51 protein-coding genes, 1 tRNA gene and 3 pseudogenes (1 of these 55 only partly in view) are annotated in these 56,196 nt (G+C 65.8%); 25 read left to right on the top strand and 30 right to left on the bottom strand.

The features are described from left to right. Nucleotides 1-40 carry the 5' end (the start) of a hypothetical protein gene (locus HF989_RS08540; RefSeq protein ID WP_168685665.1) on the bottom strand. The gene continues 668 nt to the left of window position 1, outside the view, so only the first 40 of its 708 coding nucleotides appear in the window; the start codon lies at nt 38-40; its stop codon lies off the left edge, out of view. A 276-nt stretch (nt 41-316) separates the two neighbouring features. On the opposite strand from HF989_RS08540, the gene HF989_RS08535 reads away from it, so the two are divergent. From HF989_RS08535 to HF989_RS08520, 4 genes are all read left to right on the top strand, one after another. Next, nucleotides 317-1,267, top strand: a complete 951-nt coding sequence (locus HF989_RS08535) for a methylenetetrahydrofolate reductase (protein WP_168685663.1) — start codon at nt 317-319, stop codon at nt 1,265-1,267. Then, nucleotides 1,264-3,516: a 5-methyltetrahydropteroyltriglutamate--homocysteine S-methyltransferase gene (gene metE, locus HF989_RS08530; RefSeq protein WP_168685661.1), complete on the top strand. Its 2,253-nt coding sequence runs from the start codon at nt 1,264-1,266 to the stop codon at nt 3,514-3,516. Before HF989_RS08535 ends, metE begins: the two co-directional genes overlap by 4 nt. Before the next feature lie 152 nt (nt 3,517-3,668). Then, nucleotides 3,669-4,190: a peptidylprolyl isomerase gene (locus HF989_RS08525; RefSeq protein ID WP_168685659.1), complete on the top strand. Its 522-nt coding sequence runs from the start codon at nt 3,669-3,671 to the stop codon at nt 4,188-4,190. A 56-nt stretch (nt 4,191-4,246) separates the two neighbouring features. After that, nucleotides 4,247-4,918 carry a rhomboid family intramembrane serine protease gene (locus HF989_RS08520; protein WP_168685657.1) on the top strand — a complete coding sequence of 224 codons (672 nt, stop codon included), beginning with the start codon at nt 4,247-4,249 and terminating at the stop codon, nt 4,916-4,918. A 239-nt stretch (nt 4,919-5,157) separates the two neighbouring features. On the opposite strand, the gene crgA is transcribed toward HF989_RS08520, so the two are convergent. The 8 genes from crgA to HF989_RS08480 are packed head-to-tail and all read right to left on the bottom strand — an operon-like array spanning nt 5,158 to nt 14,458. Beyond that, nucleotides 5,158-5,436 carry a cell division protein CrgA gene (gene crgA / locus HF989_RS08515; RefSeq protein WP_168685655.1) on the bottom strand — a complete coding sequence of 93 codons (279 nt, stop codon included), beginning with the start codon at nt 5,434-5,436 and terminating at the stop codon, nt 5,158-5,160. A gap of 36 nt (nt 5,437-5,472) precedes the next feature. Beyond that, a complete protein-coding gene (pknB, locus tag HF989_RS08510) occupies nt 5,473-7,527 on the bottom strand; it encodes a Stk1 family PASTA domain-containing Ser/Thr kinase (RefSeq protein ID WP_210729124.1) in 2,055 nt (684 codons plus the stop codon). Beyond that, entirely contained in the window at nt 7,528-8,997 is a 1,470-nt protein-coding gene (locus tag HF989_RS08505; protein WP_168685647.1) for a serine/threonine-protein kinase, read from the bottom strand. Continuing rightward, nucleotides 8,998-10,443, bottom strand: a complete 1,446-nt coding sequence (locus tag HF989_RS08500) for a penicillin-binding transpeptidase domain-containing protein (protein ID WP_168685632.1) — start codon at nt 10,441-10,443, stop codon at nt 8,998-9,000. It lies immediately after the preceding gene. Then, nucleotides 10,440-11,786: an FtsW/RodA/SpoVE family cell cycle protein gene (locus HF989_RS08495; RefSeq protein ID WP_168685630.1), complete on the bottom strand. Its 1,347-nt coding sequence runs from the start codon at nt 11,784-11,786 to the stop codon at nt 10,440-10,442. Before HF989_RS08495 ends, HF989_RS08500 begins: the two co-directional genes overlap by 4 nt. Beyond that, nucleotides 11,783-13,135, bottom strand: coding sequence for a protein phosphatase 2C domain-containing protein (locus HF989_RS08490; RefSeq protein ID WP_168685628.1), 1,353 nt, complete (start codon nt 13,133-13,135; stop codon nt 11,783-11,785). The genes HF989_RS08495 and HF989_RS08490 overlap by 4 nt, the downstream gene beginning before the upstream one ends. Beyond that, nucleotides 13,132-13,581: an FHA domain-containing protein FhaB/FipA gene (locus HF989_RS08485; protein ID WP_168685626.1), complete on the bottom strand. Its 450-nt coding sequence runs from the start codon at nt 13,579-13,581 to the stop codon at nt 13,132-13,134. The genes HF989_RS08490 and HF989_RS08485 overlap by 4 nt, the downstream gene beginning before the upstream one ends. A 10-nt stretch (nt 13,582-13,591) precedes the next feature. Further along, nucleotides 13,592-14,458 (bottom strand): FHA domain-containing protein, encoded by an 867-nt coding sequence (locus HF989_RS08480; protein ID WP_168685624.1) that lies wholly within the window; start codon nt 14,456-14,458, stop codon nt 13,592-13,594. Nucleotides 14,459-14,626: 168 nt separating this feature from the next. On the opposite strand from HF989_RS08480, the gene HF989_RS08475 reads away from it, so the two are divergent. The 3 genes from HF989_RS08475 (at nt 14,627) to HF989_RS08465 (ending at nt 16,859) form a co-directional block, all read left to right on the top strand. Beyond that, nucleotides 14,627-14,710: transfer RNA gene (locus HF989_RS08475), tRNA-Leu, on the top strand. Between the two features lie 239 nt (nt 14,711-14,949). Further along, nucleotides 14,950-15,501, top strand: coding sequence for an LURP-one-related/scramblase family protein (locus HF989_RS08470; protein ID WP_168685622.1), 552 nt, complete (start codon nt 14,950-14,952; stop codon nt 15,499-15,501). Between the two features lie 5 nt (nt 15,502-15,506). Next, on the top strand, nt 15,507-16,859 hold the full coding sequence (locus HF989_RS08465; protein WP_168685620.1) for an MFS transporter: 1,353 nt from the start codon (nt 15,507-15,509) through the stop codon (nt 16,857-16,859). On the opposite strand, the gene HF989_RS08460 is transcribed toward HF989_RS08465, so the two are convergent. After that, nucleotides 16,856-18,148: a hypothetical protein gene (locus tag HF989_RS08460; RefSeq protein ID WP_168685618.1), complete on the bottom strand. Its 1,293-nt coding sequence runs from the start codon at nt 18,146-18,148 to the stop codon at nt 16,856-16,858. The genes HF989_RS08465 and HF989_RS08460 overlap by 4 nt on opposite strands. A 26-nt stretch (nt 18,149-18,174) precedes the next feature. Between HF989_RS08460 and HF989_RS08455 the strand changes: the two are divergent. Together HF989_RS08455 and HF989_RS10790 are read left to right on the top strand one after the other, a co-directional pair. Beyond that, nucleotides 18,175-19,413, top strand: a pseudogene (locus HF989_RS08455) (glutaminase); the annotation flags it as partial. Between the two features lie 18 nt (nt 19,414-19,431). Next, nucleotides 19,432-19,809, top strand: coding sequence for an SRPBCC family protein (locus tag HF989_RS10790; RefSeq protein WP_288865386.1), 378 nt, complete (start codon nt 19,432-19,434; stop codon nt 19,807-19,809). An 8-nt stretch (nt 19,810-19,817) separates the two neighbouring features. On the opposite strand, the gene HF989_RS08450 is transcribed toward HF989_RS10790, so the two are convergent. Continuing rightward, a complete protein-coding gene (locus HF989_RS08450) occupies nt 19,818-21,128 on the bottom strand; it encodes a M20/M25/M40 family metallo-hydrolase (protein WP_168685616.1) in 1,311 nt (436 codons plus the stop codon). A gap of 40 nt (nt 21,129-21,168) precedes the next feature. Between HF989_RS08450 and HF989_RS08445 the strand changes: the two genes are divergently transcribed. Together HF989_RS08445 and amn are read left to right on the top strand one after the other, a co-directional pair. After that, nucleotides 21,169-21,744 carry a TetR/AcrR family transcriptional regulator gene (locus tag HF989_RS08445; protein WP_168685615.1) on the top strand — a complete coding sequence of 192 codons (576 nt, stop codon included), beginning with the start codon at nt 21,169-21,171 and terminating at the stop codon, nt 21,742-21,744. A gap of 11 nt (nt 21,745-21,755) precedes the next feature. Then, nucleotides 21,756-23,114, top strand: a complete 1,359-nt coding sequence (gene amn / locus HF989_RS08440; RefSeq protein ID WP_168685614.1) for an AMP nucleosidase — start codon at nt 21,756-21,758, stop codon at nt 23,112-23,114. Nucleotides 23,115-23,118: 4 nt separating this feature from the next. Here the strand turns inward: amn and HF989_RS08435 are convergent, their stop codons facing one another. Further along, on the bottom strand, nt 23,119-24,363 hold the full coding sequence (locus HF989_RS08435) for a cation:dicarboxylate symporter family transporter (RefSeq protein ID WP_168685613.1): 1,245 nt from the start codon (nt 24,361-24,363) through the stop codon (nt 23,119-23,121). Nucleotides 24,364-24,500: 137 nt separating this feature from the next. On the opposite strand from HF989_RS08435, the gene HF989_RS08430 reads away from it, so the two are divergent. Together HF989_RS08430 and HF989_RS08425 are read left to right on the top strand one after the other, a co-directional pair. Further along, nucleotides 24,501-25,433: a Sir2 family NAD-dependent protein deacetylase gene (locus HF989_RS08430; RefSeq protein WP_168685612.1), complete on the top strand. Its 933-nt coding sequence runs from the start codon at nt 24,501-24,503 to the stop codon at nt 25,431-25,433. Beyond that, a complete protein-coding gene (locus HF989_RS08425; RefSeq protein WP_168685610.1) occupies nt 25,430-26,455 on the top strand; it encodes a glycosyltransferase 87 family protein in 1,026 nt (341 codons plus the stop codon). The genes HF989_RS08430 and HF989_RS08425 overlap by 4 nt, the downstream gene beginning before the upstream one ends. Here the strand turns inward: HF989_RS08425 and HF989_RS08420 are convergent. Both HF989_RS08420 and HF989_RS08415 read right to left on the bottom strand, forming a co-directional pair. Beyond that, a complete protein-coding gene (locus tag HF989_RS08420; protein ID WP_168685608.1) occupies nt 26,412-27,233 on the bottom strand; it encodes a serine hydrolase in 822 nt (273 codons plus the stop codon). The genes HF989_RS08425 and HF989_RS08420 overlap by 44 nt on opposite strands. Further along, a complete protein-coding gene (locus tag HF989_RS08415) occupies nt 27,234-28,289 on the bottom strand; it encodes an ROK family protein (protein ID WP_168685606.1) in 1,056 nt (351 codons plus the stop codon). Between the two features lie 67 nt (nt 28,290-28,356). Between HF989_RS08415 and HF989_RS08410 the strand changes: the two genes are divergently transcribed. Further along, on the top strand, nt 28,357-30,000 hold the full coding sequence (locus HF989_RS08410; protein WP_168685604.1) for a DUF885 domain-containing protein: 1,644 nt from the start codon (nt 28,357-28,359) through the stop codon (nt 29,998-30,000). Here HF989_RS08410 and HF989_RS08405 read toward each other — a convergent pair. Then, the gene (locus tag HF989_RS08405; protein ID WP_168685602.1) at nt 29,997-30,980 is read right to left on the bottom strand and encodes an AbrB family transcriptional regulator; all 984 of its coding nucleotides are present in this window, start codon (nt 30,978-30,980) and stop codon (nt 29,997-29,999) included. The two genes, HF989_RS08410 and HF989_RS08405, sit on opposite strands and share 4 nt — an antisense overlap. Here HF989_RS08405 and HF989_RS08400 point away from each other — a divergent pair. Then, the gene (locus tag HF989_RS08400) at nt 30,979-31,746 is read left to right on the top strand and encodes a TSUP family transporter (protein WP_168685600.1); all 768 of its coding nucleotides are present in this window, start codon (nt 30,979-30,981) and stop codon (nt 31,744-31,746) included. The two genes, HF989_RS08405 and HF989_RS08400, sit on opposite strands and share 2 nt — an antisense overlap. On the opposite strand, the gene HF989_RS08395 is transcribed toward HF989_RS08400, so the two are convergent. Together HF989_RS08395 and HF989_RS08390 are read right to left on the bottom strand one after the other, a co-directional pair. Then, a complete protein-coding gene (locus HF989_RS08395; protein ID WP_168685598.1) occupies nt 31,732-33,183 on the bottom strand; it encodes an amino acid permease in 1,452 nt (483 codons plus the stop codon). The two genes, HF989_RS08400 and HF989_RS08395, sit on opposite strands and share 15 nt — an antisense overlap. A gap of 11 nt (nt 33,184-33,194) precedes the next feature. After that, nucleotides 33,195-35,297 carry an ATP-dependent RNA helicase gene (locus HF989_RS08390; protein WP_210729123.1) on the bottom strand — a complete coding sequence of 701 codons (2,103 nt, stop codon included), beginning with the start codon at nt 35,295-35,297 and terminating at the stop codon, nt 33,195-33,197. A gap of 19 nt (nt 35,298-35,316) precedes the next feature. Here HF989_RS08390 and thpR point away from each other — a divergent pair, with 19 nt between their 5' ends. Continuing rightward, on the top strand, nt 35,317-35,859 hold the full coding sequence (gene thpR, locus HF989_RS08385; protein ID WP_168685594.1) for an RNA 2',3'-cyclic phosphodiesterase: 543 nt from the start codon (nt 35,317-35,319) through the stop codon (nt 35,857-35,859). Here the strand turns inward: thpR and HF989_RS10905 are convergent. Next, nucleotides 35,856-37,292, bottom strand: a complete 1,437-nt coding sequence (locus HF989_RS10905; protein WP_168685592.1) for an HNH endonuclease — start codon at nt 37,290-37,292, stop codon at nt 35,856-35,858. The genes thpR and HF989_RS10905 overlap by 4 nt on opposite strands. Before the next feature lie 172 nt (nt 37,293-37,464). Here HF989_RS10905 and HF989_RS08375 point away from each other — a divergent pair, with 172 nt between their 5' ends. Genes HF989_RS08375 through HF989_RS08350 form a run of 6 tightly spaced genes read left to right on the top strand, consistent with a single transcriptional unit; the run spans nt 37,465 to nt 41,100 of the window. Next, the gene (locus HF989_RS08375) at nt 37,465-38,097 is read left to right on the top strand and encodes an alpha-ketoglutarate-dependent dioxygenase AlkB (RefSeq protein WP_168685590.1); all 633 of its coding nucleotides are present in this window, start codon (nt 37,465-37,467) and stop codon (nt 38,095-38,097) included. Further along, entirely contained in the window at nt 38,094-38,666 is a 573-nt protein-coding gene (locus tag HF989_RS08370; RefSeq protein ID WP_168685588.1) for a LysE family translocator, read from the top strand. The genes HF989_RS08375 and HF989_RS08370 overlap by 4 nt, the downstream gene beginning before the upstream one ends. Continuing rightward, the gene (locus HF989_RS08365) at nt 38,663-39,373 is read left to right on the top strand and encodes an SDR family oxidoreductase (RefSeq protein ID WP_168685586.1); all 711 of its coding nucleotides are present in this window, start codon (nt 38,663-38,665) and stop codon (nt 39,371-39,373) included. The genes HF989_RS08370 and HF989_RS08365 overlap by 4 nt, the downstream gene beginning before the upstream one ends. Nucleotides 39,374-39,383: 10 nt before the next feature. After that, nucleotides 39,384-39,674 (top strand): RNA-binding S4 domain-containing protein, encoded by a 291-nt coding sequence (locus HF989_RS08360; RefSeq protein ID WP_168685584.1) that lies wholly within the window; start codon nt 39,384-39,386, stop codon nt 39,672-39,674. Continuing rightward, nucleotides 39,674-40,354 (top strand): VOC family protein, encoded by a 681-nt coding sequence (locus HF989_RS08355; protein WP_168685582.1) that lies wholly within the window; start codon nt 39,674-39,676, stop codon nt 40,352-40,354. The genes HF989_RS08360 and HF989_RS08355 overlap by 1 nt, the downstream gene beginning before the upstream one ends. Further along, nucleotides 40,354-41,100, top strand: coding sequence for a hypothetical protein (locus HF989_RS08350; RefSeq protein WP_168685580.1), 747 nt, complete (start codon nt 40,354-40,356; stop codon nt 41,098-41,100). Before HF989_RS08355 ends, HF989_RS08350 begins: the two co-directional genes overlap by 1 nt. Here HF989_RS08350 and HF989_RS08345 read toward each other — a convergent pair. From HF989_RS08345 to HF989_RS08320, 6 genes are read right to left on the bottom strand one after another with little or no spacing between them, the layout of a single operon-like run. Next, nucleotides 41,021-41,719, bottom strand: a complete 699-nt coding sequence (locus HF989_RS08345) for a hypothetical protein (protein ID WP_168685578.1) — start codon at nt 41,717-41,719, stop codon at nt 41,021-41,023. The genes HF989_RS08350 and HF989_RS08345 overlap by 80 nt on opposite strands. Next, on the bottom strand, nt 41,683-43,578 hold the full coding sequence (locus tag HF989_RS08340; RefSeq protein WP_168685576.1) for a M13 family metallopeptidase: 1,896 nt from the start codon (nt 43,576-43,578) through the stop codon (nt 41,683-41,685). Before HF989_RS08340 ends, HF989_RS08345 begins: the two co-directional genes overlap by 37 nt. Nucleotides 43,579-43,602: 24 nt before the next feature. Further along, nucleotides 43,603-46,797, bottom strand: coding sequence for an arabinosyltransferase domain-containing protein (locus tag HF989_RS08335; protein WP_343033579.1), 3,195 nt, complete (start codon nt 46,795-46,797; stop codon nt 43,603-43,605). 10 nt (nt 46,798-46,807) lie between these two features. Next, nucleotides 46,808-48,625 carry a galactan 5-O-arabinofuranosyltransferase gene (locus HF989_RS08330; protein WP_168685572.1) on the bottom strand — a complete coding sequence of 606 codons (1,818 nt, stop codon included), beginning with the start codon at nt 48,623-48,625 and terminating at the stop codon, nt 46,808-46,810. A 20-nt stretch (nt 48,626-48,645) separates the two neighbouring features. Continuing rightward, nucleotides 48,646-49,290, bottom strand: coding sequence for a response regulator transcription factor (locus HF989_RS08325; RefSeq protein ID WP_168685570.1), 645 nt, complete (start codon nt 49,288-49,290; stop codon nt 48,646-48,648). Continuing rightward, the gene (locus HF989_RS08320; protein ID WP_168685568.1) at nt 49,287-49,964 is read right to left on the bottom strand and encodes a sensor histidine kinase; all 678 of its coding nucleotides are present in this window, start codon (nt 49,962-49,964) and stop codon (nt 49,287-49,289) included. Before HF989_RS08320 ends, HF989_RS08325 begins: the two co-directional genes overlap by 4 nt. Nucleotides 49,965-50,047: 83 nt before the next feature. On the opposite strand from HF989_RS08320, the gene HF989_RS08315 reads away from it, so the two are divergent. From HF989_RS08315 to HF989_RS08305, 3 genes and pseudogenes are all read left to right on the top strand, one after another. Continuing rightward, entirely contained in the window at nt 50,048-50,722 is a 675-nt protein-coding gene (locus HF989_RS08315) for an ABC transporter ATP-binding protein (protein ID WP_168685566.1), read from the top strand. Continuing rightward, nucleotides 50,719-52,095: an FtsX-like permease family protein gene (locus HF989_RS08310; RefSeq protein ID WP_168685564.1), complete on the top strand. Its 1,377-nt coding sequence runs from the start codon at nt 50,719-50,721 to the stop codon at nt 52,093-52,095. Before HF989_RS08315 ends, HF989_RS08310 begins: the two co-directional genes overlap by 4 nt. Before the next feature lie 11 nt (nt 52,096-52,106). Then, a pseudogene (locus HF989_RS08305) lies at nt 52,107-52,508 on the top strand (heavy metal translocating P-type ATPase); the annotation flags it as partial. A gap of 105 nt (nt 52,509-52,613) precedes the next feature. On the opposite strand, the gene HF989_RS08300 reads toward HF989_RS08305, so the two are convergent. From HF989_RS08300 to HF989_RS10775, 6 genes and pseudogenes are all read right to left on the bottom strand, one after another. Continuing rightward, on the bottom strand, nt 52,614-52,790 hold the full coding sequence (locus HF989_RS08300) for a cupin domain-containing protein (RefSeq protein WP_257036510.1): 177 nt from the start codon (nt 52,788-52,790) through the stop codon (nt 52,614-52,616). Between the two features lie 139 nt (nt 52,791-52,929). Beyond that, nucleotides 52,930-53,629 (bottom strand): annotated as a pseudogene (locus HF989_RS10900) (replication initiation protein); the annotation flags it as partial. Between the two features lie 39 nt (nt 53,630-53,668). Further along, a complete protein-coding gene (locus HF989_RS08290; RefSeq protein ID WP_168685560.1) occupies nt 53,669-54,166 on the bottom strand; it encodes a hypothetical protein in 498 nt (165 codons plus the stop codon). A 99-nt stretch (nt 54,167-54,265) separates the two neighbouring features. Continuing rightward, entirely contained in the window at nt 54,266-55,354 is a 1,089-nt protein-coding gene (locus tag HF989_RS08285; RefSeq protein WP_246233899.1) for a hypothetical protein, read from the bottom strand. Nucleotides 55,355-55,464: 110 nt separating this feature from the next. After that, entirely contained in the window at nt 55,465-55,716 is a 252-nt protein-coding gene (locus HF989_RS08280; protein WP_246233897.1) for a type IIL restriction-modification enzyme MmeI, read from the bottom strand. Then, nucleotides 55,703-55,975, bottom strand: a complete 273-nt coding sequence (locus tag HF989_RS10775; RefSeq protein WP_343033578.1) for a type IIL restriction-modification enzyme MmeI — start codon at nt 55,973-55,975, stop codon at nt 55,703-55,705. The genes HF989_RS08280 and HF989_RS10775 overlap by 14 nt, the downstream gene beginning before the upstream one ends. Between the last annotated feature and the right edge of the window lie 221 nt (nt 55,976-56,196).

The following is a 56,196-nucleotide window of genomic DNA, read 5'->3' as shown; positions in this document are numbered from 1 at the left end:
TTGCGCCGGTGGCGACGAGGCCGATGGTCTTGAGGTTCATGGGATTCTCCTTGAGTTTCCTTGTGTTTCTCGTGGTTACGCGGCCCAGGGTAGCGAAATCCGCAGACGCCGACCGTGCGGTTGTGAACCAAGCGTTATGCAAAAGTGAACCAAGCTGTTCATTTTGCATGATTAACATTCACGGCGAAAAAGCGCGTGAACAGCGCAGACGGGGAAGAAAAACGGGCCCGCATTGTGGCCGCCATGTGGCCTTTATAAGTTTCAAGGCACCGTTTAACCACGGTGCAAAACATCCCCAGCCGAGAAAGGTCGTGCCATGTTCGAAGACACCCCTTCGACCAGGCTGTCCGCCTCGGCACCGCTGGACCGCGAGGGCGCCCCGCTGATCCGCCGCCCCCGCCCAAAACGCCAGCGCACCGCCCTGAGCTTTGAGATCATCCCGCCGCGCCCCACGGACGACAGCGCGAAGATCGACGAGCTCATCGCGGGCCTGGCCGAGTACAACCCGGACTACGTCTCCGTGACCAGCTCGCGCCGCAGCGAGTGGCTGGAAGGCACCGCCGCCGTGATCTCCCGCATCGAGGAGACCACCGATCTGCGCACCATCGCGCACCTCGCCTGCACCGCAGGCACGCGCGACGAGATCGCCGAGTGGGTGCGGGTGCTTATCGACGCCGGCGTGCGCGGGTTCCTCGCCCTGCGGGGCGACCTGCCCGAGACGGGACTTCCGGCAGATCACCTCCAGTACGCCACCGACCTGCTCAACCTGATCCAGGACGTGCAGGAGGAAGAGGCCTTCCGCCTCGCAGGCGGCAAGCTGGCCCTGTCCGTGGCCTGCTACCCCAAGGGGCACGCGGAATCGCGCAACCTAGACCACGACCTCGATGTGCTGCTGACCAAGCAGCGCCTGGGCGCGGACTTCGCCATCACGCAGCTCTTCTTCGAGGCCCAGGACTTCCTGGAGTTCGTGGAGGTGGCGCGGCTGGCGGGCGTGCGCATCCCGCTCATCCCCGGGATCATGCCTATGACCTCGTTGAAGCGGGTCAAGCGCATGGGTGAGTTGTCGGGGTTGGAGGTGCCGGAGGGCGTCGAGAAGCAACTGCGCGCCGCCGACGACGAGTACGAGGCCGGCATGCAGCTCACCGCCGACCTGGCGCGCGAGATCCTGGACGCCGGCACCGGGGGCTTACACGTGTACACGCACAACAACTTGGCCGTTACGCGGGACTTTTTGGACCGCATCGGAATAGATAGAGGACAACAATGACCACCTTCCCGAAAGCCACCATCGAGGGCTACCCCCGCATCGGCGCGAACCGCGAGCTCAAGCGCGCGCTGGAGAGCTACTGGGCGGGCCGCATCGACGCCGACACGTTCCGCTCCACCTCCCGCGCCCTGCGCGTGAACAACTACAACCACCTGCGCGACCTCGGCCTGACCGAGGATTACGCCATCCCCGCGGACGTCGCGCTCTACGACCAGGTGCTGGAGACCGCACTGACCGTCGGCCTGGTGCCGGGCGGCACTGACCTGGACGAGGAGTTCGCCCTCGCCCGCGGCAACGACACTCGCGTGCCGCTGGAGATGACCAAGTGGTTCGACACCAACTACCACTACCTGGTGCCGGAGATCGCCGCAGGCCAGGAGATCAAGGCTGTGCCGGAGCGCATCTTGCGCATCGTGGAGGAGGCGCGCGAGGCCGGCCACAAGGTGCGCCCGTACCTGGTCGGCCCGGTCACGCTCATCGCGCTGTCCAAGCCCGCCGAGTGGTCGCTGCTGCCCGCGCTTGTCGACGCCTACGGCGAGGTCTTCGCCGCCCTGAAGAACGCCGGCGTGGAATGGGTCCAGGTTGCAGAGCCGGCCGTGGTTGCAGACCTGTCCACCCCGGACGCCGAGATCGCCGGTTACCTGCGCGAGGCCTGGTCGAAGCTGCTTGCCTTCGACGAGCGCCCGAACGTCTACCTCACCACCCCGTACGGCGCCGCACGCGAGGCCCTGCCGGTCCTCGGCGAGCTGGGCGTGGAAGCCCTGCACGTGGACCTGTCCCCGTGGACCCTGGAGGCGGACTCCGGCTACCCCGAGCGCGTGCGCACCCAGATTCCGGAGTCCACCCACCTGGTCGCAGGTCTTGTCGACGGCCGCAACGTCTGGACCGCGAACCTGCGCGAGCGCACCGAGGTGCTCGAGTCCCTCGGCGACCGCCCGGTGTCCGTGTCCACCTCCACCTCCCTGCAGCACGTGCCGCACACCCTGAAGGCTGAGCGCAACATCCCGGTCGAGGTCGCCCCGTGGCTGGCCTTCGCCGACGAGAAGCTCGCCGAGATCCAGGCCCTGGTCGCCGGCGAGGAAGGCGCCAAGGAGGCGTTCGCCCAGTCCGACCGCGCCGTGCGCACCCGTGCCGAATCCGAGACCATCCACAACGCTGCCGTTGTCGACCGCGTCGCAGCGCTGCCGGAGGGCGAGGTCAAGCGCGAGCCCGCGTTCAGCGAGCGCAACAAGGTCCAGCGCGAGGAGCTCGGCCTGCCCACGCTGCCCATCACCACCATCGGCTCCTTCCCGCAGACCCCGGAGATTCGCAAGGCCCGCGCCGACCACCGCGACGGCGTGCTCACCGACGAGCAGTACACCGAGGCGCTCAAGCAGGAGATCAAGCAGGTCATCGAGCTGCAGGAGGAAATCGGCGTGGACGTGTTGGTCCACGGCGAGGCCGAGCGCAACGACATGGTGCAGTACTTCGCCGAGCTTCTCAACGGCTTCGTGGTCACCGAAAACGGCTGGGTCCAGTCCTACGGCTCCCGCTGCACCCGTCCGCCGATCGTGGTCGGCGACGTCTCCCGCCCGGAGGCCATGACCGTGGAGTGGGCGCGCTACGCCCAGTCCCTGTCCGAGAAGCCGGTCAAGGGCATGCTCACCGGCCCGGTGACCATCCTGGCGTGGTCTTTCAAGCGCGACGACGTGCCACTGTCCGTCTCCGCTGACCAGATCGCGCTCGCGCTTGCCGACGAGGTCCGCGACCTGGAGGAAGCCGGCATCAAGGTCATCCAGATCGACGAGCCGGCGCTGCGCGAGCTGCTCCCGCTGCGTGCGGACGACCGCGCCGCCTACCTGGACTGGGCCGTGCGCGCCTTCAGGTTGGTCTCGTTGCAGGCGAAGCCTGCGACCCAGATCCACACCCACCTCTGCTACTCCGAGTTCGGCCAGATCATCGACGCGGTCGCCGGCCTGGACGCCGATGTGACCTCCATCGAGGCCGCCCGTTCCAAGATGGAGCTGCTCGAGGACATCGACGAGACCTTCCATTCCGAGATCGGCCCGGGCGTGTGGGACATCCACTCCCCGCGCGTGCCGGCCACCGAGGAGATCGCAGGCCTGCTGCGTGCTGCCCTAGAGAACGTGCCCACCGAGCGCCTCTGGGTCAACCCGGACTGCGGCCTGAAGACCCGCGGCTACAAGGAGGTCGAGCCCTCCCTGCGCAACCTGGTCGCGGCCCGCGACGAGGTCGTCGGCGAGCTGTAAGCCGTAGTCGATTCGCCCGCCGTGTGTAAGCGTTGACATGCGGCGCGGCTAATACGGCTGTGGCCAGCGGGTTCATACCTGAGCGTCCGTCCAGGATGTCAACTTTTGCAGGTTTTGGATGTGGGTCTTGCAACCCGCGTACCCTAGAGGGCATGACGCAAAAGACTCAGACGATGACTCTGCACACCAACCACGGTGACATCGCCATCGACCTCTTCGGCAACCACGCGCCGAAGACGGTCGAGACCATCACCGGCTTGGCTAAGGGCACGACCGAATACTCCACCAAGAACGCCTCCGGCACCACCGAGGGCCCGTTCTACGATGGCGCGATCTTCCACCGCATCATTCCGGGGTTCATGATCCAGGGTGGCGATCCGACCGGCACCGGCACCGGCGGCCCGGGCTTCCAGTTCGCCGACGAGTTCCACCCGGAGCTCCAGTTCGATCGCCCGTACCTGCTGGCAATGGCGAACGCCGGCCCGGGCACCAACGGCTCCCAGTTCTTCATCACCGTGGACGCGACCCCGTGGCTGAACAACCGCCACACCATCTTCGGTGAGGTCACCGACGAGGCCTCCAAGAAGGTCGTCGACGAGATCGCCAACGTGAAGACTGGCCGCATGGACCGCCCGGTTGAGGACGTTGTGATCGAATCCATCGACATCGCCTAAGCCGCCACGCATCAAGCCCCCGCCCCGCGCGGGGGCTTTTTCGTACCCTGAAGACCATGCCTGCACTCCGCGACCTACCCCGCACCGCCCCCGCCACCACTGTTATCGCATCGATCTGCACCGTCGTGTTCCTCGTCGCAGCGCTCCAGGCCCGCTCGCTGACGGACGTGGTGTGGGATTCGGCGGTCGGTGCCAGCACCGTCCTGTACGGCCCGGAGGTCTACGGCGCGGGTTACCTGCGCGCACTCACCGCTGGTTTCATGCACCTGGACATCACGCACCTCTTCCTCAACATGCTGATGCTCGTCCTAGTGGGTGCGGAGGTGGAGCGGTTCATCGGCACCGGGCCGTTCGCGCTGGCGTGGGTGGCGGGGGCCCTGTGGGCGTCGGCAAGCGTGCTCGCAATGAGCTTCACGACGCCCACCGCCGGCGCTTCCGGCGCGCTCTACATGCTCATGGCGGTACTGGTTGCCATCGCCTCCCGGCGCTCGACGGATCTGCGGGCGCCACTTGCGCTGGTCGCGGTCAACGTGGCGTATACGCTGCTGAGCCCGGCGGTGTCGTTGTGGGGCCACCTGGGCGGGCTGGCGGCGGGGGCGGCAATGGCGTGGCCGCTGACCTCCCGGAACGCGCGCACGCGCTGGATCACCGCAGGGGCAGCCACCGTAGCTGCGTGCGTTGTCATATGGGTGCTGACGATCCCGTCCACGCTCCCCGTGTACGTATGAGTTGTCCACAGCAGTTATCCACAATGTGGAGAACTACAGCCGTGTAGTTCCTCGAACGACACGTCGAACGGCCCACCCGACACGCCGACAAAACCAGGCGTTTTCGAACCGGGAGCAGCACATTTCCCACCCCTGTGAAGTTTGTGCACAGAGTTATCCACAAGTGTGGAAAGTTGTCGGGCGCAAGAAAACCGGGATGCGGCACATATGTGCCACATCCCGGTTACCGGGCCTGAGCGCTAACGCCAGCCCATGGTCATGAGCAGGCCGAGAATCATGCCAGCGAAGCCAATGGCGTAGTTCCACGGGCCGAGCTGCGTGAGCCACGAGATCTGGTCGCCCGCCAGGTAGTACAGGATGAGCCAGGCCAGGCCGAAGATCATCAGCCCGAACATGATCACCTTGTACCACACCGGGGTGCCGCCCGTATTCACCTTGACCGGGGTGCGGATGGTGCCGGCGGCGGTGCTGCTGCCGGCTGGGCGGATGGGATCCTTGGTTACTTTTGCTTTAGGCATGGAGTGCACTCCCTAGGTTTGTACGGATATCTACGTCTACAGTCCAAGCCCGCGCTGCACGTTACGCAGCGCGTTTTGCGGGTTCCGGGGCTGAACTGTATCAGGCTGGCCTCCGGTCGCATTGCTCTGCGGGACGAGCTCGGCGGCGTCGAACTTCCACAGGTTGTAACCAATCGCTTGGTCTTTGCGGATCGTGTCGCCTGCGGGAACTTCCTGGTGGCCGATCAGTCCGCTGTCTACGAGCGCCCCGGTAGGCACGGTCGGCCCCGGAGTCAGGCGGCCGTTCCAGCCCGCGTCGCGCAATGTGCGCTCAGCTTCGGCCGGATCAAGGCGGGTGATCTGCGGCATGGTCATGAGCATGCCGTTGGAGACGCGTAGCTCAACGGTGGTGCCGGTTTCCACATCGGTGTTCTCGCCGGCGACTGCGAGGACCTCTCCCTCCGGCTTGGCGGAGTCCACGCTGGTCACGGTGGAGCGCAGCTGCAGCGAGGACAGGGTGGCGGTGGCTTGTTCCACGTTCAGGCCCACCAGGGACGGCACTTGCACCATTCTGGGACCGGAGGAGACGGTGATGGTGATCCGGGAGCCCTTCGCAATCTGCGTGCCGCCAGCCGGCTGCTGGGTCAGGATGACGCCTTCGGGGATGTTGTCGCTAGTTTCGCGGCGCACGCTCGGGTTGAGTTCCAGCCCGGCGTTCTTCAACTCCTCGACCGCTTCCTCGGTGGTCAGGTTTGTCACGTCGGGCACGTCCGTCATCTCCTTGCCGGAGGAGACGGTCAGGGTGATCTGGGTGCCCCGCTTCAGCTCGGAGCCGGCGGCGGGGTTGGTGGAGATCACGTTGCCGCGTTTGATGTCTGGGTTGGGTTCCTCCATTACGCTGACGGAGAAACCAAGGCCTTCGAGCTCGCGGATGGCGTCGTTACGCGGCACGTCGATAAGCTCCGGCACCTGCACCATTGCTTCTTGCACGGGCGAAGGCGCGCTTTCCTCGTCGGCGGAGAAGTAGTCGTAGACAAACCAGCACACGACAGCGGCCAGCAACAGGCCTAGCAGTGCGGCCAGCCACTTCAGCCAGTTGGAGGCGGTTTTCTCGTTTGCGGCGCGGTGGTCGGCGTAGCGCGTGTGGCCGGCTGGCTCGACCGGCTCTCTGGGCGCCACGGGTTCGCGCACCACGTCGCCGACTACGACCGTGTTGTCCTCGGACAGCAGATCGGCGCTCGACAGATGGTTCTGCGCGGCGGTGGTGACGCTGCCGCGCTCGAGCAGCTCCAGGTCAGCACCCATCTCGTTTGCCGTTTGGTACCTGTCGGCGGGGTGCTTTGCCATCGCGGTCAGGATGACAGCGTCCACGTTGACCGCCTCGTTGTCGGACAGCGCAGCCGCGATCCGCTCCGACGGCGGCACGGGGTCTTCCTGCACATGCTGGTAGGCCACGGCGAACGGCGACTCGCCCTCGAAGGGCGGGACGCCGGTGACCGCTTCGTACATGACGCAGCCGAGCGCGTAGATGTCGCTGCGCGCGTCCGCAGGTTTGCCCCGCGCCTGCTCGGGGGATAGGTACTGCGCGGTGCCGATGACGGCCGAGGTTTGCGTCATGGCGGAGGTGGAATCGTCCAACGCCCTCGCGATGCCGAAGTCCATGACCTTCACGGCACCCGTGTTAGTCACCATGATGTTGGCGGGCTTGATGTCGCGGTGGATAATGCCAGCGTCGTGGCTGGCCTGCAGCGCACGTGTGACCGGTAGCAGCAGCTTGGCGGCGCGCTCGGGCGACAGCGAACCCTCGTTGCGCACGATGTCGCGCAGGTTCATACCGTGGACGCGCTCCATCACGATGTAGGGCACGTCTACGCCGGACGTTTCCACGGCGCCGGTGTCGTAAACCGAGACGATGTTGGGGTGGTTCAGCCGCGCGGAGTTCTGCGCCTCTCGGCGGAAGCGCTCGCGGAAGTTTTCGTCGCGCGCCAGGTCGATCTTCAGCATCTTCACGGCGACCTGACGCCCCAAGGACACGTCGGTGGCGGCATACACGTCCGACATGCCGCCGGTGCCGATGATTTCGCCGAGTTCGTACCGGTCCGCGATCAGCATTTACCTGCCACCTCCGAGCAAGTTCCCAAGATTCGGCAAGTCTATCGCAGTAGTGGTCTGGTTTCCGGCCTCAGGAGCGCTGCTCGTCGGCGGCACCATCTCCGGCGTGGACTGCACCGCTGAGGTCTCGGGGCGCGCGGGTTCAGCCGGGGCGGCGGGCGCCGATTCCGGGGCCGTGTCCTCGACGCGCAGGGTGCCCGGGTTGCGCGACTGCGTGACGGTGGTACGTTCGCGCCGCGTGGTTGTCTCGGTGACCTCTTCCTGGGTCTCCTCGACCTCGCTCGGGGTGGTCACGGTCGTGGTCCGCGGAGTGGTGGCCGGGGAGTCGCCGCTGGAACGGTCGAACAGCCCGGCAGTGTACGCCCAGGCAACACCGCCGCCGACCAGCGCCAAAGCGAGCAGGGTGGCAATGATGGGGCCCGCCGATGAGCCCTTTTTCGCGGGCGCGGGCGCGGGTTCGGCCGGAGGACGTCGGGAAGCAACGGCCCGGGTCGGCGCCGGCGTGTAGGAACCCTCCGGGCGCGCGGTCCGCTCGTCGGCGACGCTGGCCAGCATCTGGGTGGACGCGGTCGCGGACGGCTCCGTGGCCACTACCTGGGTGTGGCCGCCGGGCTGGGCGGGGCGGAGCCCTTGGCGGACCTGGGAGATGGCCAGCTGGAACTCGTTGCCGTCGTAGAAGCGCTGGCCGGGATCCTTGCGCAGCGCGATCTCGATGAGCTCACGCGCGGGCGCGGAGACGCTGATCGGCAGCGCAGGCGGCTCAGCGGACACGTGTGCCAGTGCCACCGACACCGACGAGTCGCCGGTGAACGGGCGTTTGCCGGACAGCAGCTCGTAACCCACAACGCCCAGAGAGTAGACGTCGCTCGCGGCGGTGACCTTGATGCCCTGGGCCTGCTCCGGAGAGACGTACTGCGCGGTGCCCACGACCATGCCGGTGCGGGTCAGCGGCACCGCGGCCGCGGCCTTGGCAATGCCAAAGTCGGTGATCTTCACCTGCCCGTTCTGGGTGATCATGAGGTTGCCCGGCTTGATGTCGCGGTGCACCAGGCCCATGCGGTGGATCACGGCCAAGCCGTGGGCAGCCTGCTCGAGTACGTCGAGAGCCATGGCCTCCTCCAGCTGCCCCTCGCGCGCGATCAGGTCCGCGAGCGACTCGCCGCGGATGTACTCCAAGATTATGAAGCAGACGGTGAATCCCGCGCCGGTGTCGGCCTCCCGGTAGTCGTAGGTGGCCACCACGTTGTCGGAGTTGATGCCCTGCGCGCTCAGGGCCTCGTTGCGGAAGCGCGCCAGGAACTCGGCGTTGGAACTGTACTCGGGGCGCAGCACCTTGATGGCAACTTCGCGCTCGTTGGCCAGGTCGTCGGCCAGCCACACGGTGGACATGCCGCCGTGGCCGATGATCCACTGCAGCTGGTAGCCGTCGCCGACGAGCCGCTGGAGGTCCTCGCGGTTTTCGGTGTTCATCTACTCTGCTCCTTCCACAGGTGCGGGGGCGGCGCGCAGGACGGCGCGGCCGATGGGGCCGGAGACCTGCCCGCCTGTGGCGGCCTCGCCGAGATTGCCGCCGTTTTTCACCACGACGGCCACGGCAACGTCCTTCGCCGGGTCGAACGCGACGTACCACACGTGCGGCGCGGCGCCCTCGGCGTGCTCGGCGGTGCCGGTCTTGGAGGCGAACCCGTTGCCGTCGTAGCCGTACGACCAGCGCTCGGATCCGTACATCAAGTCCGTGATCGTCGCGGCTTCCTCCTCCGTTACGGCCTCGTTCAGCTCCACCGGTTTGGTCTCTTTAACGACCTTGCCGTCCGCGTTACGCACCGCGCGCACGACGTGCGGCTCCATGCGCTTGCCCTTGTTGGCGATAGTCGCGCCCATCACCGCAGCCTGCAGTGCCGTCATGGTCACGTCGCGCTGGCCGATCGCGGACTGCGCCAGCTCCGCACCGCCAGGCAGCTCGCCCAGCGAGCCGGCCGCGTTGGGCAGGCCGAGGTCGTAGCTCTGGCCGACACCGAAACGGTCCGCCGCGTCGCGCAGCGCATCCGCGCCCACCGCGAGACCCATTTGCACGAAGGCCGTGTTGCACGAAAGGGCGAAGGCGGTGCTCAGCGGCACTTGACCGCCGCCGGCGCATGCCTGGCCGCCGTAGTTGGTCAGCGGGATGTTGTCGGTGCCGGGCAGGATGATCTGCGCCTCACCGGTCAACGGCGAATCGGGCGTGTAGCCGTTTCGCAGGCCCGCGGCGGTGGTGATGATCTTGAAGATCGAGCCCGGCGGCAGCTGCTCTTGCGTCGCGTGGTTCAGCAGCGGGTTAGCCGGGTTGCTGTTCACCTGCGCCCAGGCGTCCTCCGAGGTCGCTGGGTTGGCGACGCCGTTGGGGTCGTAGCTAGGGGTCGATGCCATGGCGAGCACCTCGCCTGACGACGGCCTGACGGCCACAACCGCGCCCTCGTAGCCCGGTTCAGCCAGCTGGTCGAACGCAAAGGCCTGCAGGCCGGGATCCAGGGTCAGCTCGACCGTGTCGCCCTTATTGCCGTCCTCTGTGCCGGTGCGCAGGAAGCGGGAGGAGGTGCCGGAATCCCCGGTGAGTTCGCCGTTGTACGTGGCTTCGAGCTGGGAGGTGCCGAACTGGTCGGAGGCGTAGCCCACCACCGGGGCGAAGGACCACGGCATGTTGGGGTATGCGCGCTGGTAGAACCCGGTCTCCTCGTCGCGGTAGCTCTGGGCGAGCACGGTGTCGCCGGCGACGATGTCGCCGCGGTTGGTGCGTTTGAGCTCCATGAGAATGCGCGAGTTGTGCGGGTCCTGCGCGTACTCATCTTCGCGCATGCCCTGCACCACGGAATAGTTGACCAGCAGCGCCACAATGAGCAGCAGCGAGACGACGGCGCCGAAACGGATGGACTTGTTCATCGCACGCTCACCTCCTCAGGCTGGGCGGCGGCAACAGCGTCGTAGTCCGCCGGGCGGTTCGCGCCGTTGGAGATGCGCAGCAGCAGGCCCAGCAGGATGTAGTTGGCCATCACGGAGGAACCGCCGGCAGACATGAACGGCGTGGTCAGGCCGGTCATCGGAAGCATGGCGGACACGCCGCCGGCGACCACGAAGATCTGGATGGCAATGGTCAGCGCGAGCCCGGAAGCCAGCAGCTTGCCGTAGGAGTCGCGCGCCTGCATCGCGGTGCGGAATCCGCGAGTGATGAAGACGCCGAACAGGCACAACACCGCGGCGATGCCCACGAAGCCAAGCTCCTCGCCGAGGGCGGCCAGGATGTAGTCCGAGTGCGCGACGGGCACTAGTTCCGGGTGGCCGTACCCCAGCCCAGTGCCGGTGATGCCGCCCCAGCTCAGCCCGATCAACGCGTTGGCGGGCTGGTTGCCAATGCCCTCGAAGTCCGCGAACGGGTCAAGGAAGTTGCTCACGCGCTCCTGGATTTTGGAGCTGACCTGGTACACGGCGTAACCGCCGATAGCGACCAGCGCCAGGCCGATGGCCAGCCAGGACGCACGCCCGGTGGCGAAGTAGACCATCCCCAGCACGGTGGCGAACAGCAGCAGCGCCGGCCCGAAGTCGTTGGATACAGCCATGATCAAGATGGCGATAGCCCACACCATCAGGATCGGGGCGAGATCGCGCAGGCGCGGGAACGTCAGGCCCGCGAAGCGCCTGCCGGCCACGGTGAACAGCGCCCGTTTCTGGGCCAGCAGCTGAGCGAAGAAGATCAGCAGCAGGATCTTAGAAAATTCGCCGGGCTGGATGGAGAAGGGGCCGAGCCACAGCCAGATCCGCGCCTCTTCGTACCCGGGGGGCTGCGGCCACACCAGCGGCAGCGCCAAGAGGATCAGCCCCACAAGACCCAGCAGGTAGGAGTAGCGGGACAGGGACTTGTGGTCCCGCACCACGATCAGAGTCAGCACCATCAGGCCAACGCCGACCAGGGACCACAGCATCTGGCGCTCTGCCAGCGGGCCGTACCCGGGGCGTTCCGCTAGGTCAAGGCGGTAAATTACCACCAGACCGATGGCATTGAGTAGCGCCACCACGGGCAGCATCACCTGGTCCGCGTAGGGCGCCAAGACGGCGATGGCCACGTGGGCGATGGCGTAGACGCCGACGAACCCGCCGATGATGTAGAGCATCTCTGTGGACAGGGTGCGGCCTTGGCTCGTCTCTAAGCCGAACAGCATGAGCGCGAGCAGGCCTGCGGCGAAGAGCAGGAGGAGCAGCTCACGGCTGCGGGAGCGCAGTCTGTTCATCGAATCTCCCTGCACGTGTCGTTGTCGGGCGTCTGACTGTCCACGCAGCCTGGCAGCGCCTGATCTGCCAGCTCGTTGAGCTTGGCCAGCACGTCGTCGTAGGAGCCGGTGACGGTTTCCACCTCGCGCTGGTCCTTGGGCAGGTCCTGCACGTTGAAGACGTGGCAGTCACCCGGCGTGGAGTCTTTGGCAATGACGCGCAGTTTGCCGTCAGGGTTCAGACAGGCGTGCTGGATGTCCTCGGTCTGCGCTTCGGCGAAGAGGTTGTCGCGGGTGGTGTGCTGCACCGCGAACTCGCCGGAGCCTTCAACCTTCAGCGTGTAGCTGTCCATATCGCGCGACTGCGCCCACGCCAGGCCGGCCACGGCCAGGACGAGAAGCAGCACGAGTGTCGCGACCACCCACGGCCACACCGATGACGCCTGTTTCGTACCAGTGCCGCTAGTGTGGCCCTCCTCATCGTCGGAGAGGTCGGCGTCCTGCGTCTTCGCGCGGTTGTGGTCCGGCGTGATGGTCTCGGACTTGCGCAGCAGCGCCGCCGCCCGGGAGGCGGCCGAATCCGGGTGGGACGACTGGTAGTCCGGGGCCAACGCCCCAGCCTTCACTACGGCGCGGGATTGCCCCGCGCCCTCGTCGCCGGCGACCACCTCGGCTACCACGACCGTCACGTTGTCTGGCCCGCCGGAGCGCAGCGCCAGCTCAACCAGTCGCTGGGCGGCCATCTCCGGCGTGCCGTCGCCCAACGCGATCTCGATGGTCTCCCGCGTGACTGGGTCGCTCAGACCGTCGGAGCACAACAGCACGCGGTCGCCCGGTTGCACCTGCAGTGTCTCCAGGCGCGGCTCGACCGGTCGGCCGGTGTAAGCCTTGAGGATCAGGGATTTCTGCGGGTGGGAGGACACGTCTTCGGGCGCGAGCCTGCCGTCGTCCACGAGCGACTGCACGAAGGTGTCGTCAACGGTGATTTGGCGAAGCTCGCCGTCGCGAAGCAGGTAGCCCCGCGAATCGCCAACGTGGATGAGGCCGAACTCGCGGCCGTTGAACATCAGCGCGGTCAGCGTGGTGCCCATGCCAGCTTGCTCCGGGTGCTCGGCCACCGATGCCTCGATAGCCGCGTTGGCGTCCTCGGCCGCGGCACCCAGCAACGCGAGCACGTCCGCGTCCTCCGGGTCGCGGTCGAGGTGCTCGAGGTGCTCCACCATGATCTGGCTGGCCACCTCGCCGGCGGCGTGGCCGCCCATGCCGTCCGCGAGCACAAGCAGGTTCGGCCCCGCGTAGGCGGAATCCTCGTTGTTGCCCCTGACAAGGCCACGGTCGGACACCGCAACGAAATTCAGCGAGAGCTTCACGGCATCAGCCTCACAATCGTGCGTCCCATCTTCATGTCCGTGCCCACGGTCACCCGTTCAGGCTGATCAATGCGCACCCCGTTGACGAAGGTGCCGTTGCGCGAATCCAAATCCTCCACAAACCAATCGCTGCCCCTGCGGAACAGGCGCGCGTGGCGTGACGAGGCGAAATCGTCTCCCAGCTGGAAATCATTGTCGCCAGCTCTGCCGACAGTAAAGTCCTCCAAGCTGGCAATTTCCATGTGCGACCCTTTCAGCGGCCCCTCAACCACCGCAAGAGTCCGCGCCTTCTCCCTGGGCGAGGCCACAGGGGCAGCGGCTTGGCGACGCACAGCTCCGCCCGCCGACACCACATCCTTTCTCTGGGTCCACATGACCAGAAAGATGAAGACCCACAGCAAGGCCAACAGGCCGAAACGGGCGCTCAGGATGACTGTCGAATCCATGGTGTCCCCTCTACGGGCGGAAGTATTCGGTGCTGGGGTGGGACACCGAGTCCGTGAACTGCGGCTGGCTTCCGCCCGCCTGCGGCTGGTCCTGCGCGCCGACGATGCGGACCTCGATGTTGGAGTGGCCCAGCGTGATGACGTCGCCGTCCGCGAGCATCCAGTTGTCCACCGGCTCGTCGTTGACCGTGGTGCCGTTCGTGGACTGCAGGTCCACCAACACAGCCACCTCGCCGTCCCAGGTGATCTCCGCGTGCTGGCGCGAGACGCCCGTGTCCGGCAAGCGGAAATCCGAATCGTTGGAGCGGCCCAGGATGTTGGAGCCCTCGTGCACCAGGTAGGTGCGCGACGAGCCGTCCTGCAGCAGCAGGCTTACCGTGGGTTGTTGGGGGTTTTCCGGGGTGGGTTCGGACATTGCATCCTCCTTCAATTGCGAGCGTGAGGCGCGGCGCTTTGTCGGCTCAGCCACAATGGCGTCAAAGCCGCTGGCAACGTCCGGCATGGTGTCGATGTAGCTGGACACCCGGAGCTGGCCAGTGCGCAGGCCCGACTCCTCCGCGATACGCACAACCGCAGGGCCGTCAAGGAACCACTGCTTGTTGCGCACGTACCGCATGAGCTGGTCGGCGAGGTCCGCAGGAAGATCGCGGTTCCGCGACAGGTTTTCCAGGTCCTTCGAGGACACGCCAACTGCGTAGACGTTGGGGGCGACGTATTCGTCCCTGTCCGTCACCACCAGCGAGTCCTGGGCCTCTTGTTTCACCAGCTCTTCGATCTCTTCAGGCACAACCTTGCCGCCAAACAGCGCCGCCATTGAGTTGTCCAAGCCGCGCTGCAGGGAACTGTCCAGCTTTGCCAGCCTGTCCATCACTGCCATCTTCGTGCGCACCTCCTTTCTTCACATGCGAATTTCAGTAACTCGGACAGTATAGGTGGCCAGCCCGACACGACCTATCCGTCCAGCGTGCGCCCGTTGACGTAAAAGGGCAATGCGCTGCGGATTTGTAGTTACTGTGACCTACGTTCTATATTGATCAAGTCGCCCGCCCGGGTGGCGGAATTGGCAGACGCGCTGGCTTCAGGTGCCAGTGTTCGCAAGAACGTGGGGGTTCAAGTCCCCCCCCGGGCACAGATCGGTCCCGACCCACACTCTTCGGAGCGCGGGTCGGGATTTTTCGTGCACGCCCCGGGGTAGTGGGAATTTGTTCATGCCCTAGTGAATAACTTGCCGGTGTCGCGTCGGCGTCCTGCAGGAAGTGAACAAATCCACCTTCCTAGCCGGTAAGAATTCACCGCCCGCGGAAAATCAGTGAACAAATTTGCGGGGCGGGTAAAAAAGCTCCCCCCGCCCGCGCTAGATTTGTCGATATGTGGGCGGAACGCGAAATCGTCGTAAAGCAAACGAAAGCGCTCGGGCGCGACGCGTTTGCCATCGAAACTCCGAATGGGCAGCTGCTTGGCACCGCCCGCCAGACGCGGAAGATGAGCAACCTGGTCAAAGCATCGCGCGGGGTGGAGGTGTTCGACGCGGCTGGCGCGCATGTGCTGAGCATCGAGGACCCGGCCAACTTCATCCGCGACCAGTACGTCGTGCACCTGGCAGACCCGCCGATGGAGCTGGCGAGGCTGACCAAGCGGTTTGCATGGTTGGGCTCCAAGTTCGACGTGGAGGTCGCGGGCCTACCGGACCTGCAGATCCAGGGCCAGGTGTTCGACCTGAACTACGCGCTGACCAGCCAGGGCCAAGAGATCGCGCGCGTGGATGCGGAATACTCCGGGATGGGGCGGATGCTAATGGGCAAGACCAGCTACCGCGTGGCCATCCAACCGGGCCTGGACCAGCGCCAACACGCGGCGGTGATTGGCATCGCGCTCGCGATCGACATGCGGCGCGCGAAGATGCGGAGAAACTCGGGATAACAGGCATGACAAAAGCGCATCGCTGGGGCTTTTTCGCGGTGGTGTCGCTGGGCTTGCTGGTGATCAGCCTGGACAACTCCATCCTGTACACCGCGCTGCCGGCGCTGGAGCGCAGCCTGGGCGCCAGCCCCGAGCAGGGCCTGTGGATTATCAACGCCTACCCGCTCGTACTGTCCGGATTGCTGCTGGGCACCGGCGCGCTAGGGGACAGGGTCGGCCACCGCCTGATGTTCCTCGCCGGACTGGTGATTTTCGGCGCGGCATCCCTCGGTGCCGCGTTCGCGCCGGGACCGTTCGCGCTCATTCTCGCCCGCGGCCTGCTCGGCGCGGGCGCCGCGGTGATGATGCCGGCCACCCTCGCCCTGATCAGGCTCACGTTCCCTGACGAGCGCGAACGCAACACCGCAATCGGCATTTGGGGCTCCGTCGCCGTCGCGGGTGGCGCGCTCGGCCCAGTCGTGGGCGGCGCATTGCTGGGGCACTTCTGGGTCGGCTCCGTGTTTCTGATCAACGTGCCCATCGTTGTCGGCGCACTCGTGCTCACCGTCGCCCTCGCGCCGCCGAACCTTCCCAACCCGGACAAACGGTGGGACCTGGTCTCGTCCCTGTACGCGCTTGTCGCCCTGTCCGGCCTGACCATGGCCATCAAGCAGGCCGCTAACCCGCAAAGCGGCGCGTGGCTTTTCGGCGGGGTCGCGGCGGCCGTCCTGGGCGGCTGGCTGTTCGTGCGCCGCCAGCACCGGTTGGAGGACCCTCTGCTCACCTTCGAGATCTTCCGCTCCCGCATGTTCACCGGAGGCGTGCTCGCGGCGGTGGGCGGCATGTTCGTCCTCGCGGGCGTGGAGCTGATGACCACGCAGAAACTGCAGCTTATCGACGAGCTGACGCCCCTTGCCGCCGGGGCCACCGTCGCCGTGATGGCCGCAGCCGCCATACCGGCGAGCGCGCTCGGCGGCGCGTACCTCCATGCGGTTGGTTTCCTGCCGCTTATCGCGGGCGGTTTCGCTGGTGCGGCAGTGGGCGCGGGGGTACTGGTTGCCGGAGGGACGTGGATAGGGTTGGTGCTGCTGGGACTGTCGGCGGGGTCGGTGATGAGCGTGGCCTCGATTGCGATCATCGGGTCCGCCCCCATGCACCGCTCCGGCATGGCCGCCGGTGTGGAGGAGGTCTCCTACGAGCTGGGCACGCTGGTGACAGTGGCGCTGACCGGGTCGTTGCTGCAGGCTGGCCTGGACCGCGGGGTGGAGTACACCGTCGCGTACAACAGCGTGATCGCGGTGCTGGGGGCGGCGGCCGCGGCATTCTGCGTGGCAACTTCGGTGTGCTTCCGCGGGAATCCGAAGTCTGGCGGCGCTTAGTACAGCTCCCGCGTTGCGGACTCGATGTCCTGAATGAGGAAGCAGTTCGTGTACGGCAAGTCCTCGGCGGTGCCTTCGGTGTCCAAAAAGTCAACCGCCAGGTGGTTAAGCAGGGGCACGACGTCGGGCGGCTGCCTGTTCACCACCCGGGCGAACCCGATGTCCTGCTCGGCGTAGGCGGCGAATAGCGCGTCCTTCACGGCGTTCGCCGCGTCGTCGTTGCCGGTAGGGAACGTGACGCGGAAATCCCGCGGGATGCAGAAGTACAGGGCGTTGGCGTACTCGAAGACCGCGTCGTCGTCGCCGGCTTCGGCGGCGGCCGTCAGGGCGTCGAAAAGCAGGCGCCCATGCGCGGCGGACGCATTGCGCGCGACGATGTGCTCGAGCGCCTCGCCCACAGCTTCCACCAGCCCGTCGCGCCGGGAGGGGTCCCCGGCGAGTATGCCCGTGCACTCCTGGGCGTGGGCGCAGGAGAGGTAGTACTCCACCGCGCTGGTCTCGTAGGCGAGGTAGCTGAAGTGCGCGTCCAGGCCGCGGCGCAGGTCGCGCAGGATCTCGTACGGCAGCTCGGTGCCGTCGTCCACGATGTCCGCGTGGAGGATGAACCTGCCGGCACGCCAGTGACGGTCCATGATCAGCGTCGAGTCCCGGTAGTTGGGGTAGAGGTCCGCCGCGAAAACCATCCGGCCCTCGGCGTCGAATTCCGGCTCGGTGGTGAACTGCACGGACAGCGCGTCGATGTCAGGCATGCGCGTGAACGCGAAATCCTCCACTGTCTGCGTGTCGTCCACCACGGCGTACTCGTCCGCGGAGGGCTCGGACAGCGGCCGGACCATCACCGCCTCGAGCTCGTCCCACGCGCCCTCCATTGCGTCCTCGATCTCAAACTCCCCGGCGAGCTGTACGGCGTATTCCGCCAGGCAGTAGGCGTACGAGAACCGCGGCTCCACCTGCTCCAACCGGCCCAGCGCGTCGCGCAGCCCCTTGAGGTAGAAGAACTGGTCCGACACGTGCCCGTCTTCGGCGTCGCGCGCGAGCTCGAAGCACTGCCACGCGTACGCGAGGTCCGCGTAATGGCGCGGCTCTGCCACCCGTGAGCGCCCGTGCGGCCGCCACATGGCGCAAAAAGCGTCCAGGTACGCGTTGACGTTGCGCAGCTCGCGCTCGTCCAAGCTGCCGCTGATGCGCCAGGTGATGTCGTAGCCCCCGCACACGCCGGCTCCTTTGATGAGGTTCATGCGCTCCATCAAACTCGGCCCGCCGACATCGCCAGCGATCCGTTCGAACATGTTGTGCCCGGCTTTACACTGTCCGCATGCTCCCGTCAGTGACTGAACACCTCCAGGCCATCGTCGACAGCGTCCGCGACCACGACAGCGGCGAACTCGCGGACTACATCGACGTGCTCAAACACGCCGACCCGGACAAGCTTGCACTGGCGATGTGCACCACGGACGGACATCTCTACGCCGTGGGCGACGCGGATTACGAGTTTTCCATCCAGTCCATCTCCAAGCCGTTCGTCTACGCGCTCGCGCTCGACATGTACGGCCCCGAGGAGGTGCACGCGCACGTCGGTGTGGAGCCCTCGGGCGAGGCGTTCAACAAGCTTTCGCTTGACGACGACGGACGTCCCGCCAACCCCCTCATCAACGCAGGCGCCATTACGGTGAACCAGCTCATCGGCGGGCCCGATATCCCGGTAGAGCAGCGCAGTGAGAAGCTCCGGGACTACTTCTCCCGCCTGGCAGGCCGCGAACTGACCGTCGATGAGCGCGTGCTCGACTCCGAGCTGGACGCCGCCGACCGGAATAAGGCGTTCGCCCACATGCTGCGCGAGGCCGGCACGATCAGCGACGACGCGCACGACGCCGTGGCCAGCTACATTGCCCAGTGCGCGGTGCTGGTGACGGTGAAGGATCTGGCGGTGATGGCGGCCACCCTCGCGGCCGGCGGGAAGCAGCCTGTGACGGGGGAGAGGGTCGTCTCCGCCGAGGCGGCGCGCTTGGCCCAGGCCGTGATGGTCTCGTCTGGCATGTACGACGCGTCGGGCCAGTGGATGGTCAACGTGGGCATCCCAGCAAAGTCGGGCGTCGCAGGCGGGTTGATTGGGACACTGCCGGGGCAGCTCGGAATCGCGTCGCTCAGCCCCCGCTTGAACAAGCAGGGCAATTCAGTGCGCGGGGTGAAGATTTTCCGGGAGCTGTCCAGTTCGATGGGCCTGAACATGCTGTCTTCCAACTTCTTCGTCGCGCCGGGGATCCGCCGCATTGAGCGCCGCGACGACGCGGATATTGTGGAGCTGCAGGGCATGATCAACTTCACCAACGCGGAGAAGATTCTGCGCGGGCTGACAAAGCGCCGCCTGCCAAACACGAAGCTGATTCTGGACGTCTCCAACGTCACTGGATTTAACAAGGCCGGCCGCGACTTGATTAAAGACGGGCTGATGAAGTTCCGGGACGACGGCATCGACGTGGCTATCTACGACCCGGAGAAGACCCTGTCGGACTGGACGTTCGCGGACGGCACCACGGCGCAGGCGATCCGGGATTTCACCGCCTCCTTCTCCGTGCCCGCCACGCGCGAGGAGGTGTACCGTGCGATCACGACACCCAACAGCTGGTGGGACCAGCAGGCGGAGGGCAACGCCAGCGAGAAGGGCGGCGAATTCCACGTGGAGGACCGCGACTTCTCCGTGCAGGAGGCGGACGACGGCAAGCGCGTGGTCTGGGCCGTCGAGCCCACCGACCAGGAAGACCACGAGTGGGACGACACCTCCCTCATCTTCGACATCTCCGAGGACGACGACGGCGAGACCAAGGTGAGCTTCACTCACCGCGGCATGCGCCCGCACGACCGCGGCTACGACGAGATTGCCAAGACGTGGAAGGAGCGCATTGCCAAGGGTCTGCAGCCGCTGATCAGCCGGGAGGAGGAGCACGCGTAGTGCGGGGCCTATGCCCCCACGAATCGGCGCAGCAGGGAGCGGTACGCCCGCACGGTCAGGTCCACGTCCTCCACGGCGACGGATTCGTCGTGGCTGTGCAGCTCGCCCAGCACGGACCCGAGCGTCTCCTCTCGCCCGTGGAGGGCGAACCCGTAGCCGACACCTCCCTTGCGGCGGGCGAAGCGCAGGTCCGAGCCACCAGCGGCGATGGTGGGGATGACCGGGGCGCCGGGGAAGAATTCGTCAAAGGTGGACACGATGGCGTCGTAAAGCGGGCCCGAGGTCGAGGAGACGGTGCCGTCTTCCGTGATGAGGTGGGTGATCTCCACCTCGCCCGCCAGATCGCCGAGCGCGTCGCGCAGCACCTGGTCGATGTCCTCTTGCGTCTGCCCGGGCAGCGGGCGGATGTCCAGCTCCATCCACGCCACGGACGGCAGCACGTTGATGGCGTTGCCGGCGCGAAGGACGGTGGGGGAGATGGTCAGGTGGCTCATCGCGTGGGAGTAGCTCTCCAGCTGGCCGAACGCCTCGTAGCCCTCCCCGGCAAGCAGCGCCTTCTCGGTTGCGGGGTCGAACTTCCAGCCGCGGACGTATCCCTCCCAGAGCTCGTCGCTGCGCACGGGCGGTTCGATGGCGGCAATGCGGCGCGCGACCTCGCCGATCTTCGCCACCGCCATGTCGCGACCGAACGGCGCAGAGCCGTGGCCTGCGTCGCCATGGACGGTCAAGCGCCGCTGGCCCGCGCCCTTCTCGCCAACGACGACGACTAGGGCGTCGGAGCCGTCGGACACGGGCAGGTGCGAGCCGCCCTCCTCGGACAGGCAGTTTTTCCAGGAGAAGGACGCGTTCTCGGCGAGCCACGCGGCGCCTAGGCCGCCACGGGCCTCCTCGTCTGCGCATCCCACGAAGGTCACGGTGCCGCGCGGGCGCCCGTGCTGCGCCACGTCGCGCACGCAGGCAGCCATCGCGGCGGTGATGTAGAGCATGTCGGTGGCGCCCCTGCCGTAGATGCGCCCGTCCACGATCTCGCCGCCGAAGGGATCCTGGGTCCACTTATCCTCGTCGACCGGGACAACGTCGGTGTGGCCGAGCAGCGTGAGCGGCTCGGCGGCGGGGTCGGTCCCCTCGACCGTGAAGGCAATGGAGACCCGACCCGGGTGGGGTTCGTAGCGCTCGACGCGCACGTCCGTACCTGCGAAGAAGGCCTCGAGCGTGTCCGCGTTTTTCGCCTCCTGTCCAGAATCCGCCGTCAACGCGTTGACGCATCCGTTCCGGATGAGGTCCTGGAGGAGGGCGATGGTGGTATCGGTTAGGCTCATAGCCCAAAAGCCTAACGTCCGAGCATCTGGAGATTCCAGGATGAACCACGTCGTTCCTGGCCGCCGGTCTGACAGCACCGACCCGCGAGCCATCCGCACCCGCAACGCTCTCGTCCAAGCCACCATCGGGTTGCTGAAAACGCACACCGTCGCGGAACTCAACGTGTCGCAGATTGTCAAAGAGGCCGGGGTGAGCCGGCAGGTGTTTTACCAGCACTTCACGGACCGCGACGGCCTCGTGCTCGCGACCGCGCAGGACATGATCAAAGAGGCATACGAAGGCTTTGCCGTGAGATTCAGCATGGACCGCGACTTCCAGGCGGCCGTCACCGCGCTCATGGAAACGCTGACGGACCACTACGAGGCCGCCGTCCACATCATCGATTCGCCGGTGCACAGCCAGCTCGACCAGGAGGTCGTGCGCATCATGCTGCCCACCATGCGCGAGGCGCTGCGCGAACGCGAGGGGGCCGATCCGCAGCTTCTCGACGACATGGCCAAGTTCTACATCGCGGGCTGCCAGCACTTGCTGGAGGAGGGCGTCCGCCAGGGCGCGACACCCGAGGAGATTGGCCAGCGCGTTGAACTCGTGCGCCGGGTGCTCATCCGCGACTAGCCTTGCGGGGTATGGAACGCGTACCGGAGGTCGTCGCAAAGCTAAAAGAGCTCTATGAGGCGTCGTGCGAGATCGCGCGCTCGGGGGATTTCAGCCGCTACGGGGAGGTGCGCTACCCCAAGCTCACGGTGGAGGTGCTGCAGTGGCGCCCGATCGACCGCTCCGAACCCTTCGGCTACGTCGACGAGGCAGGCGCGTATTCCGCCGTCATCTCCCGCCCAGACCTCATGGAGGGCTACCTCACCGCGCAGCTTGAGGCGCTAACCTCGAATTACCCGTGCGAGGTTGAGGTCGGATACTCGGACGTTGTCATTCCGCCCGCCTACATCAAGGGCATGCCGCCAATCGACGAAACGCTGAACCTGCCGCGCCCCACCTTGGACGAGGTGCACGACGCGATTGTGGACGGCCACTGGGACGCCTTCCATGCAGACGAAAAGCCGCTGTTCCACTTCGGGCCGCAACGATTTGATCTGGCGCTCGCGCGCCTGGAGCACTACACCGGCATTGAGACGGACTCGCTGCAGCGCTTCATCCTGTTCACCAACTACGCCATGCACGTCACGGAGTTTGTGAAGTTCGGGCTGCGTGAGCTGTCCAACCCGGACTCGAGGTACACGCGGCTCGTGCTGCCGTCGGGGGAGACCGTGTCCGACACCGTGGCGCTGGAGGACCTAGAGCTGGGGTCGAAGTTCCAGATGCCCCGCTACGACCTGGTCACCGAGGGCGGCGACGGCATCACCATGATCAACATCGGCGTCGGGCCCTCGAACGCGAAGACCATCACCGACTCGTTGGCGGTGTTGCGGCCCGAGGCGTGGATCATGATCGGGCACTGCGCGGGCCTGGACGCGCGCATGCGCATCGGCGACTTGATTCTGGGCAACGCGTACGAGCGGCACGACCACGTGCTGGACGATTATCTTCGCCGCGAGCTGCCCATCCCCGCCGTGCCCGAAATTCAGCGCACGCTGGAAAAGGCGGTGGCCAAGGTCTACGGGGAGGACGCGTCGCTGATGCGCACCGGGACCGTGCTCTCCACCGGGGACCGCAACTGGGAGTGGAAAGACCCGCGCGATCTGTGGGAGTGGCTCCGCGGCTCCACCGCCGCGGCCGTGGACATGGAGTCGTGCACCATTGCGGCGAACGGCTACCGGTACCGCGTCCCGTACGGCACGCTGCTGGCGGTGTCGGATCTGCCCCTGCACGCCGTGCCGAAGTTGCCGGCCGGGGCTCAGGCGTTCTACTCCAATTCCAAGGAGGCCCACGTCATGTGCGCCGTCCGGGCCATGGAGAAGCTGGCGCGGCACCCCGAGCGGCTACGCACCCGCAAGCTGCGGCGCGCGATCGGCGAGGTGCCGTTCAGGTAGGGCGCTAGGCCCAGCGGGATTCGTCGAGAATGCGCTCCCGCTTGGCCACGACGGTGGCCACCACGGACTGGCCAGTGACGTTGACGGCGGTGCGGCCCATGTCGATGATCGGGTCGACCGCGAGCAGCAGGCCCACGCCGGACAGCGGCAGGCCCAGGGTGGACAGCGTCAGCGTGAGCATGACGGTCGCGCCGGTGGTGCCTGCGGTGGCCGCGGAGCCGAGCACGGACACGATCACAATCAGGACGTAGTCGGAGACGGAGAGGTTGATGCCGTAGAACTGGGCCACGAATAGTGCGGCGACGGCGGGGTAGACGGAGGCGCAGCCGTCCATCTTGGTGGTGGCGCCGAGGGGGATGGCGAAGGACGCATACTGGCTGGGCACGCCCATGGCCTCCTCTGTGGTGCGCTGGGTCACCGGCATGGTGCCCATGGAGGAACGGGTGGCAAAGCCCAGCGTGGTCACCGGCCAGACGCGGCGGAAGAACTCCAGTACCGGGATCCGGTGCGCGGCCAGCACCACGGGGTACAGCACAAACAGCACCAGGGCCAGGCCAATGTAGATGGCCAGCACGAACTTGCCCAGCGAGCCCAGCGCGTCCCAGCCGTAGGAGGCCACAGCGTTGCCGATGAGCGCGGCGGTGCCGATTGGGGCGAGGCGGATGATCCACCACAGCACCTCCTGCACCACCTTGAGTAGGGATTCGCTGAACGCGATGAACGGCTCAGCGGTCTTGCCCACGCGCACGGCAGCGATGCCGAACAGCAGCGAGACCACCAGGATCTGCAGGACGTTGAAGTTGACGGACGCGCCGGATTCGGTCACCTTCGCACCGAGGCCGAAGATGTTGGCGGGCACCACGGAGTTCAAAAAGCCCATCCACGAACCCGTGGAGGACGGCTCCGCAGCCGCGGCCGCATCGACGGAGGTGTTCGTGCCGGGCTTGACCACCAGCCCAACCACGATGCCGATGAGCACGGAGAAGAAAGCGGTGATGGCGAACCAGATCAGGGTTTGCGCGGCGAGGCGCGCGGCGTTGGTGACCTGGCGCAGGTTGGCTACGGATGTCACCACGGCGGTGAACACCAGCGGCGGGATCAGCAGTTTCAGTAGCTGGACGTACGTGGATCCGACCCAGTCGAGGGTCGCGGCCAACGGCTCCACGTCGACGGCGATGAAGCCGAGGACGAGGCCGATGATCAGGCCGTAGATCACTTGCGCGCCGAAGCTAGTTGCCCATTTAGGCACGAGCGGCTCCTTCTAGACAGAACTGTTCAGTAACGTTGATAAGACTCGGCTAACCTACTCCTTTGCATACAGTTTGCAAACCCCCTCGGATAGACAACACGGTCTGCTTACGCGCCAGCGTCTACACTTCCCAGACGATGGACACCCACTTCGACGACCCAGCGATCGCCATGGCGCACCGCTCCGCCGTGCGCTCCATCGAACGGGTTGTCACCGAAACCACGTCGCCGACGCCGGGCGCGGCGGGCAGGATCATCGCCCAGCTGCGCAACCCCAAGACGCTCGTCGTCACCGGCGCCGGCATCTCCACGGACTCCGGCATCCCGGATTACCGCAGCGCAAACGGCCGCCTGACCAAGGGCCGCCCGATGACGTTCCAAGAGTTCGCCCACTCCCCGGCGCAGGTACACCGCTACTGGGCCCGCGCGTTCGTGGGCATGCACTACATGCGCCTGGCGCAGCCCAACCGCGCCCACTACGCGCTGGTGGAGCTGGAGCGGGCGGGCCTGATCCGCGGCATTGTCACCCAGAACGTCGACGGGCTGCACACCCAAGCTGGCTCCGACAACGTCATCGCGCTGCACGGGGACATGGAGCACGTCGTCTGCCTCGACTGCGGCACGCTGCACGAGCGCTCGCTTATCGACGCCCTCCTCACGGCCGCGAACCCCACATACTTCGATTCCGTGGAGGTGGAAGGGTCCATGCTGAACCCGGACGGCGACGTGGAGCTGAAGGACGCCGACGTGGCTCGCTTCCGCATGATCGCCTGCCCGACCTGCCAGGGCCAAAGGCTCAAGCCGCATGTGGTGTACTTCGGCGAGAACGTGCCGAAGGAGCGTCGCCAAGCAGCCGCGCAGTGGCTGGAGGAATCCACCGGCGTGATCGCGATCGGGACCTCGCTGGCGGTGATGAGCGGCTACAAGTTCATCCTGGACGCGCGCAAGCAGGGCAAACCCACCGCCGTGATCAACGGGGGCCCGGGGCGCGCCGACGGCAAGGTGGACACCTTGTGGCGCACCAGTGTCGCCGACGCGCTCGACGAGATACTGGACGGCCTCGACCTGTGATCGGCCTGCTGCTCCTGCTCGCACTCGCGGTGTGGAGGTACCGCGAAACCGGGCTGCCCAGCGCGTTCACCACCGACTTTCCCAGCGACCTCAAGGTGTACGTGCTGGGCGGGGAGCAGGTCAGCGCCGGCCAGCCGCTCTACGCGGGCGACCTGTTGCCGGGGCTGCCGTTTACGTACCCGCCGTTCGCGGGCGTGGTGTTTTCGTGGCTGACAGAAAGCGAGGCGCTCGGGGTGGCGTGGAAAGCCGCCTCCGTGCTGGTGCTATGGCTCGTGGTGCGCGCCTCCGCGGCACGCCACGCGCTCCTGCTCACGGCAGTGTTTGTGCTGTGGCTGTCGCCCGTACACGGCACGCTCTACTTCGGGCAGATCAACCTGCTGCTCATGGGGCTGGTGTGCCTGGATTTCCTCCCGCGTGTCAGGCTGCCGGGCATCGGCGTGGGTCTGGCCGCGGGTCTGAAGCTCACCCCCGCGTTCTTCGTGCTCCTGCTCATCCAGCAGCGCCGGTGGGGCGCGGTGTGCATCGCAGCGTTTACCTTCCTGTGCACCGTGGCCACGGGGTTTGCGGAGGTCGTGGACGCCAAGCACTTCTGGGCGGACGCCATCTTCTCCACCGGTCGGGTCGGCGCCGACGACAACCCGGGCGCGCAGTCCATCCGGCAGGTCCTGGCACGCGCCGACGCCGACTCCACAGCGTTGTGGCTGCTTGTGGCCGCCGCGGTGACCGCCCTTGCGCTGCTCGCTTCACGACGAGCTCCCGCCCCCCTCGCCGTCTCCTTCATCGGCATGACGGCCTGCCTGGTCAGCCCGTTTTCGTGGTTCCACCACTGGGTGTGGGTCGTGCCCATGTTGGCCTGGGTGTACACCCGCTGGGGGCCGATTGTATTGGCGCTGTTCATGGTCCCGTACGCGGCGACCAACATCTCGTCCGGACTCGTCCAGGTGCCGGATCTGCTGTTTATCCTCGTCCCAGTCGGCTTTATGCTCTGGTACGCGCTACGCCCTTCGCCTTCGACGCCCTAGCCTGCACAAGCTCGGCCACTTGGTCGAGCGCCTCCATGGTGTCGTCGTAGCTACCCTCGGCTGAGCGTGCCCCGATGGACACCCCGAAGCCGTTGAGCCAGCCGAGCTGGCGGGTGTGCCAGGAGCCGTCCGTTTCATCGTCGGACCAGCCGCCCTTAAAGGGGACACTATTGAGCTGGCCCAACCCGTAGGACTGGTCCTCCGCAATGTGGTGCATGTCCGCGATTACCGGGTTGTCCTGGTCCTGCTGGCTTAAGTAAAAGGCGTAGCGGGCCTGCCCGGCGAACGGCCACCGGGTGGTGCCGAATGCTCCGGCCACCCGCACCTGCGAGCCGGACTTCGCAATCTCTTCGCCCACCTTCGCGGACGCCTCGTCGTCGCTGCCCATGCATTCCCACAGCGCCCGGGCGGCGTCGTTGTCGGACCACTCGATGGCGGCCTCGGTCAGCTCCGCGACGTAGTCCTCGTCGTACTCGCAATGCTCGGCGGCGGCGCGGGCGATGGGGATTTTCATGGTGGACCAGGCGGGAAGCCATTGCAGGGACCCGGCCTGGGTCATCTCGGAGCCGTCGTAGAGCGCGACGCCGACTTCGGTGCCGGTATTCTCCTCAATCTTTCGCACTGCCGCCTCGAGCCCCGCGAACGGGTCGGGAGGGGTAGCAGAGGTGACGGTGTTGACAGGGGTGACAGTGGTGACAGGGGTCTGCAAAGGCTCGGTCTCCTCGGCGGCGCACCCGAGGAGCAGCAACGGCGCGAGCAGCCACGCGACTCGCTTCATCTATCTGCCCGCCACTTTCAGTGGTTCGCGCAGGACGCGATCGAGCGCCACGGCGCGGGCGATGTCGCGCACCACCTCTCGGTGGGTGGGGATGAGGCGCAGCTCCGGGTCGCACTGCGCCTCGGAGCGCACGGCGCGGGCGAAGGGGACGGAGGCCAGCCTGTCGTCGATGAACGCGCTGCCTGCGACAACAACGGTCGCGGGGGAGTGGTTGCTGCACAGCCTGGCCACCAACGAGCCGAGGCCGCGCGCGCGGCGGTCGAGGGCGTAGCGGGTTTCTTCCCGAGAGTCGGTCACGGCGTCCTTCAGCGTGCGGATGCCTTGAACGCCGATGGCGTTAATAAGGCCCTGGGTGGTCAGCTCGCCTTGTTCTACCTCGATCGGCTCCACGCCGTCCGGGCGAGAGATGGCGCACGCGATGGAGTCGTCCGCGAACAGCGCCATCACGGACGGGATGTCCAGCGACGCGGTGGACTGCATTTCCGAGCCGACGATCGCGCTGGAGATGGAGGACACCTCCACCGGCACGGCGAACTGCTCGCGCAGCTGGTCGCCGATGTCCACGCCGTCCCAGCCCAGGTTGGGGGCGAAGACCCTGCCGCCGTCGCGGACCGTGCCGGAGGTGGTCACGCCCACCGTGCGCAGCGGCCGGTCCACCTTGGTGGTCATCTGGTTCAGCTCGGCCATCATGGACTGGATGAAGTCGTCTTCGCTGACTTTGGACACGGTGATGTCCATGTCGCGGGAGAGCAGTGTGCGCCCCTTGAGGTCGAACAGGGCCACATAGGTGGATTCCGTGCCCACAGCCACGCCGGCGTGCACCCCCGGCATGTCCGCCAATTCCAGCGGAATAGTCGGGCGGCCGCGCCCCTTCGACTGCGTCAGGTCGTTGCGCTCCGTGACGTATCCGGCGCCCACAAGCGCGGCGATGGCGCGGGTAACGGTTGGCTGTGAAAGCCCTGTGGCCTTGACAAGGTCGCTTCTCGACGTCGTCTCGTGCAACCGGACGAGGTGCAGGCACTTCGCTGCCGGCGTGGTTGGACGTGAGAAAACCATGGTGAATATATTTACTCTCCCGTCGCTGAAATTGTCCATTTGGCCAGCTCGGATAGAATCGCTCGGCATGACCAACGAAAGCCGTCGCGAGCCGTCGCTGCTGGACGCTACCTGTGAAGACTTTGTCTACGACTTGGCGGAGATCAGCCCGACCCTGGCTACGCAGATTGGCATCGACGGCCACGACGGCGAACTGCAGGACTTCTCCCCGGAGTACTGGGACCGGCTTGCGGACCGGATGCGCGACCTGGTCGCGGATGTGGACGCGCTGAACGACACCACGGACGCCTCCGACGACGAAGACGACTTCGACGACGTGGACAACCTCACCGCCGCGATCCTGCGCGACCGCATGGGCGCGGAGCTGGAGTTCCACCACCGCGGTGAGTTGTTGAGCCGGTTGAACAACATCGATTCGCCCGTCCAGACCATCCGCGATTCCTTTTCGCTCATGCCCAAGGTGACGGAAGAGGACTTCGACAACATCGCCTCCCGCATGTCGCGCATTCCCGATGCGCTGGCCGGCTACCGCGAGTCCCTCTCCGAGGCCGCGGCGAGCGGCGACGTAGCGTCGCACAGGCAGATCGATGCCGTGATCAACCAGTGCGAGCTGCTCGGCGACACCGAGTCGCAGCTCGACCACCTGGGCCTGCCCCCAGAGTCCCACGTTGTGGGCCACGCCAAAGAGGCGTTCTTGGAGATGGCTGACTGGTTGTCCACCGAGCTTTCCCCGAAGGCCTCCCACAACGACGGGGTTGGCCGGGAGCGCTACCAGCTCTACGCCGAGTTCTTCCACGGCCGCGAGGTGGACCTGGACGCAGGCTACGAGTGGGCCCAGGAGCAGCTGGCGCACACCGTGGAGGAGCAGCGTGCGATCGCGCACGAGCTCTACGGCGACGTTTCGGTGGCCGGGGCATACCGCAACCTCAACCAGGACGAGCGCTACATCCTCCGGGGCACGGACGCGCTCATCGAGTGGATGAACGGCATCAACGAGCAGGCCGCCAAGGTCTTCCCGGTGCCGGAGGGCCTGCACACGGTGGACTGCAGCATCGACCGGGCCGGCTCGGGCGGCATTTTCTACACCCCGCCCAGCGACGACTTGATCCGTCCCGGCATCATGTGGTGGTCCGTGCCGGAGGGGCAGGAGACCTTCCACACCTGGCAGGAGCTGTCCACCGTCTTCCACGAGGGCGTGCCCGGCCACCACCTGCAGCACGGCTACGCACTGCTCAACCGTGGCGAGCTGAACCTGTGGCGCCGTTCCGTGTGCTGGAACTCCGCCCACGGCGAGGGCTGGGCCCTCTACGCCGAGCACCTGATGGAGAACCACGGCTTCTTCGATGACCCTGGCTACCGCATGGGCCTGCTCGACTCCCGGCGCTTGCGGCTCGCCCGCGTCATGGTAGACATCGGCGTCCACCTGGGCAAGACCACCCCGGAGGGCACCGGCACGTGGGATGCCCAGTACGCGAAGGCGTTCATGCGCGACAACACCGCGATGCCGGAGGCGAACCTGTCCTTCGAGCTGGACCGCTACATGGGGTGGCCGGGGCAGGCGCCGTCGTACGCGCTGGGCTACAAGGATTGGGTGGCGCTGCGCCGCCAGGCGCTCGCCCAGGGGATGTCGGAGCACGATTTCCACGTCAAGGCACTCAAGCTGGGTTCCATGCCCATGGACATGCTCACCCACGAGGTGCTCAACCACTAAAGACGGCGCAGCGCCTTCGGCAGCCACCCGGCAAACAAGATCACCATGATCAGCCGGATCACCTGCAGCGCAACGACGGCCGGGCTGGTAGCCAGCGCGAGCACGGTCTCCAGCGCTCCGGGGCTGGTGGCCAGGTAGCCCTCGTAGAAGCTCAGACCCAGCCATTTCGCGATCAGCCACCCCATGCCGGCGCAAGCGGCCATGAGACCCGCGATGTACGCCAGGGTCGCCGGCAACAGGCGGGCAAATTGGCGCAGCGCGGGCACGGACAACCCGCCGCCGCACATCCACCCGATGGCCAGAAAACCCACGATGGAAAGCAGCGCCGGCGGCACGATGGTCACGTCCACCAGCGTGCCTACCAGCACCGTCAGCGCCATCGGGCCAAAGACGGAGGGGTTGGGAAACCGCAGCAGCGTCCCCGCGCCCACCCCGAGGACAATCAGCGCCGGTACTGCAACCCACATCCACCAGACGGTTTCTGTGTCTGCGTGGACGCCCTCCGGTGCGTCGAAAAGCGAGGCGACCAGCGGCAGAGTCATAGATACGCAGAGCAACCGCAGATACTGGCTGAGGCTGACATAGCGGATGTCTGCGCCCGCGTCCCGGGCGAGCGCCGGCATCAGCGAGGCGCCTCCGGGCAGCAGCGACAGCACACCCGTTTCCCGTGAAACGCCGTGGTTGGCCAGCACCAGACCGCCGGCAAAACCCAGCGAGATCACCGCCGCGCCCGCGACTACGCCCGGCACGATGTACGGCAGCGGGTTCATCCCCACCAGCGGCAGCGCCGCCAGCACGCCGACGGTCCCGCGGGCGAAGGTGAAGAGGTGCCGGTTGACGGGCAGGTCCTCCTCCGTGACCAGGGCCACCGACCCGGCCCCCAGGATGCCGGCGAGGATCCACGCGGCCGGGACGTCCAGCCAGGACAACAGCAGCCCGAGCGCCACCGAGAGCGGGGCAGCGACGAGCCAGCGGTTCATGTGGGGCATAGTAGTCCCCGTGCTTGCTTTCCTCCTCGCCGCGTCGGCGTTTGCCGGCTGGATCGACGCGGTGATCGGCGGCGGAGGGCTCGTGCTCATCCCGGTGCTGATGTCGGCGACCGCGATGCCGGCCGCGTCCGTGCTGGCCACGAATAAGGTCGCAGCGATCTCGGGCACCGCCTCGGCCGCGGCCGCCCTGGTGCGCCGCGTGGGGGTACCGAAGAGGACGTGGGCTTATGCGTTCATCGCCGGGGTTGCCGCGGCGCTCGGCGCCCGCGCTGTCTCGCGTATCGACGACTCCGTAGCCACCCCCATCATCCTCATCCTGCTCGTCGGGGTGGGCATCTTCGTGGCGCTGAACCCGCGCTTCGGGCAGGAGGGCGCCGGGGTTGTGACGGGGAGGCGCGTTGCTCTGGGAGCGCTGTGCGCCGTTGCCATCGGCGCTTACGACGGCGTCTTCGGCCCGGGCACCGGCATGTTCCTCATCATGGCGTTTACCGCGGTGTTCAGCCAGGGGTTCGTGCGCTCTGCCGCCATGGCGAAGGTGGTCAACACTGCCACGAACCTCGGTGCGCTCCTGGTCTTCGGGCTCGGCGGTTACATCAACTGGGGGCTCGCGCTCGCGCTTGCCGCGGCCAACGTCGTGGGCGCTCAGCTGGGCGCGAGGACGGTGCTGAAAGGCGGCTCGACGCTGGTGCGGGTGGCGCTGCTCGGGCTCGTCGTCACGCTTAGCGCAAAGCTGGGCTGGGATTTACTCCAGGGTTAGCGAGCCGTTGGCCAGGCCGTAGACAGCCACCACGGCCACGACCAGAACTACTGCTACCACGACCCACTCGAAGGCGTTGAAGAGCTGGTCGCCCTGCTTGCGGCGCGTCCAGATGTAGGGCACTAGGCCCGGCACCACCGCCAGCGCCCCGAGCAGCACGTACACCGGGTCCGCGGCGTAGATCAGCCAGAGCGAGTACACCGACGCGATCAGCCCCACGACAAGGTGCGTGCGGTTGTCGCGGGCGGAGACGGCGGGCCCGGAGTCGTCGAAACGCGTGCCGGCGTGCGGGTGCGTCAAGCCCTTGCCGCGCACTGCCAGCAGCACCAGGTAGATGGAGGAGAAGATGTAGGGCAGCAGGTACATGATGGTGGCTAGCTGCACCATGGCGTTGTAGGACGCGGAGGAGATGAAGAAGACCACCACGAAGAACTGGATCACCAGCGTGGACAGCAGCTGCGCCCGCACGGGGGAGCCGTTGGCGTTGTGGTGGCCCATGGAGTGGGGCAGCAGGCCGTCGTGAGCCATGAGCACGATTGGCTCGGCGCAGAGCATCTGCCAGGACACGTACGCGCCCAGGACGGAAAGGCACAGCCCCGCGGAGATCAGCACACCGCCCCACGGGCCGACCACGGCCTCAAGCACCGCGCCCATCGAGTTCTCCGGCAGCGCGGCGAGTTCTTCCTGGCTGAGCACGCCGTACGACAGGGTGGACACCGCCACCAACAGCGCCAGTACGGACAGGAAGCCGATGATGGTGGCCTTGCCCACGTCGCTGCGCACCCGCGCCTGCTTGGAGTACACCGACGCGCCCTCGATGCCGATGAACACCCACACCGTGTACAGCATGATGCCCTTCAGCTGCTCGCCGAACGGCAGGTTGGAGCCCCAGAAGTCCAGGGTGAAGCGATCCCAGGAGAAGCCCAGAAATGCCACCAGCACGATGAAGGCGATGATGGGCACGAGTTTGGCCACGGTGGTGACCGCGTTCATCACCGCCGCCTGCCGCAGGCCGCGCGTCAGCCCGAAGAAAATGAGCCAACTCAACGCGGAGACGGACACCGCCAGCACCCACGGATTGGAAAAGGCGGGGAAGTAGTAGCCCAGGGTGTTGAAGAACAAGGTGGCGTATCCCACCTGCGCCATCACCGACCCGAGCCAGTAGCCCATGCCGGAGGTGAAGCCGATGAAGTCGCCCAGCCCCGCGCGAACGTACGAGTACACGCCGGAATCCAGGTGCGGTTTGCGCACGGCCAGGATTTGAAAGACGAAGGCGACGGAAAGCATGCCCACGCCAGCGATGGCCCAGCCGATGAGCATGGCGCCCGGGCTGGCCACCGAGCCGATGTTTTGGGGTAGCGCAAAAATACCGGACCCGATTGTGGATCCGATAATGAGTGAGACGAGCGTCCACACAGAGACCGTGCGCTTTGACATGGCGAGTAAGACTACCTCAGCGGGTCCTCAGGCCAAGCATGCTTGGGGTAGCGTCCCCGCATCTCCTTGCGCACCTGCTGATACGGCCCTTGCCAGAAACTCTCCAGATCGTCGGTGACCGCCAGCGGCCTCCCCGCCGGCGAGAGCAGGTGGTACAGCACCTTCACGCCCGAGACCGTCTCCCCCTTCCGGCCGAACATGTGCTGCAGCTTCACGCGCTTCACCGGCCGCCCAGTGTCGTACGCGAACGCTTTCGGTGCCGCCTCGTCCAGCTGGGCCACCTGCTTCCAGTCCAGTTGCCGTAGCATCGCCTGCCGCATGTCGCAACTGCCTATCGACGCCCCTTCGGCCACCTGCCGCACCTCGACCGAATAATCGCCCTGGCTCACATCCGGCCAGCCAAGGGTCTCGTGTAGGAAGTCGAGCCTGTCTTTGAGATGCTGCTCCTCCTTGGACAGCGGGAACGCGGCGAAGTCCAGGTCCGTCAGCGCCTCCGCCGCCTGATCCGGGGTGAGCTTGACCGGGGTGGAGCTGAGCTCGATTGCCTCGATGCTCGCCACCCTGCGCCCTTTGACCTTGCCGTCGATGAGAGCCGCGCGCGTCGTCTCCACCACGCGGTGCGCCGGAAACGCGATTGGCTCTGCCTCGCGGATCACCGCGCCGGACTGGGTGCGCTGCACCTCCGCGGCGGCGATCCACTCCGCGCTCGAGTTGAACTTCGCCCGCGTGCCCGAGGCCAGCAGGTAGTCCTCGCCCACCTTCTTGGCTATCCACTGCGGGAACGCGGTGGCGATCACCTCACCGGGATCCACCGGCCCCTTGTCGGGCACCAGCTTGTGCAACCGGGGAGCCCCACCCGCGAGCCGAGACACCGTCGGCGCAGCGCCCGCGCCCCACTCCACCAGGGCCGCTCCCAGCCGCGGATCCAGCGGCAGATTCGCCAGTTTCTTGCCGAAGTCGGTGATGGTGCCGTGACGTAACGCCCCCAGAGCCTCAAGATTGGTTTCGGCTTGGGTGAGGTCCTTCGGTTCGTCCAGAAGCGGCAGATCCGGCGAGCCCCACGCTTTCATGGTGAGCAACGCGCCGGTGAGGTCAGCGGAGAGGATCTCGGGTGTGATGTCCGGCCGCATGTTCGCGAACTCGTCGCGCGAGAACACCCGGACCACCTCACCCGGGCCCAGTCGCCCCGCGCGGCCCGCCCGCTGGTCCGCGCTGGTTTTCGCCTCCGACACCGTGACCAGGCCAGTCATGCCGCGGCTGTCTCTCACGGGCACCCTGGCAAGCCCCGCATCCACCACCTTGCGCACACCGGGCACCGTGATGGAGGACTCGGCCACCGAGGTGGACACCACTACCCGCGCATCGCCGTTGAGCGCCTTGTCCTGCTCCGCGCTGGTTTGGCGGCCGTGCAGCGGCACCGCGTCGTCGAGGAAGCCGCACACCAGGTCCACCTCACGCGCGCCGGGCACGAACACGAGGGTCCGGTTGTCGCCGCCGGCTTGGGCCGCGACGTGACGATAAAACTCCCGGGTGCCCCGAATCCTCTCGGCGTGCGGCGCGTAGGTGATGTCCAGCGGGTGCGTCACCGCCTCCGTGGAAAGGATCTGCGCGCCCATGTGGTCTGCGAACTTCTGCGCGTCCAAGGTCGCGGACATGGCGGCGAGGTAGAGGTCGTCGCGCAGCAGCCCCACCTCCATGCACATCGCGAGGACGAGGTCGGTGTCTAGCTGGCGCTCGTGCACCTCATCGATCACCACCGCGTTCACGCCCTCCAGACCGGGGTCTCTGAGCAGGCGGTTCAGCAGCACTCCGGGAGTGACAAATTCCACCAACGAGCCGTCCTTGTGCTCCCCGCGGATGCTGTAGCCGACACGGTTGCCGAGCGACGTGCCGTCGAGAAGCGCGAGCCTTTGTGCCGCCGACCGCACCGCCACCCTGCGCGGAGCGGTGACCAACGTTTTCCCCACCTTGTTCGCGATGGCCGGCGGCACCAGCGTGGTTTTGCCCGTGCCGGGCGGCGCCTCGACCACGAGGGGCCCGTGATCCGGAAGCTGGTCGATCACCCGTGAGACAGGGAGGCCGCTGCCGATTTTCGCGAGGTCAAACACGGCCATCCAGGGTAGCGTGTGAACCATGAGACGCCTCTTCGCAGCGATCGTCCCACCGGCCGATGTTCGCGAACACCTCATCACCGCCCTGCGCCCCATCCGCAGTTTTTCCGGCACGGAGGTGCGGTGGTCGGATCCCGACAACTGGCACATTACGGTGGCGTTCTACGGGGCGCAGCCCAACGACGCCGCGGCAGTCACCGACCACCTCGCCCAGGCCACCGCGTTCACCCGGCCCCTTCGCCTGCACCTGCGGGGGGCCGGGTGTTTTGATCGGCGCACCCTCTGGATCGGCGTCGGCGGGGATAAGGCGCCGCTGAAGGATCTGATGGCAGATTGCCAGCTGGATCCGGACGTGCGCCGGCGCCAAAGGGCGCACCTGTCCGTGGCGCGAACAGGGACGCGGACGAGGGACCCTTGGCTTCTCGACGACCACGCCCACGCCCTGGCTGTCTACACCGGGCCGGAGTTTGCGGCCGACGAGGTGAAGCTCTTCGAGTCCCACCTGGGCAGAGGCCGAAGCGGTGGGCCGAAGTATGAAGTGGTGGACACGTTCTACCTGCGCTAGGCGCTCTCTTCCTCTGGGTCGGGGAACGGAGCCTCCACCGGTTCCTCGGGGAGCGGTTCCACGTACGGCATTTCGGGGGCGAACCCGAATTTCATACCGTATTCACACTCGAGCTCCTCGATGGCGGCTGTGGCGTGTGCGAGATTCAGATCCTTCTCGAAGGCATCCAGGATCGCGTGGCCCTTGGCGTAGAACTCTGCCGCCCGCGCGCGGTTCTTGCGAACACTAGACATGTTGGACTGCCATCGCGGGTTGTAGGGAGTGATTTGGTCGTGGAAGAGGCTGTCCTGCGCGGCGACGGCGTAGGAACCGTCGGCGAACAACCAGATCACGTCGCCGGTGTGGGGGTCCGGGATGTAAAACGCGCGGCGATCCGTCTTCATGTTGTGGTGGTGCTGGCACAGGGGGAAGAGGTTGTCCGCCTGCGTGGGGCCGCCGTCCTCGAAGGGGATGCGGTGGTCAAGCTGGCACTGCTGGGCGGGCCGGTTGCATTCCGGGTAGATGCACGTCCGGTGGCGGGCGTGGACGGCGCGGCGCATCGGGTCGTTGGGGGCGTAGCCCCGAAGCATCGTTTCTGCGGCAGCGTCGAGGTCACGCAGGACGGGGAACGTATCGTCCAGCCATTCCTCGAAGGCGGTGGTGGCCACAACGTCCGTCCAGCCGCTGCCGGGGAGGTACACCGGGCCGCCAACCGCGCGGTTTCTCGGGGTGTAGACGTTGAGGACTGGGACGACCTCGACGCCGGCGGCCTCTCCGCACAGTAGTTTGATCGCGGCTTCTGAGTGGCTCACACCCAGCTCGCGGGCGAAGGCGGCGACATTCGCCTGGACCTTCCGCGCGTGCAGCGGGTTGGTCATGAGCTCCACCAGAGCACGGTCTTTGCCGCCGGTGTGGAACTCGTGCACGCCGAACCGGTCCGCGGTGTCCTTCTCACGCTGTTCGCGTTTGCGCTTGTCGTAGGCCCGGTCAGGGTCCATGCGTTTGATTGCGGCGCGGATACGGTCTGTGACTGTCTTGCGCTGAGGCACGGCCTGGTCGTAGCGCCGGGGTGTGAAGGTGTCGACCAGAATGTCGTCGATACGCTCGAGCTCTTCTGCCGTGGCATCCGGGCCCAGCTCCTCGATGGAGGTGTAGATCGCGGTCAAGTGCCCGATATCAAGCACGCGGGTGTGCTGTTGAAGGTCGCGGAGACGTGGCAAGTCCTGCAGCGCTGCGTGCCCGAGGATCGCGTTCTTGACAAACCCCTTGTGCCAGCCAGTGGCCAGCTGCAGGTTCGTCACCGTGACGTCGAAGTCCTCCACGTCAAACCCTGGAAACGCGTAATGGCCGAACATGGTCCAATATGTGTCCCGGATCGCCTGGGCGCACTCGCTGTCTGGATCGTGTTGCCGCTGGTTGCGGAACAGCTTCGGTTTTGCTGTCGCGGTAGTCACCATTCCCCCTCGTGGTTCGTTAACGCCTACTCTATCGAACGGGATAGCGAATAGCAAGGGGGTGAGCAGAAGAAACTGAATTCAAACCGAAAAGACGTTCCGCCCACGTGTTCTCCCCAAACGAACTCACCGCACACCATACAAACCGGATCCGACGCGCTACATTGATCACGTGCTGTTCACCGCCGTTCCCCGCCCGCCTGCCCGCATCATTCCTGGGGCCGTGCACTTGCCGGGTTTCCTCAGCGAGGAGGAGCAGCGGAAGCTTGTGCAGCAGGCTCGGCAGCTCGCGCGAAAGGTGGCGGGGACGCCGGTAGCGATGCGACGCCCGAAGGTTGGCAAGGGGCAGATGGATGCCTGGCTGCTTTCCCTGGGGTGGTTCTGGGCGTCCAACCCGTACCGCATGCTCCAAGAAGTGGATGGGTACCCCGTGCCGCCTATCCCGGAGAACTTCCAGGGCATCGCCGACGCGGTCATGGAGCAGGCGCGGGCAATTGACCCCTTGGTCGGGCCCACCCCACGCATCGAGACCGCGCTGGTGAACTTCTACCCGCCGGGCGCGGGGATGGGGCTGCACGTAGACGCGGAGGAGACGTCCGAAAACGCCGTGGTCAGCCTCTCCTTCGGGCAGGACACCGTCTTTCGTATTGAGGGGCACGACGTGCTGCTCATGTCCGGCGACGCCGTGGTCTTCGGCGGCCCCGCGAGACGGGCCAAGCACGGCGTGCTGGGGGCGAGGGAGGGCACGTCCGACCTGCTGGACGGCAGGCTCAACATCACGATGCGGCAGATGGACGCGCGATGATTGCGCTGCTCGGAGTGTGGCTGGCGGCGATCGCGAGCCCCGGCCCGGATCTGCTCCAGATCATCCGCGTCGGGTCGAAGGACCGCCGGTCCGGCGTGCTGTGCGCGCTGGGGATCATGCTGGGCAACACCATCTGGATTCTCGCCTCGCTGGCGGGCCTAAGTGCACTGATCCAAGCGTTCCCCCAAATCCTCTCCGCGCTGCAGATTGTCGGCGGGGCCTACCTGCTGTGGATGGGTGTCGGCGCGATCTACAACTCCGGCGCCGAGATCCCCGCCGCCCAGCAGGTGAAGCGCCCCTTCCTCACCGGCTTGGCCACCAACCTCTCGAACCCAAAGGCGATCCTCTTCTTCGGTGCGGTCTTCGCCCAATTCGCGCACCTCGGCTGGATCGCGGCGCCAGTGCTCATCCTCGCGGGCATCGCCTGGTTTGTCGGGTTCGCGTTCGCGGTCCGGGCAATGGCTCGTGCTATCAGCGAGTACGGCACGCTTATCGACGTCACCTCCGGCACCATTTTCATCGCGTTAGCAGCCTGGATGCTGTGGGAGGGCCTACACTTCGGTGCATGAGCGAGCAGAAGGTAGCGGTGGTCACGGGCGGGTCGGCAGGCATCGGGGAGGCGACCTGCAGGGCGCTGGCCAAAGACGGCTGGAAGGTCGTCGTGGCCGCGCGGCGTTACGAGCGGTGCCAACAGATCGCGGAGGAAATCGGGGGCGTGGCAGTGGCGCTCGATGTGGGGGAACAGGAAAGCGTCGATAAGCTTGCACAGCTTGAGCGCGTGGACCTGCTGGTCAACAACGCGGGCGGGGCGAAAGAGCTGGATTACCTGCGGGATGCGGACGATGCAGACTGGCAATGGATGTTCGAGACCAACGTGATGGGCACGATGCGTGTCACCCGCGCGCTCTACCCGCAGCTCAAGGCCACAAAAGGCCTGGTGGTGAACATCGGCTCGGTGGCCGGGACGGACGCGTACAAGGGCGGCTCCGGCTACAACGCGGCCAAGTTCGGCCTGCGCGGTATGACCAGGGCACTGCGGCGTGAGGAGGCCGAGAACGGCATCCGGGTCTGCGAAATCGACCCGGGCAGGGTGAAGACGGATTTCTCCCTGAACAGGTTCAACGGCGACGAGGAGCGGGCGGCGCAGGTCTACGAGGGCAAACACAACCTGACCGCGGAAGACATCGCGGAGGCGGTGCGCTGGGTGGCCAGCCTGCCCGCGCACGTGAACGTGGACACGATGAGCATCATGCCGGTGGACCAGGCGGAACGCTAGACTAACCGGCATGCATATCGACGTGCCCATTTCGGGCGAGACGATCAAACTCGGCCAATTTCTCAAACTGGCCAACCTCGTCGAATCCGGCGGCCACGCCAAGGAAGCGATCCTCGCCGGCGAGGTCACCGTGAATAACCAGGTGGTCACCTCTCGCGGGCATTCGCTTATCGACGGCGATACCGTCGGCCTCGACGCCGATTCCGCTACCGTGATCGCGGGCGACGATAACGACGATGACTACTTCGACGAGCGCACCGCCGACGACGACTTCGACCCGGAGAAGTGGAGGAACATGTAATGCCGGCTTTCGAGGGCAAGGAAGGCATGCCGTTCTGGCAGGACCTGGTCACCCGGAACCTGCTGAAGTCCACCCACTTCTACTCCGAGCTGCTCGGCTGGGAGATCGTGGACGGCACGGTCAGAAAAGACGGTCTGCCGGTGGCGGGGCTCGTTCCGGCGCAGATGGACATGTGGGTCACCTCCTTCATCGGCAACCCTGACGACGTGGAGAAGCTCGGCGGCAAAGTGCTCAGCTCCGACGAGACGGTGACCCTGTGCCAGGATCCCGCCGGCGGCTTGTTCGGGTTGAAGGACCCGGAAGAGCGCTTCGTCGCCGCAGGTGAGCCGGGTGTGCCGGTGTGGTACGAGTACTCCGCGCCGAGCGTGGAGGCCATCGACTTCTACGGCGAGCTCTTCGACTGGGAGATCCGCGAGGAGGACGGCTACTACATCGCGTTCGAGGACGGCGCGCCGTTTCTGGGCATGTTCGTGGGTGAGCACGCCCAGTGGTTCAGCTACTTCGGCGTGCGCGACGTCGCCGCTGCCTGCAGCCAGGTGGAGAACCTCGGCGGCGGCGTGGAGTTCGGCCCCGAGAACGGCACCGCGGGCGTGCACGACTCGAACGGCGCGCAGTTCTTCCTGTCCGAGGTGGATGAACCCGTCTTCGACGACATCGACGAAGCGGAATCGGTGCTGTGATGAAGCGTGTGGCGGCGCTGGCGACGTCGCTAAGCGTGCTGCTCGCCCCCCAAGCCCACGCGTACCACGTGGACCCCGGTTACGCGCGGGAGCGCACCGCGCTCGCGGTGGTGCACCCGGACGGGCGCGTCAGCATCTCACCGGAGGGGGAGGAGCCGCGCCCGGCGCTGTCCCTGGCCAAGCTCTACCTGGGCTACTGGGTGCTGTACAACGGCACCGCCGAAGAGCAGGCGAAGGTGCAGGAAATGGTGGAGACCTCCGACGACGCGATCGCCACCTCGCTTGATCGTGCGCACCCCAAGGCAATCGACGAGATAGCCAAGGACTTCGAGTTGGAGCAAACGCGCCGGGGCGGCTCCTGGGGCAAGACGGAAACCTCCGCGCGCGACCTAGCCACGTTCGTGAACGCGATCCTCTGGGACCCGGTTGCAAAACCCCTGCTCGCCGGCATGGAGCACCAGGCCGAGGTGGCCAAGGACGGCTTCGTCCAGGGCTTCGGCACCGCCCGCCTCCAACGGGTCACAGGCTCCAAGATGGGGTGGTCCGACAACAGGAAGAGCGCCACCGGCAGCGTCTCCTACGGCGAGATTGGCGAGGAGACCTGGACGGTTGCGGCGCTGACGTACGGCACCGCCTACGAGAACACGGTGGACACCCACATGGGCATCAAACAGGTGGAAGAGTCCCAGCAAGCGCGTTCGCTGCATCCCGCACTCGGCGACGGATTTCTGCTGGGGTGGAAATAAACCCGTCCGCGTAATACTCGGTGCCCGCAAGGCCCGAGCCGGCGCGGACCTGCACCACACCGTCAACGTCAGGCTGGGTGCTGGGGAAGGTGACGATGTAGCTGGCGGCGTCAGGCAGCTTCACGTCGCCGAGGGCCCACACCGTCTGCGCGCCGGTTGCGTCGACGGCCGCCTGCGCGTCACCGGGATTGTCCACGTCCACAATCGTGGTGCCGGAGAGCTCCGCCGCCGCTGCCACGTCGGGGCGCCACAGCATGTCTTTCGCATTGGCGGGGCCGTCCCAGACGGAAACCGCCCACGCGCCGGTGGGCGCTGACGGCCGGAAGACCACGCCGAGCTCGTGCGGCTCGGTGGTCACGCCGCCAGCCCACTTCGTCGCCGGAAGCGCGTGGTCCACGGCGGTGCCCAGCATGAGCATCGCGGCGTGGGTGATGCGGTCCGGCAACAGCGCGAGGTAGGCCGGCCCATCCTCGTACGTGGCGTGGATGTAGGACGCCAGCTGCTCTAACTGCAGCTCCGGCGACATCTCCCGCTTGACCCCGCCGACATTGAAGTTCGGGTCGCCCTGCTCGTTGATGTGCTCTACCAAATTGTCACCCGGTCCTCGGGCGCGATCCACATGTTGGAGCCTTCCTCCACCTCGAACGCCTCGTAGAACTCGTCGACGTTGGCGGCGATGACGTTGCAGCGGAACTCGTTGGGGGAGTGCGGGTCGATGGCCAAAAGTTGCGCCGCCATCTCCGGGCGCGCCTTGGAGCGCCACACGCGCGCCCACGCGAGGAACAGGCGCTGGAAGCCGGTGTACTCCCCGTCGAGGTCGCCGAACTGCTTGGGCTGCTCGTCCTCTAGCTCGTGGTCCGCCAGGTACTTCGTGTACGCCACCACGGCGATACCCAGCCCGCCGAGGTCGCCGATGTTCTCCCCGAGGGTGAACTCGCCGTTGACGCCCTTGGTCTTCGTGCCTTCGAGCACGTTCGGCACCAAGCCGTCGAACTGCCCCACCAGCTTGGCGGTCAGTTCCTCGAAGTTGCTCCGGTCCTCGTCGGTCCACCAGGAGTGCAGGTTGCCCAGGCCGTCGTAACGCGAGCCTTGGTCGTCGAAGCCGTGGCCGATCTCGTGGCCAATGACCGCGCCGATCGCGCCGAAGTTCTCGGCGGCGTCCGCCTCAGGGTCGAAGAACGGCGGCTGCAGGATCGCGGCCGGGAACGTGATGTCGTTGACCACTGGGTTGTAAAACGCGTTGACGGTCTGCGGGGAAGACACCCACTCGCCGCGGTCCGAGGGCTGCCCGATCTTGGACAGCTGGTAGTCGTGCTCGAACGCCGAGCCGACCCGCACGTTGTCCACCAGATCAGGGCCGAACTTTAGGCCGTCGTAGCTGCGCCACTTCTCCGGGTAGCCAATCTTCGCGTTGAACTGGGCGAGCTTCTCCAGCGCGCGCTGTTTGGTTGGCTCGCTCATCCACGCCAGCTGCTGGATCCTGCTGCGGTAGGCGGCGATGAGGTAGTCCACCAGCTCCAGCATCTTCTCCTTCGAGGACGGCGGGAAGTGCTTCTCCACGTAGCTTCGCCCGATGTCTTCGCCCACCAGGGATTCGGCGAGCCCAACGCCGCGCTTCCAGCGGTCCCGCTGCTCGGTGGCTCCGCTCAGCTTCTTCCCGTAGAACTCGAAGTTCGCCTTGCCGATCTCTTCGGGCAGCACACCGGCGCGCGAGCGCAGAATGTTCCACGCGGCCCACAGCTGCCAGTCCGCCAGCGTTTCCCGGCGCAGCATCGCGTCCAAGTCGGCCGTGTAGGAGGGCATCATGTCGATGACGCGGCCGTCGGGGATGCCGGAGGCGCTCAAGAGCACGCGCACCAGCGGCGGCATCTCCTCGAGCGTGGTCGGGTTGTAGGTGGCCACCGCGTCGCGGGCCTTGACCACGTCCCAATGGCTCGCGGCCAGATGCGTCTCCAGGTTGACGATGCGCTCCGCGGCGATCGCCGGCGTCAAGCCGAGCAGGTACTTCGGCTCGAGGAAACCGAGCATGGTGGCGACGTGCTCTTTATACGCGGCGAGGGTGTCCGCGTGGTCCTCGTCGCGGTAGTAGGCCTCGTCCGGTAAGCCCAGGCCCGACTGGATGAGGTAGGGCACCGAGTCCTCGCCCTGCGAGTCCTTCTCCACCCAGTACGTGACCGGGCCGCCGATGCCCACGCGCTCGAGCTCGCCAAGGCCGCGGACAAAGCCCTCGACATCGGCGACCTCGATCTTGGCCAGGTCGTCGTTCACCGCGTCGATGCCCGCGGCGTTGACCCGGTCAACATCCATGAAGGATTGGAAGAGGGCGCCGCCCAGGCCCGCCCCGTCCTCGAGGATCGCCCGCACGTCGGCTTCGGACTTATCGCGCAGGGCGTAAAACGCGCCGTCGATGCCGCGGTCAGCGGGGATCTCGTGGGTGGCCGCCCATTCGCCGTTTACCAGTTCAAAGAGGTCATGCATGCCCCAATGCTACATCTGACCCCGTCACTCGTTCGGGTCACGGATCTTCATCGGACCCGGGGTGTACAGGCCCCACCGTGTGGTCTCGGCGAGATCTACCTGCGCGAGCGCCGGGGTGTCGCCGGCGGAGTTGGTGCGCGGGGTGTACTTGGCGATGGAACCCCAGTCCCGCTGCCAGTCGTCCCTGAGGTAACCGGGGATCTCGTAGGACGTGTTCACCGCCTCCGCCGGGGCGAGCGCGCCGCCGCCGAGGAAGTCCATGAAGCCGGACAGCTGCGCCTTGCCCGGGGCGTCCGGCATGATGCGGAACTCCGGGATCTCGTTCACGCCCGCGTAGTGGAAGAAGGGGCGCTGGCACGGGTACTGGAAGGCCACGGTCCAGTCCAACAGGCCCGGGGTGTCTTCGTCGAACACGTCGCCGAGCTCAACCAGCTTCGGGTTGCGCAGCGGGGTCACGGCCATCCAGTCGTTCTCCGCCAGCGAGGTGTCTTCGGCCACCAAGCGCACGACGTCAGCCTCGTCCGGGATCTGGTCGAGCGGGTAACGCAGGTTGCGCCACTCCGGCGACGGGCCCTGGTCCAGCATCTCCACGGCGCCGAGCTCCTCCACGCCGCCGGAGGTGGTGCGTCCGTACTGCAGCTCGAGTGTGGTGCCCTCCTGCTCAATGCCGTTGATGTCGTGGTGGGCGATGCGTCCGGCCACGGACGCGACGAGCAGCGGGCGGTCTTCAGATTCCTCCGGCAGCTCGAACCAGGCGGTCTCGAGGTTGGCGGATTGCGTGGGCTCGTCCTCGAAGGTGCCCAGCACCGGCACGCGGTTGTAGTCCAGCCCGAACGGCAGGCGCACGGTCGAACCGTTCACACCGCGGAGGGACTTCGAACGGTTGCCCTGCGTGTTCACGCGGGAGGTGGACTGCGCCTCGTCCGAACCCGGGTCCACGTCCTCGGTGTCGTCGTCCTGCACCTGCTGGTTCGCCCCGTCAGAGGTGTCGGCGTTGTCGGAGGCAATGAAGGCCGGCACGCCGTCCGGGGTGAACCCGGAGTTCTCCCCGGAATCCAGGGACTTGCCCAGAGGGATCCCGTCGATGGGCGTGAGGAAGGAATCGTTCGTGTCGTCCTCCAGCAGCACGTCGCCGCCTTGGGCGCACGTGTCTCCAGCGAACGTCTTCACGTTGCCCATGCCCACCGAGTAGGCGGGGGCCTGGGAGACGAAGGACTTCACAAACGTCAGGCACGACAAGGCCACGATGAGGGCGGCCGCCACCGCGATCGGTGCGGACATGACGCCGGCCCACCGTGAGGCGTCGACAGGCTTGGGCCCTCTCATGGACTGCACCACGCCCACCAGGAATACCGCCAGCGCTAGCACCAGCACCACCGTGTTGGCCTCGACAGCCTTGAACTGCGGCGTGCGATCCCACCAGGGCACGGCGTAGGAGGCGACGTACCACCAGCCGTTCCAGCCCGCCAGGGTGAGCGCAAGCAGGAAGAGCACTGCCGCCGTGGCGAAGGAGCGGTTGCGGTTGGACTGCAGCGCGACGCGGGACAGCACCACCGAGCCGTATGCCGCGATCGCCGCGCCCAGGCCGGCGTAGATGCCGAAGTGGTGCGTCCATTTCGTCGGCGTGAACATGAGGAAGAACGTGGACAGGCCGATGATCAGCATCATCCGCTTCGCCGTCGGGGTCTTCTCCCCGCCGCGTGCGAACCACCACAGGATCAAGCCGACGCTCAAGGCGAGCACGAACATGGGGAAGCGGCGCGTCAGGGAGCCGTCCACGGTCTGCTCGAACAAGACCGAGTAGCGGCTCCACTCCTCGAACCAGCGCATGGCCGGGCCTACCTCGGAGCGGACAGCGGTGGCCTCCAGCACCGTGGCTAGGGTCTGGTCCTTGAACACCGGCACCATCACGGCCATGCCCGCGCCCAAAAACGGGGCGATGTGGGCGAGCTTCGCCTGGCGGCGTCCGATGGTCCGCAGCACCCAGGGCAGGGCAATCAGGAACACGCCCACCGCCGCCAGGCCGGTCGGGCCGCAGGCCAGGGTGAGGGCGGCTGCAATGGTGCCCCACGCCGCCGGGGCGAGGCGGTCGGTCTCCATGGCGCGCTCGAACAGCGCCCAGGTGAGCATGAGGCCGAAGGCGATGATCGGCTCCGGGCGCGTGCCATTGTTGTACGGCAACCAGAACGCCAGGAACACCAGCGCCGCGGTCCAGTGCGCCATCCGGCGGTCCGCGACCGCGGTGCCCAGCCGGGGCAGGATCTCGCGGGAGAGCAGCCACCACGTGCCGAGCGCGGCGAACAAGGCGGGCAGACGCATCCACATGGACGCGGTGCTCACCTGCGACAACACCGCCAGCAGGTCGTAGAACGGGGAGCCGAACGGCGCCTCCGGCACGCCGTACCAGCGGTAGTAGTTGGCCATGTAGTCCGTGTTCGCCGCCACGCGCGCCATGGTGAGCAGGAAGCCGTCGTCGGAGGTATTGGCGCCGAAGACGTGCCAGAAGCCGAGGACGGCGACCACCACGGCGTCGAGAGGCTTGAACCCCTGGCGGCGGCGACGCGGGGCAGGGCCGTCGAGCTTGCGCAACGCCCACAACGCAACGAGGGCGAAGATGAGGCCGAAGACCATGGCCAGCGTCTTCAGCAGGGTCGGCTGCGAGGTGAAGCGGGAGTTGATGTCCACGTGGGCGGACAGGCCAGCGTCCATAAGCTGCGGCGAGTCCTTGAGCTCGGTGTAGATGCCGGTGAGTTGCGGGCGGTAGTCCTCGTCGCGCTCCTCGGCGTAGTCCGTGCCTGGGATCTCCACGGTCGTGCCCTCGTGGGTGAGGGTCGCCACGAGCTGCGCGTCGCCGGGAAGCTTCGAGACCTCATCCGCAGTGAGCTGAAGCAGCACGTCGTTGAGCGAGCTGACCACCAGCCCGCCCTCGGGGGAGGTGACGAAGAAGCCGCGGTCGCTGGCCTTGGGCGAGCCCTCCGGCAGGGTGCCCAGGACCATGGTTTGGTCGTCGCGGAGCTCGTCGAGAGCCTGGACCGGCACTGTGACGTCGAGCTCCTGCGGCGCGAGCGAGATCAACGGCGCGTTGATGGAACCCACGGTGCCGTTCTGCGGCCACGACACGCTCGATTCTGTCTGCTTCACCGGCAAGAACGGGGTGAGCAGCAACAGGACAAACGCGATCAGGCCTGCGACGGCCGCGGTGGTCTGGACTTTTTTCACAGCGGACACCTTACTTCCTCACCGCGACGGCAAACGGGCCGATCTGTTTGACGTCCCAGTCCTGTTCAAAGGCCTCTGGGTTGTAGTACAGGCCCTCGTAGCGCACGTTCGGCTGGCTGGGGTAGATGTCGTGCGCGATGTGGGTCTTGTAGCCGTTTTCGCCGTTGTCGCGGAAGATAAAGGCGGCCGGCGGCTCCCACTGCGAGTTGTCCACCGCCTCGGTGAAGTGCTCCGGGTCCTCGTAGGAGATCTCCGCCCAGCGCTTCAACTCGTCGTTGCGTTGCTCGAATTCGCCCAGCGGGTTGGCGTAGTGGCTGGTAAAAGCGTTGAAGCCGAAGAAGGGGTGGTACGCCATGAAGTTGATCTCGTCGGTGTAGACCACCGCCTCGTTCACCTTGTAGCCGTGGTCTTCGATGTAGGCGGCAATCTCGTTGTAGTAGCGCCCTGCGTCGGCCGGGAAGCGGTCGGCCCGCTCGCCGTTGCCGTCGGTGTCCGCGTAGGCCTGGTCGATGTAGTCCTCGTTCTCCACCGGGATGTGCTGCACCATTTGCAGCGCGCCCACCGCCACAACGGCAGCCACGGCCGCGGTGTACTTGGGCACCCCGAACCTCGCGATGGCGAGCACGCCGAGGGTGACAAACAGCTCCACGATCAGTACTTCCAGGCGGAAACCCAGCAGCGAGGTGCCCACCAGAGTGATCGCCATCGAGGCAAGCGCCCACAGGTAGCACACGCCTATCGACGCCCCAAGGGCCCCCACCACCGGGTCCTTGAACCGGTACACCAGGTACACCAGGCCGATCATGGACAACAGCCCCACAAGGGAGAAGGAGAGGAACGGTAGGGGGAAGTACGTGCCTTCGATGGGCAAGAAGTGGTTTGCTGTGGACTCGCGCTGCTCGTCGCCCGTGAGCACGCGCCAGATGTACGGGCCCCAGGAAATCGCGGCGATGGCGAGCGACGCCACGCCGGCCACCACCAGGTGGAGCAGGGGCTTCAGGCTGCGGGAGGCAAACGCCAGCACGACCGCGATCATCACAGTGGTCAGCGCCGCAATCGCCGTGAACAAGGTGTAGAAGCTGGCGGAGATGCCCAGGTAGACGGCCAGCGCGATTGTTGATGCCCACGAGCCGCGCGCCGCGCGGTACGCCATGACCGCCGCGGCCGGCACAAACATAGCCACCACTGCCGCGTACGGTTCCTCCGGCACCTCCGTGAGCACCACCGCGGTGGTGACCGTGGCGATGGCCAAGGCCGTGGGCAGCGAGCCGGTGAGCCTGCGCCACACCGGGGTCAGCATGGCCGCCGCCGCAGCGAGCGAGGCGATAGCGAACGGCTGGTACACCTCCCAGCCCTGCATGCCCAGCACGTTTGCTAGCCGCCCGCCCAGCCAGAACCACCCCATGGGGTAGAAAGTGGGCAAGTCCTTGTAGGCCATGTCGGCGTGGCCGAGGTTTTCCGCCATCCGGGAGAGGAACTGCGTGCGGAAGCCCTGGTCCACCTGGATGCCGTCCAAGTACAGCTTGGTCGCCGCGAGCGGGATGCCGACGGACGACACCACCAGCCCCGCCGGCACCAGCGACATCACGGCTGCGGAGACCCAGTGGCGCTTCCCCCGCGCCCACAGGAAGGCCAGCACGGCGCCGATGCCGATGAGCAAGAAGGACGCCGCGGTGGCGAGCGACCGTGTCACCATCGACGTGTTAAACGCCGGTAGCGCGATCCGGTGCAGCACAAACCAGGCCGCCAGCGCCAGCACGCCCCCGGCAAGCCCGGCCGCGATCGTGCGCAGGGCTGTGCGTCCAGCAGGCTGGTAATCGGTTGTCATGCGTAACAGTGTCGCATACGCTACCCAGCTCCACGTTCTGCCAGGTACATCAGGATCGCGCGCACACGACGGTTGTCCTCGTTGGGGGTGAGGCCCAGTTTGGAGAAGATGCTGGAAACGTGCTTCGCCACCGCCGCGCCGGAGAGGAAGAGCTTTCCGGCGATCTGCGCGTTGGACAGCCCCTCCGCCATGTGCTCGAGCACCTCCATCTCGCGCGGGGTAAGCGTAGTCAGCCAGCGCGAGCTCGCCGCCATCAGCGCGCTGGCGACGTCCGGGTCGATGACCACGCCGCCGGACGCTACGGTTTCGCACGCCTGGATGAAATCTTTCACCTCGGCGACGCGGTCCTTAAGCAGGTAGCCGGTGCCGCCGTCGCCGCCGGAGAACAATTCCCGCGCGTAGGCGGGCGCGACGTATTGTGACAGCACCAGCACGTTAATCGGGCCCCGCTGGCGCAGCTCCAGCGCGGCTTGGAGTCCGTCGTCGCGCATGTTCGGTGGCATCCGCACGTCCGTGATCACCAGGTCAGGCGCATGCGTATCGACGACCCCCTGCACTCGATCCGCACTGTCCACCTGCGCCACAACCTCATGGCCGCGCCGGGTGAGCAGGCCGGCAACACCTTCCCGCAGCAGTGCCGAGTCGTCCGCGATAACAATCCTCATGGCGCAATCCCACTTTCTCCCCGGAACAACAGCAACGGAATACGGGCGGTAACGGTGGTGGGGCCGCCGTCGGGGGAGGTCATCTCCATCGCCCCGCCAAACGCCGCGATCCGTTCCCGCATCCCGTCGAGCCCGCCGCCAGGGGTGATACGGGCGTTTCCGCCGCCTTGGTCGGTTACAGAGATGTTCAAGGTGTGGTCGCAGGCCACCAGCACGCTCACCGGTTCCTGTGGTGCGTGCTTCGCGGCGTTGGTGAGTGCTTCGGCGGTGAAGAAGTAGGCGGCGGCGGTGACGGAGTCGTCGATACGCGGCAGCTCGTGCGGCGCGCGGACCGTGACGTGCGGGCCGTACTGCGCGGCGGCCGTTTCGATAGCGGCGATGAGCCCGTGGTCCGACAGCTCGCGGGGGTGGATGCCGTGCACGGTTCTCCTGAGCGCATCGAGGCCGTTGCGGAGGTCGCGTGCGGCGTCGTCGAGAAGCGGCGAATCAACATCGAGCCTCGCCTCGCCGAGTTTCATCGCCGCGGCCACGAAGTACTGCTGCGCGCCGTCGTGCAGGTCGCGCTCGATGCGCAGGCGCTCTACCTCGTATGCCTCCGCGATCTTGCGTCGCGACGCGGTGAGCTGGTGGATCTTCGCCGCCGCCCGCTGCTCGTGGTTTATTCTTCGCCGCATGCCCGCGAGCGTAGCGGGGTAGAGCTAGCACTACCCATATTCGGGAGTTAGGGCCATAGTGCTTAGCGACGGCTACCTGTGAAATGGAAACCATGCTTGAACTCAGAGACATCACAAAGTCATTCCCCCAGCAGCGGGTCCTCGTAGGCATCAGTCTGACGGTGGACGACGGCGAATCCGTGGCCATCATGGGGCCCTCTGGCTCCGGCAAATCGACCCTGTTGCACTGCATGTCCGGCGTGCTCGTGCCCGACCAAGGCGAGGTGCGCTTCGGTGGCCACGATGTGGCCGCAATGAGCGACGCCGAACGCTCGCGCCTGCGCCTCGAACACTTCGGCTTCATTTTCCAAGATGGCCAACTGTTGCCCGAGCTGACCGCCACTGAAAACGTTGCCCTGCCACAGATCATGCGCGGGGTGCCGCGGTCGCAGGCGCACAATGATGCTGTGGACATGCTCACCCGGCTGGGCCTGGGCGCATATGTCGATCGCTATCCGGGGCAGCTCTCCGGCGGCCAGAGCCAGCGCGTGGCCATTCCACGCGCCTTGGCCGGACCGCCGTCTGTGGTGTTCGCCGACGAGCCAACCGCGGCGTTGGACCAGGCCACCGGCCACGAAGTGATGCAGCAGATCGTGGCCGTGTGCCAAAAGTTCGGTGTGACACTCGTCGTGGTCACGCACGACCCAAAGATCGCCGACTGGTGCAGCCGCCGCGTTGAAATCCGCGACGGCCTGATCCACTCGGAGGTGGCGCGATGAGTGCGGTGACGTTGATGCGGTCGGCGGTGTCGTCGACAAGCGAAGGGCGCTCGCAACGCAGGATCGGCGAGCGCTGGGTGCGTGTGTTGTCGCTGGTAGCGGTGACGGTGGCGACGTGGATGCTGTGCACCCTAATGGGCGGCACCTGGATGTTCGTCGCGCGCAACATGCATCCGCACGAGGCGCTCGTGGAGGTCGATCCGCTCTCACTGGCGTACGTGTTCCTCGCCTTGTTCGCCAGCGTCCTGCTCGTGCCGAGCCTGTTGGGGCTGCTCACCCAAGCCGCACGGGCGAACCTGAGCGGGCGCGAGGAGCACCTGGCGGTGCTGCGTCTCATCGGCGCGACCGCCGGCGAGGTGCGCGGGATGATGATCCTGGAATCGCTGCGCCAGGCGCTAGTCGGGTTGGTGCCGGGCTCGGTGCTGTACGCGATCACGTGCCCGGCGTGGAGTTTGCTGACGTTCCAGGAAAAGCGCGTCGGTACCTGGGAGATGCTCACCTGGTGGGTCATCCCCGCCGCGTGGATCGTGGTGCTGATCCTGGCCGCGTGCTCCGTGTGGCTCGCGTTGCGACGAGTCGCCGTGACCCCACTCGGTGTGACCAAGAAAATCCCGCCGAAGGGCCAAAGCTGGATCACGCTGGTGTTATCAGTGGCTGGTGCGGTGGTGTTGTACCGCTACCTGAGTTCGCTGACCATCGCGCCGGAGGCAGACGCGCTGGGAATCGTGGCGATGCTGGCCGTAGCCGGCGGCATTCTCACCGTCAACGCACTGATCGCGGTCGGTGTGCTCCAGTTGCTCGCGCGACTGAGCTACAAGGTGCCCGGGGCTGCCAACTATGTGGCCACGCGCCGGGTAGGCCGCGGCGCCAAGACCACCTGGAAGCGCGTGACCGCGCTCTACTTCGTGGCGTTTATCGGCGGTGTTGGCGGCTGGTACTCAGCGGTACCTGAATTTGACGAAGCCCCTGCCCTGAAAATGATCGCGGGTGATATCCCCTCCGGTGTGGTCATCACCGTGGTCTTCGCGACGGTACTGATGGTGCCGTCTACGCTGCTCACCCAGGCGCTGAGTGTGGTGGAGCAGAAGCAACTGACCAAGTCGTTCTACTTCATCGGTGCGCCCGCGGCCTTCCACACCAAGGTGGCTGCCCGCGAGGTTGGGGTGCCAATGCTGGTGGTGGCGCTGCTCGGGTTCGGGATGGGCAGCCTGATGGGCACCGCCATGGTCATCTATCACGTCAACGTAATGGACAAGTTGGCGCTGTTCGGCGTGCTCGTTGTGGCGGCGCTGATTGGTTGTGTCTTGGCGGTGCTGGGGACCGGCCGGTTGCGCGAGAAGGTGCTGCTCGGAATGGGCCGGGCGAACGACTAGAAAAAAGTTCTCGCACCGTGGCCATGGTCGGTGACGGTGTCAATGACACCCCGGCCCTGGCCACCGCCGATATCGGTGTGGCGATGGGTGCTGCCGGGTCACCGGCCGCGATCGAGACCGCGGACATCGCGCTGATGGCCGACCGGTTGCCTCGCTTGCCGTATGCCCTGGGGCTGGCCAAGCGGACGGTGCGCACGATGCGGGTCAACATCGGTATTGCCCTGCTGACCGTCGCGGTCCTGCTCGCCGGCGTGCTGCTGGGCGGGGTCACCATGTCAATTGGCATGCTTATCCACGAAGCTAGCGTGTTGCTGGTCATCGCCATGCTGCTGCTGCGCCCGACCCTGGAAAAGGACGACACCGCGGCCGACCTACCCGTCGCACAGGCCGCGCAGGAAGTACTCACCCCGTAGCCAACCCCTGATACCTGCCCCGCCGGTTTCCTCCAGGTCTTCCCGGTGGGGCTTGTCCATGGTCAACCGCATTCGGGACGAATCACCCCGGGATGGGCGGGACAGTCACTGGGACAACGTGAACCGGATGTCCTTCGGCATGATGTGAACCGCCGTGAAGTCTGGATCTGCCACGATCTCGTGCCAGACGTCAACGGGGATGACGACGCTGTCTCCGGCGCGCACCCCATGATCCGCATCAGGGAATTTGACGATGCATCGCCCCTCGGTGACGACGAGCACAGATTCCATTGATGCTCTGTGTCTGGGCCACGAGATTCGGTAGCTAACACGCGACCTCGGGTACCTTTTCCACGACTCTGGCGAAGGGCGTTTGCAGCCTGGAGTTTCTTACGCTCTGTTTGTGCATATTCCCCGTGTGGGTCTGTTTTCCAGCGTTGTGAGGCTTTCTGTCCGCCTCTGCGGCCCATAGTGGCCAAGGCTTTCCGTTCGCTGCGGGTTGCTTTTCCAGGTGCGCTCGAACCGATGGCGGCTGTGCTCTTGGATTGGGTCACGTAGCCGCGGACTCGTCGTGCCTTAGTCTGACGGTCGCGCATCGGGGGAAGCTCTGCAGGGCGGCCTGCACCGCCGTGGGTCTGTGCGACGTTGTAGGCGTGCTCGTAGGCATCGATGATGGCTGCATCCGTGAGTCGTTGGCCGGCAGCGCGGAGCCTGTGGCCAGTCTTAAGGGCGTAGCGGAACGCGGTCTCGTCGCGGGCGGCGGTGCCCTCGGTAATCCAGAGCACGCGCACGCCGTCGATGAGTTCCGGGTCGTACTGGTCGAGTCCAGCAGAGACTTCCGCGTTCACGTCCTGGGCCAGTGCCTTAAACGCTTGTGCCTCTTAGCGGCGGTTTTTCACCGCGTTAATGAGTTCCCGTCCTGACTTAAACTGTTGGCGTGGTGCAGCCTCGTACTGGTCTATTCCGGCCAAATCCCTCATCTGCCTTATCAAGTCACCTAGACGCATCACGCGATTGTGCTGCCTATACCAACGATAAGCTGACGGAGATTTACCTGTATAGAACGGATTGCGGCTTAACCCGTGAGCAAAATGGGGATCGTGGCCGAGCAGCTCGCCTAGGGTGTGCCTAATGCGACGTATGCTTCCCCGCCATCGGCCTTACCACTCCCTCAATCGGGTCAGCACATGGATCTGCAGCAAGACCGGATAGAGGTGGCAGACGACCCCGACCGTCAAGAGAGACACAAGGGACACCCATCCACCGGCCACACCGGCCCAGACCGCGGTAGCGACATGGAGCAGGAACGCCCATGCATGGCCGGCGGCCGCCGCCCTCACGGGTCGCGACTCCCAGCCCTTCATCGCCCCGGATGCCTGACCTCTCCGCAGGGAGAATATAAGCCTGTTCCACCCAATCCATGAGAGGAAGGCGTTGAATAGTTCCACTCCCCATCGGCGACTGGCGTCTCGCGAGAGAGAGATACGATCCCACTGGGAGCTCGGGATATGGCGCTCCAGCGAGTCGCCGACAAAGGGGGCGAGCCCCAAGCCCAGGAGAGTTGTTGTGACAACGAAGCCCACCGAGGCCACGCCCGTCGCATCAGCCACGATCACGAGGCCCAGTACCGCAGCGACCGTCAGAAGCAGAGCGGCCATACAGATTCACCACCCCGGGACGCTACCTGGCCCATCTGACCCCCGCGCTCTTCCATAAAACCGCCTCTCCAAGCGCCCTAAAAATACAAACGAATACGCTTAGAGATCCCAAACGTTTTTAGCGTGACGCAACCGGTGAACACTGGTGTACCTTTGCCTATTCACAAAGGCAGACCCTTTTCCCGCCCGATCATTCTGGAGGGGTTTCTCGAGGGCTACATGATCGGGATCACCAGCCTGAGACAGGATAAATACTTGGTACTTACCCGGTGCCCATCCCTTTTCGAGACTAGAAGCCATCACCTTGCCCAATTTTTTGTCTTCCCTTTTCTCACTTAGCTTAAGGCGATCCGCTTCTGTCTCACTCCAAAGGACATTGTCATAACGGGCCTTGATGTATGGCACATCAACCCCAATTTCTCGCTCCTCATAGAAAGCCATGTGGCCTACTTCTTGGAAAAAGCGCCCAGGTTGGCATATGTACGCGCTAAGCGGACCGTCATCAAGTTTTGCCTGCGCAGAGGGGACAACAACGGTGTCCAACGGGGATATTGGTTTTTTAATTCCCATGTCCCGCGTCCGGTCCACCGTTCTCATCCAGTCCGCGGCCTCTTTGTTTATCATCTCGGCAAGACTGAATACTGCCCGCATTTCAAAACCGACATCGATATTTAAGAGAGAATCATGATGGGCAACGCGATTGCGGAATTTTCGAATCTGTTCAGCTAATACGGTGACATCTTTGCGGAGCCCTGCCCCAGGAAAAGCGTTGTGCAGAGTCTTACGCCATAACTCCTCATGCTTTGCCCCCATCCAACCGGTCCAGAAACCGAAAGACAATCCAGCAACAATTTGATCTCGAGTTTCCTTTCCTTCGGAGCGAAGCCTTTCTCGAACCTTGTCGATTGCTTGCGCTTGTGCGGAGTAAAATGGGGGTAATAGAAACCAGGGAATTTTTCCTGTATCCTCGAGCACTCTTTTTGACAGCTGGGTGTCAATGGCATGGCGAAGTAGGATCTCAAGGTGCGAAAGCTGCTCCAATGCAGCCCCCGCCATTTGGGTATTCCACACGTACAGATCAAGAGCCTTCGCTTCGTCACCCTCAGCGGCCCTAAGAAACGGTTCTAAACGAGGTTGTGGAAAACCCGCCAAAACTCCATGAGTTTCATTTCTAATTTCATCGCTCATATCTTCATGCTATTCTTTAATTGAACGCCCCGATGTGCCTCTGCTTCAGCATGCACCCGGGGCTTTTATAATCCTTAAATTTGTCGACGTTTTTGCCAATTGAGATGCGTTTAAGCCATATGGGCGTAGTTAGCAAAGAGAATCTCCTGGCGCTGACGCTCGGTGGCGATCCTCCTCTTAGCTCCCATCGCCCTGTCCACCTCGCGATCCAGAGCCTCATGGGTCTTAATCAACTCCGGGGCCATGGCCAGCGGGTTGTAATGATCAGCCAGAGAACGTTCCGGGTACAGTGCCCGGGCGTCGAGAACTCCTTTTCCGGCATCGAAAACACGCTGTCGTGTGCGGTCATCAAGTGGCGGCACGGGGAAATTGTTCCAGGTCAAGGTATTGAAAAAGCAAACGCGATTCAAGCGCCCCGCCCACCGTTCGTTGCCAAGTGATGAATATTGAGGACGAAACCAGAGCAAAAAGCAGGCCGTCCGGGTCCAGAGCGGTGTAAACAGAGTCGGCCGCGATCACATCCGGGGTTAGGTGATCGGCGGTGTAGAACTTCCTCGTTTCAGACACCACACGGGGGATACCGACATATGGAACCAGCGGACGGTGTGGATTCGGGCGCATAAGGTGCGGAGTGTTGCGGATGGCAGTGCAAGTGGGAACTATTTTGGGCCCATAAGAAAACGACCTGCAGAAAGTGAATGTTCTGCAGGTCGTTCGCTTTGTGTCAAGTGGTTGTGAACGGGTTTGGGTGTTAGATCGTGATGGGTTGTGGGGGTGGGGCGGTTTGGGTGGTGGTGCGGATGATGCTGACTTCTGCTGGAAGGCTTGTGCCGGCTTTGGTG

Origin of the sequence: Corynebacterium mucifaciens (assembly GCF_012396315.1) — a bacterium.
GTDB classification, from domain to species: domain Bacteria; phylum Actinomycetota; class Actinomycetes; order Mycobacteriales; family Mycobacteriaceae; genus Corynebacterium; species Corynebacterium mucifaciens.
Note: the sequence above shows the minus strand (reverse complement) of the source record. Positions and strands in the feature narration are given on the sequence as shown.

What these genes read in the sequence shown, in the direction of transcription:
- metE (WP_168685661.1), top strand. Translation starts at nt 1,264, where the DNA reads ATGACCACCTTCCCGAAAGCCACCATCGAGGGCTACCCCCGCATCGGC.
- HF989_RS08390 (WP_210729123.1), bottom strand. Translation starts at nt 35,297, where the DNA reads ATGGCCGTGTTTGACCTCGCGAAAATCGGCAGCGGCCTCCCTGTCTCA.
- HF989_RS08365 (WP_168685586.1), top strand. Translation starts at nt 38,663, where the DNA reads ATGAGCGAGCAGAAGGTAGCGGTGGTCACGGGCGGGTCGGCAGGCATC.
- HF989_RS08350 (WP_168685580.1), top strand. Translation starts at nt 40,354, where the DNA reads ATGAAGCGTGTGGCGGCGCTGGCGACGTCGCTAAGCGTGCTGCTCGCC.
- amn (WP_168685614.1), top strand. Translation starts at nt 21,756, where the DNA reads ATGGAACGCGTACCGGAGGTCGTCGCAAAGCTAAAAGAGCTCTATGAG.
- HF989_RS08355 (WP_168685582.1), top strand. Translation starts at nt 39,674, where the DNA reads ATGCCGGCTTTCGAGGGCAAGGAAGGCATGCCGTTCTGGCAGGACCTG.
- HF989_RS08480 (WP_168685624.1), bottom strand. Translation starts at nt 14,458, where the DNA reads ATGGCAGTGATGGACAGGCTGGCAAAGCTGGACAGTTCCCTGCAGCGC.
- HF989_RS08405 (WP_168685602.1), bottom strand. Translation starts at nt 30,980, where the DNA reads ATGAACCGCTGGCTCGTCGCTGCCCCGCTCTCGGTGGCGCTCGGGCTG.
- HF989_RS08285 (WP_246233899.1), bottom strand. Translation starts at nt 55,354, where the DNA reads ATGAGCGATGAAATTAGAAATGAAACTCATGGAGTTTTGGCGGGTTTT.
- HF989_RS08325 (WP_168685570.1), bottom strand. Translation starts at nt 49,290, where the DNA reads ATGAGGATTGTTATCGCGGACGACTCGGCACTGCTGCGGGAAGGTGTT.
- HF989_RS08525 (WP_168685659.1), top strand. Translation starts at nt 3,669, where the DNA reads ATGACGCAAAAGACTCAGACGATGACTCTGCACACCAACCACGGTGAC.
- HF989_RS08290 (WP_168685560.1), bottom strand. Translation starts at nt 54,166, where the DNA reads ATGGCCGCTCTGCTTCTGACGGTCGCTGCGGTACTGGGCCTCGTGATC.
- HF989_RS08505 (WP_168685647.1), bottom strand. Translation starts at nt 8,997, where the DNA reads ATGAACACCGAAAACCGCGAGGACCTCCAGCGGCTCGTCGGCGACGGC.
- HF989_RS08370 (WP_168685588.1), top strand. Translation starts at nt 38,094, where the DNA reads ATGATTGCGCTGCTCGGAGTGTGGCTGGCGGCGATCGCGAGCCCCGGC.
- HF989_RS08450 (WP_168685616.1), bottom strand. Translation starts at nt 21,128, where the DNA reads ATGAGCCTAACCGATACCACCATCGCCCTCCTCCAGGACCTCATCCGG.
- HF989_RS08400 (WP_168685600.1), top strand. Translation starts at nt 30,979, where the DNA reads ATGTGGGGCATAGTAGTCCCCGTGCTTGCTTTCCTCCTCGCCGCGTCG.
- HF989_RS10775 (WP_343033578.1), bottom strand. Translation starts at nt 55,975, where the DNA reads ATGCGCCCGAATCCACACCGTCCGCTGGTTCCATATGTCGGTATCCCC.
- pknB (WP_210729124.1), bottom strand. Translation starts at nt 7,527, where the DNA reads ATGCTGATCGCGGACCGGTACGAACTCGGCGAAATCATCGGCACCGGC.
- HF989_RS08395 (WP_168685598.1), bottom strand. Translation starts at nt 33,183, where the DNA reads ATGTCAAAGCGCACGGTCTCTGTGTGGACGCTCGTCTCACTCATTATC.
- HF989_RS08410 (WP_168685604.1), top strand. Translation starts at nt 28,357, where the DNA reads ATGACCAACGAAAGCCGTCGCGAGCCGTCGCTGCTGGACGCTACCTGT.
- HF989_RS08500 (WP_168685632.1), bottom strand. Translation starts at nt 10,443, where the DNA reads ATGAACAAGTCCATCCGTTTCGGCGCCGTCGTCTCGCTGCTGCTCATT.
- HF989_RS08460 (WP_168685618.1), bottom strand. Translation starts at nt 18,148, where the DNA reads ATGTTCGAACGGATCGCTGGCGATGTCGGCGGGCCGAGTTTGATGGAG.
- HF989_RS08415 (WP_168685606.1), bottom strand. Translation starts at nt 28,289, where the DNA reads ATGGTTTTCTCACGTCCAACCACGCCGGCAGCGAAGTGCCTGCACCTC.
- HF989_RS08340 (WP_168685576.1), bottom strand. Translation starts at nt 43,578, where the DNA reads ATGCATGACCTCTTTGAACTGGTAAACGGCGAATGGGCGGCCACCCAC.
- HF989_RS08310 (WP_168685564.1), top strand. Translation starts at nt 50,719, where the DNA reads ATGAGTGCGGTGACGTTGATGCGGTCGGCGGTGTCGTCGACAAGCGAA.
- HF989_RS08535 (WP_168685663.1), top strand. Translation starts at nt 317, where the DNA reads ATGTTCGAAGACACCCCTTCGACCAGGCTGTCCGCCTCGGCACCGCTG.
- HF989_RS08445 (WP_168685615.1), top strand. Translation starts at nt 21,169, where the DNA reads ATGAACCACGTCGTTCCTGGCCGCCGGTCTGACAGCACCGACCCGCGA.
- HF989_RS08470 (WP_168685622.1), top strand. Translation starts at nt 14,950, where the DNA reads ATGTGGGCGGAACGCGAAATCGTCGTAAAGCAAACGAAAGCGCTCGGG.
- HF989_RS08465 (WP_168685620.1), top strand. Translation starts at nt 15,507, where the DNA reads ATGACAAAAGCGCATCGCTGGGGCTTTTTCGCGGTGGTGTCGCTGGGC.
- HF989_RS08430 (WP_168685612.1), top strand. Translation starts at nt 24,501, where the DNA reads ATGGACACCCACTTCGACGACCCAGCGATCGCCATGGCGCACCGCTCC.
- HF989_RS08315 (WP_168685566.1), top strand. Translation starts at nt 50,048, where the DNA reads ATGGAAACCATGCTTGAACTCAGAGACATCACAAAGTCATTCCCCCAG.
- HF989_RS08320 (WP_168685568.1), bottom strand. Translation starts at nt 49,964, where the DNA reads ATGCGGCGAAGAATAAACCACGAGCAGCGGGCGGCGGCGAAGATCCAC.
- HF989_RS08420 (WP_168685608.1), bottom strand. Translation starts at nt 27,233, where the DNA reads ATGAAGCGAGTCGCGTGGCTGCTCGCGCCGTTGCTGCTCCTCGGGTGC.
- thpR (WP_168685594.1), top strand. Translation starts at nt 35,317, where the DNA reads ATGAGACGCCTCTTCGCAGCGATCGTCCCACCGGCCGATGTTCGCGAA.
- HF989_RS08360 (WP_168685584.1), top strand. Translation starts at nt 39,384, where the DNA reads ATGCATATCGACGTGCCCATTTCGGGCGAGACGATCAAACTCGGCCAA.
- crgA (WP_168685655.1), bottom strand. Translation starts at nt 5,436, where the DNA reads ATGCCTAAAGCAAAAGTAACCAAGGATCCCATCCGCCCAGCCGGCAGC.
- HF989_RS08485 (WP_168685626.1), bottom strand. Translation starts at nt 13,581, where the DNA reads ATGGATTCGACAGTCATCCTGAGCGCCCGTTTCGGCCTGTTGGCCTTG.
- HF989_RS08330 (WP_168685572.1), bottom strand. Translation starts at nt 48,625, where the DNA reads ATGACAACCGATTACCAGCCTGCTGGACGCACAGCCCTGCGCACGATC.
- HF989_RS08520 (WP_168685657.1), top strand. Translation starts at nt 4,247, where the DNA reads ATGCCTGCACTCCGCGACCTACCCCGCACCGCCCCCGCCACCACTGTT.
- HF989_RS08495 (WP_168685630.1), bottom strand. Translation starts at nt 11,786, where the DNA reads ATGAACAGACTGCGCTCCCGCAGCCGTGAGCTGCTCCTCCTGCTCTTC.